The following is a 57,149-nucleotide window of genomic DNA, read 5'->3' on the forward strand; positions in this document are numbered from 1 at the left end:
TCACGCTCAGGTTGCCGAACACGCGGCCGTGCTGGAACGTGCGCGCGATGCCGAGCGCCGCGAGCCGCTCGGGCGCCGTGCCCGTGATGTCGCGGCCGTCGAACGTCACGCGGCCGGCATCGGGCCGGTCGGCGCCCGCGATCAGGTTGAACAGCGTCGACTTGCCCGCACCGTTCGGGCCGATCACGCTCAGCAGCTCGCCGTCGGCGAGCGTCAGGCTCGCGCCGTCGAGCGCGGTCACGCCGTCGAAGCGGCGCGTCAGGCCCTGCACGTCGAGCAGGGGTCGGGTCGTGGTCATCGCGACTCTCCTCACACCGTGCCGAGCAGGCCCTGCGGCCGGAACCGGACGAGCAGCAGCAGCACGAGGCCGTAGATCAGCATCCGGTAGTCGGCCGCCCAGCGGAACAGCTCGGGCAGGCCGATCAGCGCAATCGCGCCGGCAACGCCGCCGAGCACGTTGCCGAGCCCGCCGAGGATCACCATCGTCAGCGCGAGGATCGACACCTGCGAATCGAAGGTCTGGTGATTGATATAGCTGTACAGGTGCGCGGCGATCCCGCCGCTCACGCCGGCCGCGACGCCGCCGACCGCGAACGCGATCGCCTTGTAGCGGTTCGGCGCGATGCCGTGCGCACGGGCGGCGACATCATCCTCGCGCACCGCGCGCAGCGTGCGGCCGAGATGCGAACGCAGCAGCCGAACCTGCACGAGCGCGAACACGACGAGCACCGCGAACGTGAACCAGTACGCGGCACGTGCGGTCGTCGCCCACGGCAGCGGCGCGATGCCGGTGATGCCGAGCGGGCCGCGCGTGAGGCCGTCCCAGTTCAGGATCACGAGGCTCACCACTTCGCCGATGCCGAGCGTCGCGATCGACACGTAATGCCCGCGCAGCCGGAACGCCGGATAGACGAGCAGCGTGCCGAGCACGGCGGTGATGACGCCCGCGCACGGGATCGTCACGGCCGGCGACCAGCCGAGATCCGACGACAGCAGCGCCGACGCATACGCGCCGATCACGAGCAGCGCCGCGTGGCCGAGCGAGATCTGCCCGACCGTGCCCGCCACCAGCGTGAGGCTCAGCGCGAGCAACCCGTACAGCCACGCGTTGGTCAGCGTCTGCAGCACGTACGGCGATGCACCGAGCCACGGCAGCACGGCCGCCGCCACGATCAGTACGACGAGCACCGGGCGCGGCACGCGCACGGCCTTCGCGGCCGCGAGGAAGGTTCCCGTCATCGGCTCGGGCGGCAGCGCGCGGTTCGCGCTGAACAGCCCGTTCGGCCGCCATACGAGGAACACGATCAGCAGCCCGAACGCGAACAGGTCGCGATAGCTGGTGCCGAACAGCGCGACGCCGTAGCTTTCGACGAGGCCGAGCAGCAGGCTGCCCGCGATCGCGCCCGGCACGTTGCCGAGCCCGCCGATCAGCAGCGCGACCACGCCCTTCAGCGTGGCCTGGAAGCCCATCGCCGGATCGATGCTGTTGTAGTACATGCCGACCAGCAGCCCGCTCACGCCGCCGAGCGCGCATGCGATCGCGAACACGGTCTGGTTCACGCGATCGACGTCGACGCCCATCTGCAGCGCCGCATCGCGATCCTGCGCGGTCGCGCGCACGGCCCAGCCGAGCCGCGTGAAGCGCAGGAAGCCGTACAGCAGCGCGGCCGCCGCGATACCGATGCCCGCGATCAGCAGGTCGAGCGAGCCGAGCGTTGCGCCGGCAATTCGCAGATGCCAGTCGGGCAGCGGCGTCGGCACCGCGCGCGGGTCCGCGCCGAATGCGAGCTGCGCGAGCTGGTCGAGGATGAAGCTGATGCCGATCGTCGCGAGCAGCGGCGCGATGCGTGCCGCGTGCCGCAGCGGCCGCAGCCCGATCCGTTCGATCGCGACGCCGAGCGCGCCGCAGCCGATGACGACCGCGGCAAGCGCGACCGGCAGCGGCAGCCCGAAGCGCGTCAGGCACAACCAGCCGATGAACGCGCCGACCATGTAGACCGAGCCGTGCGCGAAGTTGATCAGGTGCGACACGCCGAAGATCAGCGCGAGCCCGACCGCGAGCAGCGCGTAGATGTTGCCGACGATGAGGCCGTTGAGCGTGTAGTCGAGCCAGGAAGCCATCACGATGCGTCCGTTACGTACATGCTGTTCAGGGCCGGGGTCAACGCGCGGCGAGCTGCGGCTTCGCGCCATCCCACAGCGCCCACTGCCCCTGCTTCACGACCAGATACACGGTGCGTGCGCCCGCGACGCGGCGCGTCTGCGGATCGAAGCGCACCTTGCCGAAGATCACGCTCGGCACGTCGCTGATTTTCGCGAAGCCGTCGTGCGCGGCCTGGCGTGTCGTGCCGTAGCGGCGCAGCACCTCGGCCGACAGGATCAGCGCGTCGTACGCACGCGCGACGAACGAATCGGGATCGGCATGGAATTTCGCGCGATAGCGCTGCACGAACGCCTGCACCTCGGGGCGCGGCTCCGCCGGGAAGAAGTTCGATTCCGTATAGACGCCATCGACGGCCGCGCCGCCCAGCTCGAGGAATTTCGGCGAATACACGGAGCCGACCGCCGCGATCGGCAGCGTGACGCCCGACGTGCGCGCCTGCCGCACGATCTGCGCGCCGTCCGCGTAGTACGAGATCAGCACGATCGAATCGGGCTTCGATGCACCGATCCGCACGAGCGTCGAACGGAAATCCTTCTCCGTCGGCTGGTAGCCTTCGGCCGCGACGACCTGCGCGCCGAGCCCGGCCACCGCCTTCGCGAAGATGTCCTTGCTGGTGCGGCCCCAGTCGGTGTTCAGGTACAGCACCGCGATCCGCTTGAAGCCGAGTTCCTTCACCGCGTAGCGTGCGAGCAGCGGCTGCTCTTCGGCCTGGCTCAGCGCGGTGCTCCACAGATAGTCGCCGCCCTTCGTGAAGTCCGGATGCGAGTTCGTGAAGCCGAACTGGATCAACTGCCCGCGCTGGTAGATCGGCGACGCGGCCATCGACGTCGCGCTGGAGAAATCGCCCAGCTCGATCGCGATGCGCGGATCGGCGACGAACTTCTGCGCGATCGCCACGGCCTGACGCGGGTCGCTGCGGCTGTCCTGGAAGTCGACCGCGAGCGGCCGGCCGTGAATGCCGCCGCTGCCGTTGATCTCGTCGAGCGCGAGATCGAAGCCGCGCTTCCATTGCTCGCCGTACTGCGCGTCCTGGCCCGTGAGCGGCCCGCTCACGCCGATCACCACCGGCTCGCCCGATACGCCCGCCGCGAGCGCACCGCCCGTCGACAAGCCCCATGCGGCAGCGAGCGCCGCCACCGTGCCCAGCACGCGCCGCCATGCGCCGCGTGCGTCGTTCCCCGAAACGTTCATGCGTCCCCCAGCTTCAGTCAGTCGAAAAGAGTGAGGGCATGTAACCATCCGGTTCAGGACGATCCAACGAAGTTTTGCGCATATCGATATCGTGCGCGGCGCGAAGCGGGCGATGCTCGCGAACGGCCATCCGCACACCCCGTGTCGCACGATGCATCGGCATGCATCGCATCGCGTTGATTCGATTGGCGTTTCGTTCACGTCACCCGTCGCTACCGACGCTCACGCGCGCACCACCGGCCATCGCGACGATCGGGCGCTTCGAAGTTTTCGCGCGGTCGATAGCAGGAATCATTATATTAATCACGCATGCTATGAATCCTACAATGCGCAAATCGCATTATCGGAAGGTGTCATGGAGCTGCATCAACTCGAAGCCTTTTCCGCGGTCATGTCGGCCGGCAGCGTGACCGGCGCGGGCGAACTGCTCGGCCGCTCGCAGCCGGCCGTCACGCGGCAGATCCAGGAGCTCGAAGCCGATCTCGGCTACGCGCTGTTCGACCGGCACGGCCCGCGCGTCACGCCGACGCGGCGCGCCTTCCTGCTTTACGAGGAAGTCGAACGCTCGCTGGTCGGCCTGCGCGCGATCGAGGCCCGCGCACGGGCGCTCGGCGATGAAACCGCCGAACCCGTGCGCATCGCGGCGACGCCTTCGCTCGCGGCCACGCTCGTACCGGCCGCGCTCGCCGCGCTGCCTGACCATGCGCACGCGCCGCACTACCAGTTGCGCAGCGAATCGGCCGAGCATGTCGCGCACGAGGTGCTGGCCGGTACGGCCGATGTCGGCGTCGTCACGCTGCCGATGGCGCACGCGGGGCTCGACGTGCACTGGATCGCGCAGACGCCGTGCGTCGCCGTGCTGCCCGCCGGCGACCCGCTCGCGGCGCAGCCGCGCATCGCGCTGCGCGATCTCGCGCAACGCCGCATCGTGACGGTCGCGAACCGGCACCGGCTGCGCCAGCGGATCGATGCGGCATTCGCGGCCGCGCGGGTCGACGCGCGCGTGTTCATCGAAACCAATGCATCGCTGAATGCGGTCATGGCCGCGCGCGCGGGCATCGGGATCGGCATCGTCGATCCGGCGACGGGTGTCGCGCTGCCGGTGGACGGCGTCGTCGCGCGAGCGCTCGACGTCGACATCCCGTTCGCGTTCGGCGTCGCGACGCCGGCCGGCAAGATGCGCACGGCGGCCGTCGATGCGCTGCTCGACGCGCTGCGCCGCACGACGCGCGCGCTGCTCGACGACGTGATCTTTCACGAAGCGGCCGCGCACGACGCGCTGTTGCGTGGCGACCGGCTGCGCAGCGAACGCGGCGGCCGCACGCCGCCCGCGCCTCGCCCGACCCGCCCCCGCCGTTCGCGCAAGGAGGCCGCATGACGACCTCGCTCGACGCACTCGAAGCCCGGCTCGCGCAAGACCTGCGCTGGCTCGACCTGCCGGCTCCATCGTGGGTGCCGCCGCGCGAGGCCGACGGCACACGCGTGCTCGACGTTGCGATCGTCGGCGGCGGCATGGCCGGGCTCGCGGCTTCCGCCGAACTGCGCCTGCTCGGCATCGACAACCAGTGCGTGATCGACCGCGCGCCGGCCGGCTACGAAGGCCCGTGGGTCACGTTCGCGCGAATGGACACGCTGCGCTCGCCGAAACCGCTCGCGGGTCCCGCGCTCGGGCTGCCTGCGCTGACGTTCCGCGCATGGTTCGAAGCGCAATACGGCCGCGACGCGTGGGACGCACTCTACAAGATTCCGCGCACGCAATGGATGGACTACCTGCGCTGGTATCGGCGCGTGCTCGACCTGCAGGTGCGCAACGACACCACGCTCGTCGCGCTGCGCCCGCGCGACGACGGCCTGCTCGCACTCGACGTGCGCGGCAACGGCGAAGCGCAGACGCTGCTCGCGCGGCACGTGGTACTCGCAACCGGCCGCGACGGGCTCGGCGGCCCGTACGTGCCGCCCGTCGCGCAGCGCGCGCCGCGCGCGCGCTGGGCCCATTCGTCCGAGCCGATCGATTTCGCAGCGCTCGCGGGCAAGCGCATCGGCGTGGTCGGCGCGGGCGCGTCCGCATTCGACAACGCGGGCACCGCGCTCGAAGCCGGCGCCGCACGCGTCGACCTGTTCTTCCGCCGCGCGGACATTCCGCGCATCAACAAGCTGACGGGCATCGGTAGCCCGGGCCTCGTGCACGGCTACGCCGATCTCGACGACGCGACGAAATGGCGCTTCATGCATTACGCGCTGACCTCGCAGACGCCGCCGCCGCGCGACAGCGTGCTGCGCGTGTCGCGTCACGCGCATGCGCATTTCCATGCGGGCAGCCCGATCGAGACGCTCGCCGAACACACGGACGGCCTCGACGTGACGACGCCGCGCGGCCGCTACACCGTCGACTTCCTGATCTTCGCGACCGGCTTTCATTCGGACTGGACGACCCGCGCGGAATTCGCGTCGTTCGGCGCGCAGGTGCGGCGCTGGAAGGATCGCTATCGACCAGAGGCGGGCGCGTGGCTCGACGAGCTCGCCGAGTCGCCCGATCTCGGCCCCGCGTTCGCGTTCCAGGAGCGCGAGCCCGGTGCGTGCGCGGCCATCACGCGGATCCACTGCTTCAACCATGCGGCGAGCCTGAGCCACGGCAAGCTGTCCGGCGATATCCCGGCCATCAGCGCAGGCGCCGAGCGGCTCGCGCGCGGCATTGCGAGCCGGCTATTCGACGCAGATCGCGATCGCCACTACGACGCGCTCGTCGCGTATGCAAACGCCGAACTGCAAGGCGACGAATGGCGCGACGCCGATGCGTGAGCGCGCGTCCATCGATCACATTGACGACGAAGGGAACCTGAAACGATGACTGAATCCATCACGCCGGCCGGTGCGCCGGACACGATCGATGCGATAGCCGGCCTGCGCGACGGCGATGCGGTCGCCACGCTGCGCCGCGCGCGCGAAAAGGTGCTGCTTCATACTCGGCTAAGCGAGGCTGCGCTGTTCGATCCCGCGCTGCCCGATCTTTCGCTTACCGAACGATTGCACGTGGCCCGGTATGTCGCACAAAAATCGAATGCATCGGCACTGGCCGAGACTTATCGCGCACGACTGGTCGAGGCAGGCGGCACGCTCGACGATATCGCACACGCGGACGCCGATGCGTTCGACGCACTGCCTCGACGCACCGGCGCGATCCTTGCGCATGCGCGCCTGCTGACGCTTTCCCCCGTCGATGCACGCCCGTCCGATCTCGATGCGCTGAAGTCCGCCGGACTCACGACACCCGCGATCGTCGCGCTGTCGCAGCTCGTTGCGTTCGTCGCGTATCAGCTGCGCGTCGCCGTTGCCGCGCAAGCGCTTCAGGCACGTGCCGCCAAGGAGGCCGCATGACGACGACCGCCCACGGCTTCACGTCCGACACGCTCGGCTGGCGTGCCTGGCTCGACACCGTTGCGCTCGACGCCGCAACACCCGATCAGCTTGCCGTGCTCGAAGCGAGCCACCCGCACGCGAAGACGTCCGACTATTACCTGCTGCTCGTCCATCTTCCCGAGATCCTGCGGCAACGCTCGGGCGTATTCAACGCGATCATGTACGGCCCCGGCGGGCTATCGCGCGCGGAGCGCGAACTGGCCAGCACGGCCGTGTCGCGCGTGAACGGCTGCGTGTATTGCGCATCCGTGCATGCGCAGCGCTTCACGCAGCTCGCGAAACGCACCGACGCGATCGAGCAGGTGTTCGCCGATCCGTCGACGGCCGGCACGACGGCGCGCGAACGCGCGATCGTCCGCTATGCAATCGCGCTGACCGAGCGGCCGGATTCGGTCGACGCGCACGATATCGCCGCGCTGGAAGCCGAAGGGCTGACGCATGAGGAGATTCTCGACTTGTCGCACGCGGTCGCGATCTTCGCGTGGGCGAACCGGTTGATGTTGACGCTGGGCGAGCCGGTGTTTCCGGAGCCGGCGGCCCACGCCTGAAGCCTGGGCAACCCGAACCTGTACGCAGGCTGACGCGGGGGCCACCCGCCCGCGTCACGCCTTGTGCGTCGACAGCAGAATACTCGTCTCGGTATTCGCGATCCCGTCGATCAACCGGATCGCACCGAGCACGCGATCGAAGTGCTCGAGCGAATCGGCATGCAGCTCGGCGACGAGATCCCAGCGCCCGTTGGTGCTGTGGATCGACGCGACGTTCGGATGCCCGCGCAGCACCTTCACCACTTCCGCGCCGCGATTGCCCTGCACCGCGATCGACATCAGCGCGCGGATCCGGTGCCGTTCCGCCGCCGGCTTGAGCCGCACCGTATAGCCGACGATCACGCCGTTCTTCTCCAGCCGCGTCAGCCGGTTCTGCACGGTCGCGCGCGCGACGCGCAATTCCTTCGCCAGCGCGACGACGGGCAGTCGCGCGTTGTCGCGCAGCAGTGCGATGAGCTGCCGGTCGACGTCGTCGAGCGTGATCATGAACGGGGCTTCCTGTTGAACGTGACGAACGCGAGCGGGCCGCCAGCGCCCCGGAGAGCGCGCATTCCGACCCACATGAATTGAACACATTGCCAAATCGGCGTAGCAATGTGTCAAGTCTATCGAGAAATCTGCCACTTTTGCCGTCTTTTTGTTGGCTCGACTCCCGGAAATAATGACTTCATCGACCGGCAGACCACGCCGCCACGCCGCATTTGATGGAGCCGGGGCCCGGGCCGAAGCGCCCGCCCGGTCGACCAGAACGCCGGACACGCGTACCGGCAACACAATGGAGACAGACCGATGACCCGCTTCCTCGACGTTCCCGCCACCGCCCGCCTGATCGCCCAAACCGGCGTCACGACGTTCCTGCGCGAACTCGTCGACACGCTGCGCGCCGATTACCTGCACTGGGCCGATTTCGACAAGTCGCCGCGCGTCGCGTGCCACTCGCGCGACGGCGTGATCGAACTGATGCCCGTCGCGAACGCGTCGCTGTTCGCGTTCAAGTACGTGAACGGCCACCCCGTCAACGCCGCGCGCGGGATGCACACGGTGATGGCGTTCGGCGCGCTCGCCGAAGTCGATACCGGCTACCCGCTGCTGCTCGCCGAACTCACGCTGACCACCGCGCTGCGCACGGCCGCGACGTCGGTGCTCGCCGCCCAGGTGCTCGCCCGCCCCGATTCGCGCACGATGGCGCTGATCGGCAACGGCGCGCAGAGCGAATTCCAGGCGATCGCGTTCCACACGCTGCTCGGCATCGACGAAATCCGCGTGTTCGACGTCGATCCGCGCGCGACCGACAAGCTCGTGCAGAACCTCGCCGCGTACCCGGCGCTACGCATCGTGCGTGCCGCGTCGACCGCCGACGCCGTACGCGGCGCCGACATCGTGACGACCGTCACCGCCGACAAGGCGTACGCGACGATCGTCACGGCCGACATGATCGAGCCCGGCATGCACCTGAACGCCGTGGGCGGCGATTGCCCCGGCAAGACCGAACTCGAGGCGGGCGTGCTGCATGCGGGCCGCGTGTTCGTCGAATTCGAGCCGCAGTCGCGCATCGAGGGCGAGATCCAGCAGATGCCGGCCGACTTCCCCGTCACCGAGCTGTGGCGCGTGCTGCAACGCGAGACGACCGGCCGCGAACGCGCGGACGAAGTGACGGTGTTCGACTCGGTCGGCTTCGCGCTCGAGGATTACTCGGCGCTGCGCTACCTGTATGCGCTCGCGCAGCAACACAACGCGGGCGTCGAGATCGCGCTGATTCCGCCGGCCGTCGACCCGAAGAACCTGTTCGCGCTGATCGACGACCCGGCCGCGATCGCGCAGGGTCATGCGGCGTACGCGACCGAGGCCGTCGCCGCGCTCGCACGCTGACCGTCATCCCCGGGCGGCTCGTGCGCCGCCCGGCCCCTTGCCTTTCGCTCCTGCCTTCCATGAATCTCGTATCGATCCAGGCGCCGGCCGCCGTCGTGATGATCCGGCCGCACCGCTTCCTGCCGAACCCGCAGACCGCGGCCGACAATGCCTTCCAGCGCACGTCCGGCGGCGTGACGAGCGACACGTCGTCGGTGTCGGCCGCCGCGCGCGACGAAGTCACGGCCGCCGCGCAAACGCTCGCCGACGCGGGCGTGCGCGTGCACGTGTTCGACGACCACGGCGAGCGCGACACGCCCGACTCCGTGTTCCCGAACAACTGGTTCTCGACGCATCCGGGCGGCCACGTCGCGCTGTATCCGATGCATAGCCCGAACCGCCGCCGTGAGCGGCGCGCGGACGTGATCGAGATGCTGAAGGCCGAATATCGCGTGCAGGACGTGATCGACTACTCGGGGCTCGAATACGACGACGTGTTCCTCGAAGGCACCGGCGCGATGGTGCTCGACCACGTCGCGCGGATCGCGTACACCGCGCGTTCGCGCCGCGCCGATCCGGTCGCGCTTGAACGCTTCTGCACGAACTTCAATTTCGAGCCGATCTGCTTCGATACGGCCGATGCCGACGGGCGGCCGATCTATCACACGAACGTGATGATGAGCGTCGCGACGGAGTTCGCGATGGTCGGCCTCGAACTCATTGCCGACCGCCGCCGTCGTGACGAAATCGCGCAACGGCTGGCCGAAACGGGACGCGCGGTGATCGCGCTCGATGCATCGCAGATCGCGAACTTCGCAGGCAATACGCTGGAATTGTCGGGCAAGGAGGGACGTGTGCTCGCGCTGTCGCGGCGCGCGTACGACTGTCTCACGCCGATGCAGCGCGCGACGATCGAGCGTTCCGCGCACCTGCTGCCGCTCGACGTGCCGACGATCGAACTGGCCGGCGGATCGGTGCGCTGCATGCTGGCGGGGATTCATCTTGCGCGGCGGGCAAGCGCGCCGAACATGATAGCCGTGAAGTCGACCGCATCGCCACGCGAGACGGCGCCACAGATGTGATCGGCAGGCTCGCAACGCACAAACGGCTGCCGATGCGATGCAACGGCAGCCGTTTGCGTATTCGAAGGACGTTGAATCAGCGAGCAACATCACGCATCGGCAATCCCGCGAAATGCTCCGGCATCCGAATGATGCCGGAGCACACCGCGCCACTCATGCCGTGATCAGCTTCAACCCCGCCGGCAGCGTTTCGCCGAACACGCGCACCGTGTCGGCTTCGTCGAACGCGATTGCCTCGCGCACCATGTCGATCCATGCCGCCGACGCATTCGCGGCCGACAGGCGCTTGATCACGGCCTCCCGCGTGTCGTCCGGCAGATCGCGCGAACGGTCTCCGGTCATCCGCGCGATCTGTGCCGCCGCGAACGCGGCCGGTTCCACCTGTTTCCAGTCGAGCGCAAACAGCGCATCGAGCCAGCCGTTGGCGACTTCGGCCGGCACGACACTGTGCGCGCTGCCGTAGAACGGTCGGCGCGCGCCGATGCGCCCGAGTGCCCACGCACACAGCGCACGCTCCGGCGGCTTCTGCAATTGCGCGATCAGGCGCTCGGCCAGTTCGACCTTGCGTTCGACGGGCAGCCGCTCGAGCGACGCAGACAGCCGCGTCATGTCGGCCGGCCCGACCTTGCCCGGATCGAACGGCAGCTTGCGCCGCTTGTCGTCGGTCGGTTCGAGGAATGCGATCGCGTCGCGCACCTGCGTCTGCGCGTCGTCGTCGAGGCCGCCGGCCACGCGCCGCCACAGCGTCCACCACTCGGACCACACCTGAGCGTCGGTCACGTATTGAATCCCGTCGTCGAACAGCGGCCACAGCTGCTCGATGCGCCAGGCGTCGAGCGGATGCCCGAAGCCCGGGCGCAGGCAATAGCCGGCGAGGTTCAGCCACGCACGCTCGTGATCGGCCGAGCGTCGCCGCCGCCGTGCGCGCGCGAGCAACGCATCGAACAGTTCGCGCGCGAGCGCGACGTCCCACTCTTCACGCGCACCGAGCACCTGTTCGAGTTGCGCGCGCAGCCGGCGCGTGTCTTTCGGCGTGACGTCGGCGGCCTTGCTGCCGAACGAGCGCTCGATCAGCTCGATCGCCTGGTCGAGCCGTGGATGCCGCGCGAGCGCAGCGTCGTCGCCCTGCGCGGGCGTATCGCCACGCAACTGGAATTCGAGCCGCCAGCGGCGCGCCGCATCGTCGGTCGCGATGCAGTGCATTTCAAGCGTGCCGACCTCGGTCAGCGACGCCGTGAGCTTCACCGGCGTTTCGCGCGCGTCGCCGCCCGCTTTCGCGTCGACGACCGTCGCGATCGGCGGCAGCCGCACGAAATCGCCGCCGTCGAGATCGACGAGATCGCCGGGTTGAACCCTGGTCTCGGCCACCGTCGATACGAGGTGGAAACGCACCGGCTGCCCGAGCTGCAGCGCGAACGTGCGATCGTCGAGCCGGATCTCGCGCCCCTCTTCCGCACCGCGCGGCAACAGGCAGACACCACGCGCGGCGGAATCGGCCGCGCCATCGTCGAGCACGAGGAAATAGCTGCGCGCGGAGCCGCCGCCGATACGCGGCGCATGCCCGGCGCGCGCGAGCCCGTAGGCCGCCGCGCCGCGAGCGACGGCCACGTCCGGATGCGCGTTGTGCAGCACGTCGAGCGGCGCACCGCGCCACGCGCCGAGCGTCTGCGCGAGACGGCCGGCGAGCGCGCCCGCGCGGAACACGCCGCCGTTGAGCAGCAGCGTGTCGGGCAGCGGGCCTTCGGCATGACGATTCAGGAACGCGGCGACGTGCCGCGTGACGGCCGCGTCGCTCGCATACGGCAACCCGAATTCGACGATCGCGGCGCGCGCACGGCGCGGCAACTCGCCGGCGCCGACCTGCGGAAAGAAGCCGTCGACGACGATCTGCTCGACTTCCTGCCGCGTCAGCTCGGCCGAACGCGCGCCGCCGACGAGCTTGCTGCCCGCGCCGAGCAGCGTGACGTTGACGGATTCGGGTGCATCGTCGCCGAGCAGCCGCTCCTTCGCGGCACGGCAACGCTCGACCAGTTGCGACAGGCTCGCGGCGGACAGCCGCGTGCCGGGCTCGGTCAGCCGCGTCTCGACGAGGCGCGCGAGCGCGAGATCCATGTTGTCGCCGCCGAGCATCAGGTGGTTGCCGACGCCGACCCGCGTGAAAATCGGCTCGCCGTCGTCGCCCGGCGCGACATCGACGAGCGTCAGGTCGGTCGTGCCGCCGCCGACGTCGCAGATCAGCACGCGCCGCGCGGCGGCGAACGTGTCGCGCAGCGTAGCGCGCTGGCCGTACAGCCAGTCGTAGAACGCGGCCTGCGGCTCTTCCAGCAGCCGCAGCGCGGGCAGCTTCGCGCGCCGCGCAGCCTCGACCGTCAGTGCGCGCGCGCCGTCGTCGAACGACGCGGGCACCGTCAGGATCACGTCCTGCTTCGCGAGCGGCGCGTCGGGAAAGCGGGCGTCCCACGCGTCGCGCACGTGCGCGAGATAGCTCGCGCTCGCATCGACCGGCGACACCTTGTCGACGCCGTCGGTCGCACCCCACGGCAGGATTGCCGCGAGCCGGTCGACCGACGCGTGCGACAGCCAGCTCTTCGCGCTCGTGACGAGCCGGCCCGGCACCTGCGCGCCGAGCGTGCGCGCGTAGCGGCCGATCACGGCCGGTGTCGCACCGGCCGCGTTCGCGTTCGCTTTCGCTTCAGCCGCCCAAGGCAGCCGCAGCGTGTCCGGCGGCAGCTCGCCCGCCGCCGGGTGATAGCGCACCGACGGCAGCAGCGGCTGTGCCGCCACCGCGCCGGGGCCGACCAGCTGCTCGACGTCGAACACGCGGATCGCGTCGGAACCGGCCTCGACGTATGCGACGACCGTATTGCTCGTGCCGAGGTCGATCCCGACCGTATAGCGCTTCATCGCGCTCAGGCGGCGCCGCGCACGTCGAACTCGACCTTCCAGCGCTCGTCCGTGCCGCTCGGGATCGCCTCGAGTTCGAGCGTGCCGGCCTCGGTCACGCGCGCATGCAGCTTCACGGGCACGACCTCGCCGACGGTGCGCCCTTCGGCGGGCAGCGTCGCCTGGATTTCTTCCAGCTCCTGCAGCTCTTCCGGCGACCAGTAGTCGAGTAGCGTGCCGACCTGATCCTGACGGCGCACCGACGAACCGAAGAAGCGGAACTGCACCGGTTCGCCGACGACGAGGCCGAACTCCTGCGGCGGCAGTGCCGCGTCCGAGCCCTCCTCCATCCCGAACGGCGCGACGCACAGCGCCTGCACCGGCGGTTCGAGCCCCGGCACCGCGGGCATCGCCGATTCGATCGCGACGTAGTACGCACGCGCCGTGCCGCCGCGAATGCGCACGCCACGGCCGCGCTTCACGAAGCCGTAGTACGCCGCGCCGCGCGCAACCGCGAGATCGAGATCCGCGCCTTCGAGCAAGCGCGCCGGCGGCGCACCTTCGGCGGCGAGCCAGCTGTTGAGCGTGTCGAGCACGCGCTGCGTGAGCAGCGCCGACTTGAACACGCCGCCGTTGAACAGCACGGCGGTCGGATGCAGGAACGTCGCGCCCTGCGGCAGCGTGCGCTGCACCCCTTCGAGCGAGTCGAGCGCCGCGACTTGGCGGCCGAGGAACGCCGCGAGATGACGCGTGATGCCCGCGTCCTGCGCATACGGCAGGCCGAGCTGCGTCAGGCCGACGCGCGCGCGGCTCACCGGGCGCGCGGCTGCATCGACTTGCGGGAAGAAGCCTTCGAGGATCGTCTGCGTGAGTTCCGCGCGCGTCAGCTCCGTGCGGATCGACCCGCCGATCAGCTTCGAGCCGCGGCTCGGCACGACGAGCGGCACCGCGTCGGTCGTCGGGTCGGACAGCAGCGTTTCCTTCGCGGAACGGCACGCGTACGTGAGCGCGCGCAGTTGCCACGGATCGGCCTGCGTGCCTTGCTGCGCCAGCTTGCGCGCGACCACGTGCGCGAGCGCGAGGTCCATGTTGTCGCCGCCGAGCAGGATGTGCTCGCCGACGGCCACGCGATGCAGTTCGAGATTGCCGTCACGCTCGACCACCGCGATCAGCGACAGGTCGGTCGTGCCGCCGCCGACGTCGACGCACAGGATCAGGTCGCCGACCTGCACCTGCTTGCGCCAGCCGCCCTGGCTCTTCTGGATCCAGCTGTACAGCGCGGCCTGCGGCTCCTCGAGCAGCGTCATCCGCGAGTAGCCGGCCGCGCGGGCGGCCTCGGCCGTCAGTTCGCGCGCGGCCGGGTCGAACGACGCGGGGATCGTCACCGTCACGTCCTGGTCAGCGAACGGCGCGTCGGGATGCGCGTGGTCCCACGCTTCGCGCAGGTGCGTCAGGTAGCGGATCGAGCTTTCCAGCGGCGACACGCGCGACACTTCCGGCGGCGCATCGCTCGGCAGGATCGCCGCGCGGCGGTCGACGCCCGGATGGCACAGCCAGCTCTTCGCGCTCGACACGAGGCGGATCGGCGTGCCGGCGCCGCGCGTGCGCGCCATCTCGCCGACCGCGAAACCGCGCGAGGCCGTCCACGGCAGCGTCAGGTCGCCCTGCGTGAGTTCGCTTTCATGCGGCAGGTAGAGGAACGACGGCAGCAGGTCGCGCGACTCCAGCGCGCCGGGCGCGGTGAGCTGCGCGATCGGCAGCACCTGCTGCGTGATGGTTTCGCCGTCGCTCGCGGCGCTGTCGACGTACGACAGCGCGCAGTGGGTCGTACCGAGATCGATACCGATCGAATAGCGCGGATCGCTCACAGTTCCACCTCCGCCGGTGCGACGACCGACGCGTCGTGGCTGCCCGTCAGCTTCGGCAGGCGCACGTCGGCGACACGCCAGCCGCGATGGCTGACGGTGCCCGTGAACGGCGCGGCGCCGACCACGTTGCCGGTCACGCGCACGGCCGTCGCGTCGAAGCCGGCGGGCAGCGTCACGCGGCTGCCTTCGGCTTCGTCGCGCACCGGCACGATCGTGAAGTGTTCGCGCAGCGCGGCACGGCAGCCGTCGTGCACGAGGCGTGCGGCCGCGCCGATGTCGGCGTCCGCGTAGCCGGCGATGTCTTCCTCGACGAAGTCGATGAAGCGCGCATCGCGCTGCAGTAGGCCGAGCAGTTGCAGCGCAGCCTGCGGGCTCGCTTCGCGCAGCTCGGGCGCCGGCGCCTTCACGGGCGCGGCGGCGGGCGCCGGGGCCGGGGCCGGGGCCGGGGTCGGGGTCGGGGTCGGGGCAGCGGCGGGCGCCGGGGCGCCATCGCGCACGCGCAGCACGCCAGCCGCGAACTCGCGGTTGCCGAGCACGGAGAAGAACGTGCCGACGGCCAGCGACAGCCGGCCGAAGAAGGACAGGTTGGATTCGGGCATGGGGTCTGGACTCCTGTGGGCTCGCGACACGGCGAGCGTTCTTGCCTGGGCGCCGGGCGGCGGCGTGCGGATTGCGCACCGCCGCCGCCCGGCGCGTGATTCGGTCGCGCCCTCGCGGGTGCGGAAAACCCGTATTTTGCCCTGTGGCGGGCGAACCGGGCAGAAGTTGGGGGACAGAACATCGCGGCGCAGCGTTTTCGGCCGAGCAGGATCGCCCGTCAGGCGCGCCCGGCCGCGATGCTGCAGCGCGTCAGCGCGGCTTGCGCCGCTTCGCGTGCTTCGCTTCGAAATCGCGCGACAGCATGCCGAGCGTGACTTCGCCGAAGCGGGTGAGCAGTGTCGTCTCGGCCTCCTTCAGCGTGGCCGACAGGTGCGCGTTGACGGCCTGCTCGACCAGGCATTCGGCCTCGTCGTCGGTGACGAGATCGGAGAACAGCGGCGGCTCGCCCACCGCGCGATAGACGTCGAGCAGCGTGATGTCGTCGAGCGCGACGCTCAGCGCCCAGCCGCCGCCATGCCCCTTCTCCGACTGCACGTAGCCGCAGTCGCGCAGGCCGCCGAGCAGGCGCCGCACGACGACCGGGTTCGTGCACAGCATCGTCGCGATCGCTTCGGACGTCATCGGGCCGTCGGCCTGGTCCAGGTGGATCAGCGCATGCAGCATGCGCGACAAACGGCTATCGGTTCTCACGGGCGGCGCCCTCTCTCTCGAAACTTCTGAAGTTGCATGAATGATACCATCGCCCTATCATGCAACTTCTCGTGTTTCATGAGTTGGCCGCCATCGGAGCACGTCCGTCATTCACGCAAGTTCAGGAAAGGAGTGGGTGCATGCATGACCATCATGAAGTGATCGTGATCGGCGGCAGCTTTGCGGGGCTGTCGGCCGCGATGCAGCTGGCGCGGGCGCGCCGCCGCGTGCTCGTGATCGACGCCGGCCGGCCGCGCAACCGCTTTGCCGCGCATGCACACGGCTTTTTCGGGCAGGACGGCAAGCCGCCCGCGCAGATCGTCGACGAAGCCGCCGCGCAGCTCGCCGCGTATCCGACCGTGCAGCGGATCGCAGGCGATGTACGCACGGCCGAACGCGATGCGGACGGCCGCTTCCACGTGACGCTCGCCGACGGCAGCCGTGCGAGCGCCGACCGGCTGATCCTCGCGACCGGCATCCGCGACGAACTGCCGGCGCTGCCGGGGCTCGCCGAGCGCTGGGGCGTCAGCGTGCTGCATTGCCCGTATTGCCATGGGTACGAGGTGAGTGGCCAGCGGCTCGGCGTGCTCGCCACGCATCCGCTGTCGGTGCATCAGGCGATCCTGATTCCGGACTGGGGCCCGACGACGTGGTTCACGCAGGGTGTGGTCGATGCGAATGAAGAGGAAGCCGCATTGCTCGATGCGCGCGGCGTACGCATCGAGCGGTCGCCGGTCGTCGAGATCCTGGGCGATGCGCCGCGTATCGACGCGCTGCGGCTCGCCGACGGGCAGGTCGTGGCGATCGATGCCCTGTTCGTCGGCGCCCGCACGGCAATGGCGAGCGATCTCGCGCAGCAGCTCGGCTGTACATTCGACGACGGGCCGCTCGGCCCGGTCGTGCGTGTCGATGCGGGGAAGCAGACGAGCGTCGCCGGCGTATTCGCGGCCGGCGACGCGTCGACACCGATGACCAACGCGACGTTCGCGTCGGCGTCGGGCGTGATGGCCGGGGTCGCCGCGCACCGGTCGCTGATTTTCGGGCTCGGCCGGTAACGGGGCGTGGAGTCGCGGGCCGCGTCACTCGAAGCGGCGATGCGATCCGGTTCGATGCGTTGCCAACGCGATCCGAAGCCGCATCGATGGATTCGCGTCCCGATGTGAGGTTTAATGCTCGACACACTCAGCATTAAGAGACATGAAATGCTCGACCTCGACGACCTTCGACTCGTACGCGCGATCGGCACGTCGCGCTCGCTGGCTTCTGCCGCGCGATTGCTCGATCTCACGCCGCCCGCGGTCACGATCCGCCTGCAGCGGATGGAGGCGCGATTGAACGCACGGCTCGCCGTGCGGCAACCGAAAGGAATCACGTTGACCGACGAAGGGCAACGGCTGTACCAGGAAGCCGTCGACATTCTCGAGCGCGTAGAGGCGTTGCCGGTCAGCATTGCGGGCGACCACGGCGACGTGCAGGGCACGCTGCGCGTCGTCGCCCCGCTCGGCTTCGGCAGAAAGTACGTCGCGCGGATCGTGCGCGACGTGCAACGCGCGCATCCGAAGCTGGACATCGCGCTCCACCTGTCGGAGAGCCCGTTGACCAGCGCGTCGGGCGCCGACGTGGTCGTCCATGTCGGCAGCCTCAAGTCGTCGTCGTGGATCGGGTATCCGCTCGCGCCCAACGAACGCTTCCTGTGCGCGAGCCCCGCCTACGCGCGTCGCATCAAGGAACTGAACCATCCGTCCGACCTGGCCCGCTACGACTGCCTGTGCCTGCGCGAGAACGACGAGGACATCCCGCGATGGCGCTTCTCGCCACGCGGCGGTGCCAAAGGCGAGCCGCGACGGTCTACCGTGATCCGCGTCACGGGTGCGCTGTCGTCCAACGACGGCACCGTCATCACCGATTGGGCGCTGGCGGGGCTCGGGATCGTCGAACGCTCGGAGTGGGATGTCGCGCCGCTGCTGGCAAGCGGCAAGCTCGTCCGGTTGCTGCCGGACTGGAATCTGCCGCCCGCGCCGGTAACGGCACTGCTGCCGTCGCGCACCGGCCGTTCCGCGCGGCAACGGGTGTTCCTCGAAGCCGCGACGCGGTTTCTGAGCCCGCCGCCTTGGCGCGCCAAGGCATGAGCCGCGCCACGCGTCCACACGATCCGGTCGATTAAACAGCGTTTAATGCCAGATTAGCCATGCGTTAAACACGCAGCCCGTCGACGCCTCTACAGTGTTCTCATCTGCAACCCTCCGAGGCAACGCATCGTGGACCTTCAAACCCTCAACACCCCGGCCGCCCTGATCGACGTCGGCCGCATGCGTCACAACATCGACCGCATGCAGGCGCATCTGGACGTGCTCGGCGTCAGGTTCCGGCCGCACGTCAAGACCACCAAGTGCACGCACGTCGTCGATGCCCAGATCGCGGCTGGCGCGCAGGGCATCACCGTGTCGACGCTCAAGGAAGCCGAGCAGTTCTTCGCGCACGGTATCCGCGACATCGTCTACGCGGTCGGCATGGTGCCCGCGAAGCTGGGCCAGGCGCTCGCGCTGCGCCGGCAGGGTTGCGACCTGAAGCTGCTCGCCGACAGCCTGCCGGCCGCGCACGCGATCGCCGCATTCGGGCGCGCGCATGGCGAGCGCTTCGAAGTGTGGATCGAGGTCGACGTCGACGGCCACCGCTCGGGGATTCCGCCCGACGCCGACTTGCTGATCGACGTGGGCCGCGCGCTGGTCGACGGCGGGATGGTGCTCGGCGGGGTGCTGGCGCACGCGGGCTCCAGCTACGAATACAGCACGCCCGAAGCGCTGGCGGCCATCGCCGAGCAGGAACGCAGCCGCACCGTGCGGGCGGCGGAGCGCCTGCGGGCCGCCGGGCTGCCCTGCCCGGTCGTGAGCATCGGGTCGACACCCACCGCCCTCGCGGCGCAGAACCTCGACGGCGTTACCGAGGTGCGCGCCGGCGTGTACGTGATGTTCGATCTCGTGATGCACAACATCGGCGTGTGCGATCTGTCCGACATCGCGCTGTCGGTGCTGACCACCGTCATCGGGCACCAGGAAGAAAAAGGCTGGGCGATCGTCGACGCAGGCTGGATGGCGATGAGCCGCGACCGCGGCACGCAGCGCCAGGCGCACGACTTCGGCTACGGGCAGGTCTGCACCGAACACGGCGACGTGCTCGGCGACTACGTGATGAGCGCCGCCAACCAGGAGCACGGGATCGTGTCGTGCTCGGGCTCGCCCGACGCCGGCATCGCGCAACGGTTTCCGATCGGCACCCGCCTGCGCATCCTGCCGAATCACGCGTGCGCCACCGGTGCGCAACATCCCGAATATCAGGCGATCGGCAAAGACGGCGGCGCGCAGACGTGGCCGCGCTTCTACGGGTGGTGAACCCGACCGCGCATCCGCGTCGCCCCTTCGACGAATTGACTATTTGTCCAAATATGGACAAACTTTAAACAACCCCGATTTGCCCGGCGCCGAAAGCGCTTGCCCGAACATGCCGACAGACGCCCAACTCCTGCTTCTCGACCGCGATACCGTCGCGCCCGCCCTCCAGGCCGCGCAAGTGACGGCGGCCGTTCGCGAAGCCTTCGTGCTGCATAGTCAACGGGCCGGACGCGTGTTCCCGGTGGTGCGCGAGAAACTGCACACCGGCGGCGTGTTCGGCATCAAGTCGGGCGATGTCGCGAATCAGGATCTGCTCGGTTTCAAGGCGGCCGGATTCTGGCCCGGCAACCGCGGGCTCGGCGGCGAACCGCATCAGGCCACCGTCGCGCTGTTCGACCCGGCCACGGGCCGACCGCTGTGCATCATGGACGGCAATGCGATCACCACCGCGCGAACCGGCGCCGCCGGCGGCCTCGGTCTGCAACTGCTCGCGCGTCGCGACAGCGCGCGAATCTGCGTGTTCGGCACGGGCGTGCAGGCGCGCGTCCAGCTCGATTACGCGCTCGGGCTGCTGCCGCAACGGTGCACCGTGCAGTACGTGAACGTCAGCGGCGAGCCCGACCCGGTGTTCGAATCGGCCTTCCGGGAACGATGCACGATCGGCGTCGCGCGCGACCGGAACAACGCGGTGGCCGATAGCGACGTGGTCATCACGGCAACGCCTGGCGGCGGCGCGCTGTTCGACGCGGATGCGGTCCAGCCGGGCACCCACCTGACCTGCGTCGGCGCCGACACCGCCGGCAAGCGGGAGCTGCCGGCAGGCGTGCTGGAACGCGCGCGGATTGTCGTGGACGATCACGATCAGGCGCGCAGCATCGGCGAGTGCCAGTGGGCACCGGATTTGCCACGCACGGAAATCGGTGACATCCTCGCCGGAACCGCGTCGGTCGACCGTGCGCCGCACGAGATCACCGTCTTCGACATGACCGGGCTCGCGCTTCAGGACCTGACCGTCGCACGCTTCCTGTATCGGCAGGCTCTGGAAAATGGCACCGGAATCTCCATTCCGTGGCCCTGGTAAACGAAACTCCCCGTCAATCGCCATGCGTCTCACCAAAGTTTCCGCCCTCTCATTCGACCTGGACGACACCCTGTGGCCGTTCGGGCCGTCCGTGGTACGGGCCGAAGGGGAGCTTCGCACGTGGCTGATCGAGCACGCGCCCGGTACCGAGAGTGTGCTGCCCACGCAGCAGGCACTGAGCGATTTGCGTGAGGAATACGAACGATTGTGCCCCGAGCTCGCTGGTGACTTCCGTGCAATGAGAATCGGATCGATCCGGCTTGCGCTGGAACGTGCGAACGAAAACGTCGCGCTCACCGAGCGTGCGTACGCGGCCTTCTTTGCCGCGCGCAACCGGGTCGAATTCTATGAAGATGCGTTGCCGGCGCTCGCGTGGTTGAGCGCGAGGTTTCCGTTGATCGCGGTGACCAACGGCAACGCGGATCTCCGGCTGACCGGCGGCGGCGAATTCTTTCGTACGACGCTCAGCGCGCAGGTGTTCGGCGTCGCGAAGCCTGAGCCCGGGATATTTCATGCCGCGGCGGAGACGCTCGATGTGCGGCCGGCGGAATTGCTGCATGTCGGCGACGACTACCACCTCGATATCGTCGGCGCATTGAACGCGGGGCTTCAGGCAGCGTGGGTGGTGCGCGATACGCATCCGGAAGCGGAGCGTGTGCAGCAGCAGGCCGCGACGCCGCACGTCACGCTCAGCGACCTGTCGATGCTGTGTCGCATGCTCGGCGGGCCTGACGACGTGGTGTGAGCACCTGCGTGCGCCGCGTTCGCGACGCACGCTTCACCATCCTGAAACGCGGCGAGACTGCCGCTCGCCGACTGCGCACACGCAGCGGTCGGCCATGCCGATGCAACGCATGACCGGCTGCCGCCCGTTCACGCCGCCTTGCGCGCGTCCGCGATCCGCTGCGGCGCCTTCGGCCGCGCATACAACCGTTCGAGATAAGCACGCAATTGCGGGAACGGTTCGATCAGGTTGCACTCGCCCGCCCAGTCGATCAGGTAAGCCGTCACGCAATCGGCCACCGTCAGCGTGTCGCCGACGATGAACTCGCGCCCTTCGAGATGCTTGTCGAGGATCGCGGCCATCGTCTTGAAATCCTCGCGCGCCAGCTCGATATCGGCCGGCGAACGCTTCTCCGGCGGATAGATGAACGAGTGCCGCGTGATCCGCCACAGCGGCTGCTCGAGCTCCGTCACCGCGAACATGACCCACCGATAGGCCTGCGCGCGCAGCGCCGGATCGACCGGCAGCAGCGCCTTCTCCGGGTACTTGTCCGCGAGATACAGCACGATCGCGGCCGATTCGGGAATCACGAGATCGCCGTCCACCAGCACGGGCACCTTGCCGGCCGGATTGAGGCGCAGGAATTCGGGCCGCTTGTGCTCGCCCTGGAGCAGGTTCACCGAGATGAACTCGAAATCGGCATCCAGCTCTTTCAGCCCCCACAGCGCGCGTTGCGAGCGGGTGCCGGCAAATCCGTAAAGCTTCATCGCCAGTCTCCATCCAGAATGTCGGGAAAACGTCCGCATGTCGGCTACCGCGCGTCGCCGATACACGACGCCTGGCCTCGCTCGTCGTTCACGCGCCGGGAATCGCCAGCACCGGCATCACGTCGATCGCCACGCCGGGAAACAGCGTGAAATGCGGATGGCCCTCGAACAGCGCGGCCGCGGCTTCGTGCGAGGCCGCCCGCACGACGGTAAAGCCGCTCATCGCGTTCGCCGTGTCCGTGACGCCGGCGGCATCGATGGTCTTCGTCTTGCCGAGCGGCCCGCCCATCTCGACGATTGCATCGCGATGCCGGTCGACCCATGCATGCCATGCGGCGATGCCGTCGCGCTCGCGCGCGCGGCGCGCCTCTTCCGGCAGCGCCATCCACGCCTTCATGGCGGGGCTATCCTTGGTCCCGAGAAATACCGCGAGATACAACTGCTGTTGAGCACTCATGCTGTCTCCTCCGATGACGGACGCGACGGGCTGCCGCGCCCCGACCTTGACAAGATAGGTTGATATCAACACAATTGTAACATGGCACGAAAAGAAAAGCTCCCTTTCGAAACGACGCTGATGGTGCGCGATTGCTGCCTGTGCCTGCACATGCAGCGCGCGGCGCGCAATCTTGCGCGGATCTTCGACGACGTGCTGCGCCCGCTGGATCTCACCAACGGCCAGTTTTCGCTGCTGATGTCGCTGAACCGGCCCCGGCCGGCGCCGATGAAATCGGTCGCGGCGCTGCTCGCGATGGACCGCACCACGCTCACGGCCGCGCTCAAGCCGCTCGAGCGGCGCGGCCTCGTCACGATCATGCAGGATCCGGACGACCGGCGCAGCCGCCTGCTCGAACTGACGCCGGCCGGCCAGGACCTGCTGGCCGAAGCGTTTCCACTGTGGCAGCAGACTCACACCGAGATCGAACGGCCGTTCGCGCCGGGGGAAGTCGATCAGTTGCGCGGCCAGCTGCGCGCGCTGTCGGTCGATCCGGCCGCGCGTGACTGAGCCTGCGCGCGGCAGGTCGCTCGACTCCTGCCATGCCTTGTCAGTTGTCATCGGACGAATCCCTCGCGGCGCCCGATTCGGTGGCAATATCGCTCGGCACGACAACCGATCCGATATTCACAAGGAGGGACGAGCATGGGCAACAACGAGAAGGGCGCGTATTTCCGGTCGCTTCACCGCGCGGGCCAGCCGCTGGCGCTGTTCAACGTGTGGGACGCCGGCAGCGCGCGCACGGCGGCCGACGCAGGCGCAGTCGCGCTGGCCACCGGCAGCTGGTCGGTCGCGGCAGCCAACGGTTTCGTCGACGGCGAGCAGATGCCGCGCGCGCTCATGATGGAAGTGCTCGAGCGGATCGCGCGTGCCACGGACCTGCCCGTCACCGTCGATCTCGAAAGCGGGTACGGCGAGCAGCCGGAGGATGTGGCCGAGACGATCGCGCTCAGCATCGAAGCCGGCGCGATCGGCTGCAATCTCGAAGACAGCTTCCCGGCGACGGGCGAATTGCGCGACGTCGATGAAGCGGCCGCCCGTCTCGCAGCAGCACGACAGGCGGCCGATCGCGCGGGCGCCGACTACTTCATCAACGCGCGCACCGACGTGTTCTTCAAGGCGCCGGCCGACACGCACGACGAGCGCCTGCTCGACGCGACGCTGGCCCGCGCACGCGCGTATGCTGCGGCCGGTGCCGACGGCCTGTTCGTGCCCGGGCTGCGCGCTCCCGCGCTCATCCGCACGCTGACGGCCGCGTCGCCGCTACCGGTAAACGTGATGCGCGTCGCGGAAACGCCGACGCTCGCCGACTTCGCGGAATACGGCGTGGCCCGCATCAGTCACGGGCCGTATCCGTACCTGCAGGCGATGAAGACGCTGGCGGAGATGGTCAGGCAAGGCGGCTGACGCGCGTTTGGTCGTGGTACGGGGCGGGCCGGCCACGAGGAGGACCATCACAGGTCGCCGGGCTTTTCCCAGACCTTGCATCGAACCAAGCGCTTCCCGAAACCGGTGCGCTGAGCGGCGGGCCGGGCGGCCCGCCGCTGCAAGTCATTCCGCCAGCGCGGACACCACGCCGACACGCTTCGGCACGCCGGTCACGATCGTCGCGACCGCGACGGCCAGCACGACGGCTGCCGCAACGAACACGCCGGCCGCCCCGTTTGCATCGAACACGACGCCGCCGGCCGCCGCGCCCGTCGCGATCGCGAGCTGGATCGCCGCGACGATCAGCCCGCCCGCGCTCTCGACCTCATCGGGCACGGTGCGCGTGACCCACGTCGACCACGCGACAGGCACGCCGCCGAACGCCATCCCCCACAACGCGACGAGCACCGCATCGACCATCGGCGCGCGGCCGAGCACGACGAGCGCGATGCCGAGCACGACCATCAGCGCGGGCATCCCGATCAGCATCGGCCGCAACCGGTGTTCGAGCACGCGGCCCGCGAGCGACGTGCCGACGAAGTTCGCGATGCCGTAGCCGAGCAGGATCGCCGACAACCCGTTCACGCCGACGCCCGCGACCTGTTCGAGGAACGGCCGCAGGTACGTGAAGAACGCGAAATGCCCGGTGAACACGAGGATCGTCGCGAACATCCCGAGGCCGACGGTCGGCCGGCGCAGCACGTCGATCAGCGTGCGCAGCCGCGTCGTGCCGCTCGGCGGCATCGACGGCAGCGTGACGACCTGCGACACGAACGCGATGCCGCCGAGCACGGCCGCGATCAGGAACACGTTGCGCCAGCCGATCAGGTGACCGAAGTAGCTGCCCATCGGCGCGGACGCGATCGTCGCGACCGCCACGCCGCTGAAGATGATCGACAGTGCGCGCGGCACCATCGCCGTCGGCACGAGCCGCATCGCGGTGGCCGTCGCCATCGTCCAGAAGCCGCCGAGCGCGATGCCGAGCACGACGCGGCCGATCAGCAGCATCGTCAGGTTGGGTGCGAACGCGACCGCCAGATTCGATGCGACGAGCAGCACCGAGAACACGAGCAGCACGCGCCGCCGGTCGATCGTGCGCGTCAGCGCCGAGATCAGCAGGCTCGTGACGAGCGCGACCGTCGCGGTGGCCGTGACGGCCTGCCCGGCCACGCCTTCGGTCACGCCGAGACTGTCGGCCATCGGCGTCAGCAGGCTCGCGGGCAGGAATTCCGCCGTGACGAGCCCGAAGACGCCGAGCGTCATCGCGAATACCGCACCCCAGGCCGGTTCGCGGGGGGCCGCCGTCGAGGCGGCCGAGGAAATTCCGGGATTCATGCGTGGTTCCGTGTCGGTTAGGGAAAATACTGATGACGGCGTATCGTAAGGAACCACGGCAGGACGGTCTATGACATACAATCCGTTCTTGTTGATCGATCGTCCGAATCTCGATATGTCCGAGCCCCTGCTTCCGCCCATCCCCGACGTGCACGACCTCGTCAGCGAGTTGCTGCTGGGGATGCGCCTGAGCGGCGTCCAGTACCGCCGCATCCAGGTCGCGCGGCCGTTCGGGCTGAATTTCGGCCAAGAGACGGGCCGCGCGCAGTTCCATTTCGTCGGGCGCGGGCCCGTGCTGCTCCGCGACGCATCGGGCGACACGATGCGGCTCGAGGCCGGCGACGCGATCCTGCTGCCGCACGGCGGCATGCATGCGCTGGTGTCGGACCCCGATGCGCCGTGCCGCGAGATCAACGGCTTCGAGGTCGCGAAGATCTGCGATACGGTGGCGTCGGTGGCGTCGGCCGGTGCGTCGCCCGCCAGTTGCGCGACGACCGAGCCGGGGGCCGGCGATGCGCTGATCTTCAGCGCGTGCATGGAGCTCGATCTCGGCGGCATGCAGCCGCTCGTCGGCACGATGCCGGAGTTCATGCACGTCGGCACGCTGCTCGCGCGCTACCCGGAAATCCGCCCGATGCTCGACGCGATGGAGCGCGAAGCGTGCTCGGCGCGCGCGGGCTTCGCGGGCATCCTTGCGCGGCTCGCGGATGTGGTCGCGGCGTTCATCGTGCGCGGCTGGGTCGAGTGCGGATGCGGCGACGCGACGGGCTGGGTGCAGGCGCTGCGCGAGCCGAAGCTCGGCCGCGCGATCGTCGCGCTGCATCGCGACCCGGGCCGCAACTGGAGCGTGGCGGAACTCGCGACCGAAGCAGGCGTGTCGCGCTCGGTATTCGCCGAACGCTTTCTCGCGGCCACCGGGATGACGCCGGTGCGCTACCTGACCGAGCTGCGGATGCGGCTCGCCGCGCAATGGATCACGCGCGATCACGAGACGATCGAGGCCGTCGCGTACCGGCTCGGCTACGGGTCGCTCGCCGCATTCAGCCGCGCGTTCAAGCGCGTGGTGGGCAAGCCGCCGGGCGCCATGCGCGCGGACGGCGAGGTGCGTGTCGACGCGTAATGCGTGACGTGTCGCGCGTCACGCTTTACGTGTGATACCGGCCGCAGCCGCCAAGCGTCGCTCAAATCGCCGCCTCGATTGATGGCAGCGCTCAACCGTTGCGCGCTTCCAGCTTGTCGATCAGCGCCGTCGCGCACTGCACGGCAAGCGCCGCGCACTGCTCCATATCCACGACCGCACCGCTGGCGATGGTGCCCTGCACGATCCGGCCCAGCAGTTCCTTCGAGAGATCGGCGATCTCGTGATCCCGTTCCGTCATGATGTCCCTCCTGCGCGTCGACCGACGACATCGACGCGCTCACTTCCCCTGCCCGTTCAACGCCCTTTCGCCCGCACGACGATCTGCGCCTGCGTGTCGCGTTCGATCCGTTCGAGCGACGCGCGCAGTGCCGTGAATTCGTCCGGCGTACACACCTGACGGCCGAACGCCGCCGTCATCCGCCGCGTGACCTGCACGACGCGCGCGGCCGCGTCGAATACGTAATGCGACGTGAAGTCGACGAAGCGGTCGTGCACGGCCGTATCGGCCGGCAGGTCGGTCACCGCGACGTCGGCCGGCAGTGCGATCTGGCCGGTCTCGTCGAACGTGCCGCCGATGCAGCCCCACGGCTGCGTGCGCACGGGTTCGGCCAGCCAGCTCTCGACCTGCGTCGCGATGCCGCCCGTCAGGCTCGACAGCGCGGGCAACGCAGTCGTGCCGTCGGGCCACACGAAATGATCGAGCGTACCCGAGAACGTCACGTCGAACGGCCCGCCGGTCACGCGCCGGTCGCTGGTCGACAGTTGTGCGCGGCCGCGCAAGCCGCTTTGCCGCAGACGGTTGTTCGCGAGCTGCGCGACGAGGTCGGGCGTCGCGCGGCGAAACAGGTTGCGCTCGAGTTCGGCCGTCCAGCCGTCGTCCTCGATGTACGCGTGAAAACGCGTGCCCCCCGGCCCGGCCGCATCGATCTCGACCCGCGCGATGCGGCCGCGCGGCTGCGTGGCCGGCGTGCGCGACAGCACGCCCGTGTCGACGAGCAGCGCGGGACGGTCCATCACGATCGGCGGCAGATAGCCGAACGCGATGCCGGCCGTCGTCGTATCCGCATAGCGTTCGAGATCGGGCAGCCACGTGATCGCGTGGTTGATCGCACCGCCGCCGTAACCCGGCACCGACGGCAGCGTGTAGACGGAGCCGAGATTGAGCAGCACCGGTTCGCTGCGGATGCCGACCGCCGCGAGCAGCGCGCCGAACAGCGCGACATGATCCTTGCAGTCGCCGTAGCGGTTGCGCAGGATGTCCGTGACGCGATGCGGCGCGGCGGCCGTTTCGCCGAGAAACAGCCCGACGTAGCGGATGTTCGCCTGCACCCAGTCGTACAGGATGCGCGCCTTGTCGCGCGGATCGGCAGCGCCCGCGGTGAGCGCACGCGCCAGCTGCGCGACGGCCGGATCGTCCGCGCCCGGATCGACGGCCGCGTTGCGGTAGCGCGCGGCGAACGCCGCGTAGTCGGGCAGCGTCGACACGACGAGCCGGTCGCCGTAGGTCGGGTACCCGACCGCGCCGCTCTCGATGCGGTCGTACGGGCCGTGCCGGTAGTCGAATTCGTAGCGCGTGCGGCCGTTCGCGGTAACCGGCGGCAGCGCGACGTAGCCGCGCGCCTCCGCGTACAGCGGCATGTCGGCCGGCACGTCGAAGATCAGCCGCTGGCTGTCGACCGGCTCGCGCGACGGCTCCACGGTGTAGCCGAAGTAGCCGCGGTTGACCGGCTTCGTGCGGGTCTTGCGAAACGCCACGCGCGTGCTCGACCCGGCTTCGACGCCAGGAAACACGACGGTGCGCAACAGCCCGTCCTGGAACGTCGGTGCGCCGGCCGAACGCGGTTCCTGCACGTCGCGGATGCCGTCCGCGCCGACCGGATGCGCGACACCGTCGCGGCCGATCGTCTCGGCCGCGAGCAGGTCCACCTTCTCGAGATTCTTGTCGAACCACACGTAGCGCTGCGCGACCGCGTCGATGCCGTTCGCGTTGTTCGCGCGCAGCGTCGAATCGTCGTGCTCGTCGAGCGAACCATCGTGCTGGATCACGAATTCGTGGACATCGCTGACGAGCGTGACGGGCGCGTCGCCGCCCGTGTCGAGTGCGTTGCCGGCGTCGCGCACATCGGCCTTGGCCGCGCCGACGCCGAGCGCGATGACACAGGCGAGCAGGCGACCAGTCCATCGGGAAGGAAAAAGCACCACGTCGAAGCTCTCCGCGCGCTCGTTGCCGGGCGCCAGGGCCGCGCGCCGGCGCGGACGGTTCGATCCGCATGACGCGCACATGACGGCTCGCACGCCGCGTGCCGGTCGTGCGAACCAGTGTGGGTGACGTGCCGGCGAGCGTCAAGCCGCGCGGCGGCAAGCCGGCCGCGCGATGCAGCGAGCTCGCCAGGCGTCCATCGCCCGCTTCGCCACGCCGGCATGCCGCCCCTGCGCCCCCTATCCCGCGCGAGAGGGCCTTTTTTGCATCACGTCGCGACATATAATTCATTCAGATCATCCTCGCGTGCGACGTCGACGGAATGTGCCCTGCCGGACACGACACGCCAGCATGGGGAAGGAGGCATCATGGCGGTCATCAATAGCGACTTCGAAGTGGGTTACCTCGTGATCGCGTTCACGCTGCTGGGCCTGATCCTGTTCGGCGCACTGCTGACGGCGCTGCATCTACGGTGGCATCCGAGACTGATCGGCGCCGCGATCGGTGCGTTGCTCGGCATCGCGCTGATCGAAGCGATACCGATGCTGACGTGAGTACGGCCCGGCGCCCATTCGTCCGATCACGCGCCGCGCGGGGTCGGAACGACCGGCGCCTGCCGCGGGCGCCGTCGTGGCTTCGCCGCTCTGCCTGACCTATCGCCAGGGCGGGATGCGCGCGGTCCGGCTCGTCGACCCTGTGGCCGGCGAAAGGCTCGAACGCGGTGCGCCATGCAAGCCGCTCACCGTCGTGGTCCGGCACGGTGCCGGCGGATGCCACGAAGCGTACTTGCCCGCCCCGAAGCATCACGTGTTCCGCAACGACGCGGATGCGGCCAGGATCTCGATCTCGCTGGCCAAGCGCTTCATCGACACGCTACTCGCCGGCACGCTCATGCCCGCCGGCTGACGGCCGGTCGCGGCGCCCTTCGTCCCTCGACATCCCGGAGGCGACATGGAAAACGGTATCGTCCAGATCCTCGTGCTGCTCGCACTGCTCGTGTTCGCGGTGCTGTTCTTCACGGCCGGGCGCAGTCGCGACCGCACGCGCGACAAACTGCTGCACCGGCCCGCACGACGCTCGTCACGCTCGCATACGCATCGTCATCCGTAATCGCGCAATTGCACCGCACAAGAAACCGGCCGGCGGCATGCGCGATGCGCGCCTGCACACCCCACATCACGATATCGGGTGCGGCGCAGGGCCGAAACGTGATCGGCATCGTCATGTCCCTTGGTCGTCATCTGGCGCGGAACATGACGTGCACCGCTACCCGACATTCATCGGCAGCAACACCCTCTGCTTGCCCTCGACATGCAGCCGCGCCTGCCGCTCGACGGGCGTCGGGTTGTGCAGCCAGGCCGTGAGGAAATTCACGCACCGGAAGATCAGCTTGCTCGCGAAGCACACGGCGTTCGGATACGCGTCGAGCGTCGACGACGCGAGGTTCATGAATTCGACGACGGGATTCGTGCCGAACGCGATCCGGTAGTCGGCTGCGATACCGTGGTGGCGGCAGTGCGCAACATAGCAATCGAGCGCTTCGGCGATCGTGTGCCGCAGCCGCTCGAGGTGTTCGTGACCGTCGTACGCCTTCGCATCGACTTCGCCGACCGCGAGGAAGATCACGTTGCGGAAGTGCCCGGGAAACAGCTGGTTGCGCCACAGCAACGCGTGCATGCTCGCGCCACGATGCTTGCCGACCAGCAGCACGGCTGTCGGCTGAGACGGATCGGGCTTGCCCGCGCGGTGGCCTCGTCGACTTCGGGCGGCTTGCCCGAGAACAGTTCGTCTTCCTTGGCGAGCTGCGCCCACGTCTAGGCGTAGCGGCGGTTGATCATGAAGCACAGCGCGATCACCGCGCTCGTCACGAGCACCGTGCGCCACCCGCCCGCCGTGAACTTCCCGGCCAGCGTGATGACGAGTACGGTAGCCGCCGTCGCCCGCGCGAGGAACGCTTCTTCCGGGCCGTAGCACGACGACGACAGGCCGTCGGCATCGAGCCCGGCCCAGGCCAGCAGCCGCGTCACGGCGATCGCATGCCGCGTGCGCGGATCGAGCGGGTCGAGCGGCTTTCCGACGAGCAATTGCCACCTCTTCTGAAACGTGGTCATGGTTCCCTCCCGGCACGCCCGGCGCCACACGCTGCGTGATCCTTAAAAACTGATCGACGCACGAGCGCAGCGCCAGTCCGCATCTTCCATGGGGGCCGCACGGCAGCCCGGCACCGCTTTCAGCGTGTAAGCGAGCAACGCCGGCGGCTACGCGCCGGATCGGCCGTTTGCGCGCGGTCGCGCAATGCAGCGAACCTGCGCCGGCTACCTTCCCGATCCTGCCCGCCCGGCCCGTTGCACCCGCCACCGCCGCCCGACACCGGCACGCCCCGCTCGCCGCCACCTTCCCCGTCCGCATGGACCCGATCGGCACCGGCGTCCCGGTCGTGCGTTGTTCCCCGCAATTCGACTTTTGTGTGCGCGCAACAATGGCGATGCCTCGCGCACGGCGTCCTGTGGGACACCCGTCTCGCGCTCGGAGCCGGGCACGACGGTCTTCGAAAACCACATCTCACGAGGACATACCATGCAACTCCAATCCCATCCCGCGTGCCGCCCGTTTTATGAAGCCGGCGAACTCACGCAACTGACTGCCTTTTACGAAGAAGGACGTAACGTCATGTGGATGATGCTGCGATCGGAGCCGCGGCCGTGCTTCAACCAGCAACTCGTTACAGACATCATCCATCTCGCGCGCGTCGCACGCGACTCGGGCCTGCCGTTCGACTTCTGGGTGACGGGCTCGCTCGTCCCCGAGTTGTTCAACGTCGGCGGCGACCTGAGCTTTTTCGTCGACGCGATCCGCAGCGGCAAGCGTGACCTGCTGATGGCCTATGCGCGCTCGTGCATCGACGGCGTGTACGAGATCTACACGGGCTTCGGCACCGGGTCGATCTCGATCGCGATGGTCGAAGGCAGCGCGCTCGGTGGCGGCTTCGAGGCCGCGCTCGCGCATCACTACATGCTCGCGCAGAAGGGCGTGAAGCTCGGGTTCCCCGAGATCGCGTTCAACCTGTTCCCGGGCATGGGCGGCTATTCGCTCGTCGCGCGCAAGGCCGATCGGGGTCTCGCGGAGCAACTGATCGCGACCGGTGAAGCGCACGCGGCCGAGTGGTACGAGGATCGCGGCCTGATCGACGAGACGTTCGACGCGGGCGACGCGTATCTCGCGACGCGCACCTTCATCGACGTGATGAAGCCGAAGCTGAACGGCGTGCGCGCGATGCTGCGCGCGCGCGAGCGGGTGTTCCAGCTGTCGCGCTCCGAGCTGATGGACATCACGGAAGCCTGGGTGCATGCGGCGTTCACGATCGAGCCTAAGGATCTCGCGTATATGGAACGCCTCGTGATGCTGCAGAACCGGCGCGTGTCGAAGCTGCGCACGGTGTAACGCGACGGGCGCCGCCGCTTGCCGGCGGCGCCTGTTCTTGAACGAAGCTCAGGCGATCAGCCTGAGCTTCCTCGTCTCCGCGAGCCAGGCCTCGAATGCCGGTGCCGGCATCGGGCGCGCGTAGTAGTAGCCCTGCGCGTGACCGACGTCGAGCTGCTTGAGGAATTCGGCTTCCGCATGCGTTTCGACGCCTTCGGCGATCACCGCGAAATTCAGCGCCTTCGCGAGCGACACGACCGAGCGCACCAGCGCCTGCGAGCGCGGATTGCGGTCGATGCCCGTGATGAAGCTGCGGTCGAGCTTGATCGCGTCGAGCGGCAGGCGCGACAACTGCGACAGCGACGAATAGCCGGTGCCGAAATCGTCGAGATGGATCTCCGCGCCGAGCTGGCGGAACTGCCGCATCAGCCCGTTCGCCGAATCCTCGTCCTCGATGAAGCAGCTCTCGGTCAGCTCGATGTCGAGCAGGCCGGGCTTCAGCCCCGCGGCGTCGAGGATCGACGCCATCTGGTGCACGATGTTCATGTCCTGCAACTGCCGCGCGGACACGTTCACCGCGATCCGGATGCAGAGCCCCTTCGCCTTCCACGCGGCGGCCTGCGCGGCCGCGGTGCGCATCACCCAGCGCCCGAGCGGTGCGATCAGGCCCGACTCCTCCGCGAAGCGGATGAACTCGATCGGCGCGACGAGCCCGCGGTCGGGCGACTGCCAGCGGATCAGCGCCTCGACGCCGTGCACGTCGCCGGTCGCGATATCGACGACCGGCTGGTAGTGCAGCACGAACTGCTCCTCTTCGAGCGCCTTGCGCAGGTTCGTGTCGAGCCACATGTACTTCGCGACCTTCTGGTTCATCTCCAGCGAAAACACGCGGTACGTATGCTTGCCCTCTTCCTTCGCGACGTACATCGCGGTATCCGCGCTGCGGATCAGCGTCTCGAGCGAATCGCCGTGCTGCGGATGCATCGCGATGCCGATCGAGCAGCTCGTGTAGACCTCCATCAGCCCGAGATGGATCGGCGTGCGCAGCCGTTCGAGAATGATCTGCGCGGTCGCCTCGAGCAGCGGCCGCGTGCCGTGCTCGAACAGCACGAGGAATTCGTCGCCGCCGAGCCGCGCGAGCGTCGCGCCGGACGGCAGGCAGCCGCTGATGATCGTCGACACGTCCTGCAGCAGCCGGTCGCCGGTGATGTGCCCGTAGTGATCGTTGACGCGCTTGAAGTTGTCGAGATCGAGGAACAGGATGCCGACCTGCCCGCGCGACGCGGCGGTCTCCGCGGCGATCGCCGCGTGGATGCGCTCGCTGATCGCATGGCGGTTCGGCAGCCCGGTGAGCACGTCGGTGTTCGCGAGCTCGATGAGCCGCTGCTGCGCGCTGCGCTCCTCGGTGATGTCGATGCCCGAGCAGATCAGGAACTGCTCGTCGACGCCGCTGCCGCTCTGCACGAACTTGTTGCGGAACTGGAACAGGCGCGGCCCGTTGACCGTGTTGATGTAGCGCTCGACCGCGAACGAGTGGTTGCTCGCGAAAAAGCCCGTGATGTTGGTGCGCGACTGCGCGCCCTGCTCCGGACTCATGAACAGCTCGAACGCACTGCGGCCGATCACGTCGACCTCGCGCTTGCCCGTCACTTCCTCGCACAGGTGGTTGAAGCGCTGCACCCTCCCGTTGCGGTCGAGGATCACCACGAGCGAATTCACTTCGGACACGACCTGCTCGGCAAACGCGAGCCCGTGCGCGAGATCGACCGCGACGGATTCGGCATCGGAATAGGCGGACGCCGTGCCGGCCCAGTTCGTCGTGTCGACCTTCCTGCCGACGAGATGGAGCCTGACCGGTTCGCCGAACAGCGTGATGTCGAGCACGAGGTGCGACGTCACGCCGGTCAGCGCGCGGATGCGCTCGGCCTGTTCGCCCGTCAGTGCGACGGCGACGTTGGTCAGGCCGCGGACGGCCGCCAGTTCGAGGGCATTGCTGTCGCTGCCGAGACGCCAGCAGGGGCTGCGCGTACCGACATGCGCCTCGAGCACCGCGCTATCGTTTTCGTCATCCATGGAGACGCCCCGATCCAGAAAAAACGCACAGTGTAGACGGAGGCGAGCCGGCCGGCCGCCCCTCCAGGCCGCGCGTCGCGCGCTCCCGGCAGGGCAATCGTGATTGCCGTGAATGGGCCTCGTCCCGTACTTGTTTCCAGCTAATGCGACCGGCGTTCGCGCGTCATGCGCGCAGGTTCTGCCTAACGAATGATGAGAGCCATCTTATCAAATGACGATCAGATTTGGCACTCACATTTAGAACCGAGTGTCAAGGAATCGGGACTCGATTGGCAAGCCGGATTTTTCATGATTGGCAGCCTGCGCAATCGCGGATGCGGCCGTGCGCAACAGGCCGGGCGGGACAGGCTGAATGCCCCGCCGGGCGGGCGTTTGCGGGTGATTCCAGAATACGGGGACAGCGCTGTGGCCGGCCCGTGGCGACAGGGTCGGATCGCATGCCGGCGGCCCGACTTTCCGTCATTTTTTGATTCCGTTCGTGCGTTAATGCGCGGCTTTATTCCACAGTCCGTTGCAATTCCGCCGCACGCCCGTGCAGGCGCCCTCCATGGCCGCCCGCGCCGGTCGCGCAACTCAGCTTGCCGTGCCGTATCCGCCGCCGCCCGGCGTCTCGACGACGAACACGTCGCCCGGCGCCATCTGCGCGCGGCCGATATGGTCGAGCGCCTCGACCGTGCCGTCCGCGCGCTCGATCGTGTTGCGGCCAAGCGCGCCCGCGTCGCCGCCCGCCGCGCCGAACGGTGCGTGGATCCGGTTGTTCGACAGGATCGACGCGGTCATCGGCTCGAGGAAGCGGATCCGCCGCACCGCGCCGTCGCCGCCGCGCCAGCGCCCGCCGCCGCCCGACCCGGCGCGGATCCGGTGCGAGTCGAGCCGCACCGGGTAACGCCATTCGAGCACCTCCGGATCGGTGAGCCGCGAGTTCGTCATGTGCGTCTGCACCGCGCCGACGCCCGCGAAGCCGTCGCCGGCACCGCTGCCGCCCGCAATCGTCTCGTAGTACTGGTAGCGATCGTTGCCGAATGTGAAGTTATTCATCGTTCCCTGGCTCGACGCGACGCAGCCGAGCGCGCCGTACAGCGCGTTGGTGATGGCCGACGACGTCTCGACGTTGCCCGACACGACCGCCGCCGGATATTCGGGGTTCAGCATCGAGCGAGGCGGCACGATCACCGTGAGCGGCTTCAGGCAGCCGGCGTTCAGCGGGATGTCGTCGCCGACCAGCGTGCGGAACACGTACAGCACGGCGGCCATGCACACGGCCTTCGGCGCGTTGAAGTTGTTGTCGAGCTGCGCGGACGTGCCCGTGAAATCGATCTCCGCGCGCCGCGCCGCCCGGTCGACGCGAATCGCGACGCGGATCTCCGCGCCGTTGTCGAGCGGGTAGCGGTACGCGCCGTCCTGCAGCGCGCCGATCACGCGCCGCACGGCTTCTTCCGCGTTGTCCTGCACGTGCCCCATGAACGCGAGCACGACATCGCGGCCGAACTGCGCGACCATCCGGCGCAGCTCGTCGACGCCCTTCTGGTTCGCGGCGACCTGCGCGCGCAGGTCGGCCATGTTCTGCTCGACGTTGCGCGCCGGGTAGCGGCCCGACGCAAGCAGCGCGCGGGTTTGAGCATCGCGCAGCGTGCCGGCCGACACGAGCTGCCAGTTGTCGATCAGCACGCCCTCCTCGTCGATATGCGTCGAATCGGGCGGCATCGAGCCCGGCGTCGTGCCGCCGATGTCCGCGTGGTGGCCGCGCGAGCCGACGTAGAACAGCGGCGTGGCCGAGCCGTCCGCGAACACCGGCGTGATGACGGTCACGTCCGGCAGGTGCGTGCCGCCGTGATACGGGTCGTTCAGCATGAACACGTCGCCGTCGCGCATGCGGCCGCGGTTGCGCTCGATCACCGTGCGGATGCTCTCGCCCATCGAGCCGAGGTGCACCGGCATGTGCGGCGCGTTCGCGATCAGGTTGCCGTCGCCGTCGAAGATCGCGCACGAGAAGTCGAGGCGCTCCTTGATGTTCACCGAGTACGCGGTGTTCTGCAGCCGCAGCCCCATCTGCTCCGCGATCGACATGAACAGGTTGTTGAAGATCTCGAGCCGCACCGGGTCGGCGTCGGTGCCGAGCGAGCGGCGCGTCGGCAGCGGCGTCGTGCGCGTCAGCACGAGGTTGCCCTGCGCGGTCATCTGCGCGCGCCAGCCGGGCTCGACGACGGTCGTGCCGTTCTTCTCGGCGACGATCGCCGGGCCGTCGATCGCGTCGCCCGCCAGCAGCGTGTCGCGCACGTAGAGCGCCGCGTCGCGCCATTGGCCGCTGGAATAAAAGCGCACCGCGGAATGCGCGCGCAGTGCGGCATCGTCGCCGGCGCCGCGCGGCGCGAGCGGCGCGATCTCCACCGGCGCGTCGGAGCGGCCGATCGCCTCGACCGACGCGAGCTCGGCGACGAGCGGCGTGCCGGGCATCAGGAATGCGTAGCGTTGCCGGTACGCGGCCTCGAACGCCTGCTGCATCGCGGCCACGCTGCCGGCCGGCACGTCGAGCGCCGAATCGGTGCCCTGGTAGCGCAGATGCACGCGCCGCTCGGTCGCGATCCGCTCCGGCGGCACACCCTGTTCGAGCAGCGCGCCGGCGGCCTCGTCGGCCAGCCGGTCGAGCGCGGCATTCAGCGCCGGCAACGACGCGTCGGACAGCACGGCCTCGACCGCGCGCTCGCGCATCGCCGTCTGGTCGGCGAGGCCCATCCCGTACGCGGACAGCACGCCCGCGAGCGGATGCGCGAACACCTGCGTCATCCCGAGCGCGTCGGCCACGCCGCATGCGTGCTGGCCGCCTGCACCGCCGAACGTCGTCAGCACGTAGCGCGACACGTCGTGGCCGCGCTGCACGGAAATCTTCTTGATCGCGTTCGCCATGCTGCCGATCGCGATTTCCAGGAAGCCTTCGGCCAGCGCCTCGGGCGTCTCGCGCCGCCCGGTCGCCGCGTGGATCTCGTCGGCGAGCGCCGCGAACTTCGCAGCCACGCCGTCGCGGTCGAGCGGCTCGTTCGCATGCGGGCCGAACACGCGCGGGAAATGATCGGGCTGGATCTTGCCGAGCATCACGTTGCAGTCGGTCACCGTCAGCGGGCCGCCGCGCCGGTAGGCGGCCGGCCCCGGGTTCGCGCCGGCCGATTCGGGCCCGACGCGCAGCCGCGCGCCGTCGAAGCCGAGCACCGAGCCGCCGCCGGCCGCAACCGTATGGATGCTCATCATCGGCGCACGCATCCGCACGCCGGCCACCTGCGTCTCGAACACGCGCTCGAACTCGCCGTGGTAGTGCGACACGTCGGTCGACGTGCCGCCCATGTCGAAGCCGATCACGCGCTCGAAGCCGGCCGCCTGCGCGGCGCGCACCATCCCGACGATGCCGCCGGCCGGGCCCGACAGGATCGCGTCCTTGCCCTGGAACGCGTCGGCGCGGGTCAACCCGCCGCTGCTCTGCATGAACTGCAGGTTCACGCCCGGCATCTCGTGCGCGACCTGCTCGACATAGCGGCGCAGGATCGGCGACAGGTACGCGTCGACCACGGTCGTATCGCCGCGCGACACCATCTTCATCAGCGGCGACACCTCGTGCGACACCGAGACCTGCGTGAAGCCGATGCGGCGCGCCAGGTCCGCCAGCGCACGTTCGTGCGCGGTGTAGCGATAGCCGTGGATCAGCACGATCGCAAGCGCCCGAACGCCCGAGTCGAACACGCGGCGCAGCGATGCCTCGGCACCCTGCGCATCGAACGGCACGACGATGTCGCCGTGCGCGCCGATGCGTTCGTCGATCTCGACGACGGTCTCGTACAGCGCATCGGGCAGCACGATGTCGAGATCGAACAGGCGCGGCCGGTTCTGGTACGCGATGCGCAGCACGTCGCGAAAGCCGCGCGTCGTCGCGAGCGCGGTGCGTTCGCCCTTGCGTTCGAGCAGCGCGTTGGTCGCGACCGTCGTGCCCATCTTCACCATGTCGACGCGTTCGGGCGTGATCGGCTCGCCGGCCGCGAGGCCGAGCAGGTGGCGGATCCCGGCCACGGCCGCATCGCGATACTGCTCGGGGTTCTCCGACAGCAGCTTGTGCGTGACGAGCGTGCCGTCGGGCCGGCGCGCAACGATGTCGGTGAAGGTGCCGCCGCGGTCGATCCAGAATTGCCAGCGCGCAGCGTCGGAGGGAACGGGGGAAAGGTGTCGGTCAGTCATGATGTCGGGTCGATGCGTCGTTGAATCGAGGGACGAGCGCCGCCGCACGGCGCGCGTCGCGCGCCGTGTCACGGGGTCGATGAAAGGGGAAGAAAACGAAGGGCGGAGCGCCCCGCCGCTTACGCGGCGTCGAGTTCGCGGCCGCGTGTCTCGGGCAGCGTCAGCGCGGCGACGATCACCACGCCGTACGCGGCGACCGCGAAGATGCCGATGCTCGTGCCGAGCCCGTATTGCTTGGACAGCGCGCCGATCAGGAACGGGAACAGCGCACCGATCGCGCGGCCCACGTTGTAGCAGAAGCCCTGGCCGGAGCCGCGCACGCGGGTCGGGAACAGCTCGGTGAGGAACGCGCCCATCCCCGAGAAGATGCCCGATGCGAAGAAGCCGAGCGGGAAGCCGAGCCACAGCATCGACGCGTTGGTCAGGTTCAGCGACGTGTATGCGAACGCGATCACCATCGAGCCGACCGCGAACAGGATGAAGTTCGGCTTGCGGCCGAGGCGGTCGGTCAGGTACGCGCTCGTCAGGTAGCCGACCCACGAGCCGAAGATGATCATCGCGAGATAGCCGCCGGTGCCCATCACCGTGAGGTGACGCTCGGTCTTCAGGAAGGTCGGCAGCCACGTCGTGATCGCGTAGTAGCCGCCCTGCGCGCCGGTCGTCAGCAGTGCCGCGCGCAGCGTCGTCGTGATCAGCTTCGGCGCGAAGATCTCGGTGAGGCGCGGCGCATCGGCCACTTGCGCCTGCGCGGCCTTCTCCTTCTCGTAGACGTCCGGCTCCTTCACGTAGCGGCGGATCGCGACGACCAGCAGTGCGGGCGCGAGGCCGACGAGGAACAGCGCGCGCCACGCCTGCTCGGCCGGCAGCACCGAGAACAGCAGCGCATACAGCAGCGCGCACAGCCCCCAGCCGATCGCCCAGCCCGACTGCACGAGGCCGACCGCCCTGCCGCGGTCGCGCGCGCGGATCACTTCGCCGATCAGCACCGCGCCGGCCGTCCATTCGCCGCCGAAGCCGAAGCCCATCAGCGCGCGCGCCGCGAGCAGCTGGTGGTAGTTCTGCGCGAGCCCGCACAGCGCGGTGAACACGGCGAACCACAGCACGGTGAGCTGCAGCGTGCGCACGCGGCCGATCCGGTCGGACAGGATGCCGGCGATCCAGCCGCCGGCCGCCGACGCGAGCAGCGTGATCGTGCCGATGAAGCCCGCATCCGCGAACGAGATGCCCCAGGTCGCGACGAGCGTCGGGATCACGAACGACAGCATCTGCGTGTCCATCCCGTCGAGCATGTAGCCGACCTTGCAGCTCCAGAACGCGCGGCGCTCGCGCGGCTGCGCGTCCGCGTACCACGAGAACAGGCCGTTGCGCTCGGGGCTCGCGGGCTCCGCGGCGTTCGCCGCGAGGGTCTTGCTTTCCATGGTGGTGCTCCTGTCGTTATGCGCCGTCAAATGGTTGTCGGGTGGTCGCGCGTGCGGCGTGTCGTGCGGGTCGGTTGTCGTCGTCCGGGCTCAGAACACGGCCAGCGACGCGTTCGTGATGTCGGTCATCAGCATGTGGCCGGGCGTATGCGCGATCGCGATCGGCAGCTTCGCGTCCATCAGCGCGGTTTGCGGGGTCACCCCGCACGCCCAGAACACCGGCAGCTCGCCGTCGCGGATCGTCACCGCGTCGCCGAATTCGGGTGCGTTCAGGTCGGCAATGCCCAGCTCGCGCGGATCGCCGAGATGGATCGGCGCGCCGTGCACGCCCGGGAACCGGCTCGTGATCTGCACCGCGCGGATCGCGTCGGCGCCGCGCATCGGCCGCATCGACACGACGAGCTGGCCGCCGAAGATCCCCGCGCGGCGGTTCGGAATCGACGTGCGGTACATCGGTACGTTGCGCCCCTCCTCGACGTGGCGCAAGCCGATCCCTTCGCGGGCCAGCATGTCCTCGAACGAGAACGAGCAGCCGATCGCGAACACGACGAAATCGTCGCGCCACAGCGCTTCCAGCGATTCGACGCGCTCGGTCAGCCGGCCGTCGCGGTAGACGTTGTAGCTCGGCACGTCGGTGCGGATGTCGAGATCCTCGCCGAGCACGTCGACCCGGAACGCGCCCGGTTCGCCGACGCCCAGCAGCGGGCAGGCTTTCGGGTTCGCCTGACAGAAGCGCAGGAAATCGTGCGCGACCGCTTCGGGCAGGATCGCGAGGTTCGCTTGTGCATACGGGCCGCAGTGGCCGGCGGTCGGGCCGCGGAACGCGCCGTGGCGCACGGACTGGCGGAATTCGGAAGGCGTCATGAGATTCTGTCGCAGATCGGGATGTCGTCGGGATGACGGTGCCGTGTCATCGGATACGGCGAAGAATAGAAAAGAAAAAATTTTGTCGCCAACGAGTTTTTCTGCACTTCGTGTATAGAATTTCTTAACGGATCTTGGGGTTTTCCCCGGCTCCGTTCACTTTTCCTCACCGGCAAAGTGCGCGTCCACCCTCCGTCCGACCGCCATGAACACGCGTTTTCTCGAAACCTTCGTCACGCTTGCGAAGCTGCGCAACTTCCGCACGACGGCCGCCGCGCTGCACGCGACGCCGGCCGCGATCTCGCAGCGCCTGAAGGCGCTGGAGGACGAACTGCAGACGGTACTCGTCGACCGCGACAGCCGCGAATTCCGGCTCACGCCGAACGGCGAATACCTGCTCGGCTATGCGAAAGCCGTGGTCGAGGCGACGCAGGAGCTGCAGGCCGCCGCATCCGGCGAGAGCGCGCTGCGCGGCAAGCTGCGGCTCGGCGTGATCGAGACCGTCGTGCACAGCTGGCTGCCGCACTACATGCGCCGGCTGGCGGCCGACTATCCGCAGCTCGAAATCGACCTGACCGTCGACGTCAGCGTCGTGCTGCAGCGCCGGCTGATGGCCGGCGAGCTCGACCTGATCATCCGCGTGGAAGGCAGCGACGAGGCGTCGGTCGTGTGCGATGCGCTCGCGAACTATCCGGTGCGCTGGATCGCGCGCGCGGGGCTGCTGCCGAACACGCGCACGGGGCTCGCGCGGCAGGTGCTGCGGCAGCCGATTCTCACCTACGGGCGCGGGACGGCGCCCCACCGTGCGCTCGAGGATATCGTCCGCACGCTCGCGCACGCGCACGGCGTGCCGCTCGCGGAGACGCGCATCACGGGTTCGCCGTCGATCTCGGTGATCGTGCAGCTCGTGCGCGACGGGTTCGGCGTCGCGGCGATTCCTGTGCTGTTCGTCGATGCGTTGATCGAAAGCGGTGAAGTGGTCGAGCTGCCGCTGCAGCCTTCGCCGCCGTCGATCGTCGTGTCGATGTCGCGGCGGGCCGATGCGCCGCGGTTCGTGCATGGCGCGGCGATTGCGGCGCGGGCGGCATGTCACGAGTATTGCGAGAAGAGCAAGCGGTTGCTGGTTGAGGCGCTTTGAGGCGGTGCGGGCCGGGAGGTGGCCAGGCCGGGCATCCGGCGCGCATTCGACATCGCCGCGCGAATCGCCCACTATCGCCCACAATCGCCAGCGACGCGTGCGCGCCATGCGTCGTGAATGTCGGCACGGCCGTCCGGCATTGACCGCGTCACACGCCCCTGCGCGACAAGAAGGCAACATGCAGACTCGCACCGCTTCCGCTCGCCTGAACCTCGCACGCGCCGTCATCGTCGCGCTGTACGTCGTGTCGCTGCTGCTGCCGGTCGCCGCAGAACCACCGAATGCCGCCGGCGCGTGAACGGGTGGCGCGGTTATATGGCGCTCGCGGTCGACCCGCTCGCGATCCTCGATCTGCAATTCGCCTGGCTCGGCAATCTGCTGCTGGTCGTTGCGCTGATCAAGCCGAACCGAATCGTGTCCACGCTGCTGGCCGTGGCCTTCGCGCCCGGATGGCACACGATACCGACCGGCCCGGACTTCAAGCCGATCCACGCTTTCGGCATCGGGTACGACCTGTGGATTGCGGCGATGGCCGGCGGCGCCGCGTTGCCGTGGATCGGCGGATGCGGCGTATTGCTATTGATCCGCAATGCGAAAGAAATGAATCAGACGGCCATTCACGCGGCTTGCCCCGCATGCGGCTGCGTGAGCTTGCCGTCGCCGTACTCGCGCAGCACCTTCGAAATCACGACGCGATAGCCGTCCAGCCAGCGCGCCTGCTTCGTCTTCGCTTCCAGATGCGCCGGATGCTGCATCAGCTGCTGCAGCGCCGCCTCCGACTCCCAGTAGTAGACGTTCTGGATCAGCCCCGCTTCGGCGTTCTCCCACGTCTCCTCGCCGAGATAGCCGGGGGTCGCGCGCGCCATGTCGGCGATCTGCCGGTCGAGCCGGTGGAATTCGTCGTCGTATTGCCCGGCACGGAAAATGAAGGTCGATGCGTACATGCCCGCTCCATCGAAAGCGATTGAAAGAGCGCCGATTGTAAGACACGCACGGCGCGCCGCAATCGTTACGCGGCGAGCGGCGCGACGCCGGGCCGGCCGGTGAGCCACGCGTCGATGCGCTGCGCGTCGTCGCGCGTTTCCGCGGCAGGCGACGGCATGGCCGCAAGCGCCTGTCGTGCCCGTTCCAGCGCCTGCGCGAAACCGCGCAACTCGCGCGTCGCGGGCCGGTCGTCGGCATGCCGGCGCGCGAGTGCTGCTTCGATGTTCATACCGATCAACGCAAGTTGCGCGTCGATGAACGCAATGCACAGCGCGCGGCAATGCACGGACACCGTTGCAACGGCCAGCAGGACCGGCACGATCGACACGGTCAGGTAGCCGCCGGGCGCCAGCCGCGACAGCGCATGGTGCACGTCCTGCCCGCCGTCGGCCAACGATGCGAACACCGCATCACGCCACACCGCACGCTCGAATGCGAGCGCATCGCGATACGCGTCGAGCGCGGCACGGTCCGCGACCTGTCCGGCCGTCACCAGCGGAATCGGGAATGGCGATTCGACGGAAGATTGCGCGCTCGACGTGTCGACGATGCAGTTCGCGCCGAGCCATCCGGCGTCGTCGCGCCGAGCTGCCAGCACGCGGGACTGCAACCGGTCCGGCAGCAGCGGATCGAGCGGCACCGCGCTGCAGATCGACGGCTTGTCCGCATGTACGCTGCAGCGGCCGTCGTCGGCCAGCGCCGCGCAACGGCCGAGCGAAGGATAGTCGTAGCCCTGCAGCGTCAGTGCGATCCATGCGTTCCCCGCGCCGCCGGTGCGATGAAACAACCGCTCCGCCAGCGCATCGGATGCCGCGACGTCGTCCGCATCGAGCGTATGCTCGCGGCCGCCCGCACGCCAGCGCTCGCCGATTCGCCGCTTCGGCACGCGACGGATCGTCAGCGCACCGACGAAGCGATGCCGATGCCGGAACAGTTCGCGCAACGACAGCGTCGGTGCGCTGTTGCAGCAGCGTCCGCATGCGTTGCACGCGAGCAGCCAGGTGTCTACCACGGCCGCCGCACCGAATCCCGGTAGCGCGTGAGGATGAAGCGCGCGACGTCGTCCGAGTGATACGCGGCGACGAGCTGCGTCACCCACGGCTTCGCGCGATCGGCATCGCGCACCGTCAGCACGTTCGCATACGGCGAGCGCGCATCCTCGATGCTGATGCTGTCGCGCGCGGGTTGCAGCCCGGCACGCGCGGCATCGTCGCTGTCGATCGCGACGAACGCGGCCGTGTCGAGCGCCGCGTAAAGGCGATCGCGGCGCAGCGCGACGAGCTTCAACCCGAGCCGGTTGGCGGTCACGTCGCGCAGCGTCGCATGCAGGCCGGCCCGCTCGCGCAGCGTCACCAGCGTGTCGTTCTGCAGCAGCACGAGCGCGCGTGCCATCCCGCGCGGATCGGCGGGAAGCGCGACCGTCGCGCCGGGCTGCAGTTCGTTCAGGTTCTTCAGCTTGCGCGAATAGAGCGCCATCGGCAGCGTGACGGTCGGCGCGACTTCGGTCAGTGCGTAGCGTTTCTGCGCACGCGTCGCGGCAAGCTGTTGTGCATCCTCGAAGCTGGCTGCATCGATCCGGCCATCGGCAAGCGCTGCGTCGATGCGCGATGCATCGTCGAATTCGACGACGTCGATGCCGAATCCTCGCGACGCGGCCACCCGCTTCACTTCGTCCAGGATCTGCGCATGCACGCCGCGCGTCACGCCGACGCGCACGGCCGGTGCGGCTGATTCGACTGATTCCGCGGCAACGGTCAAACCCGAATGAACGCCCCCGCACGCAACCATCAGCCACGCGCCCGCGAACACCATGACGCGCTTCATGTTGCATCCCTCAGAATCGTGCGAAACCCGATATGCGACGCGCCGAGATCGGCTTCCTGCTGTTCGCGCGACGACGCGCGATAGCGCACGCAGTAGTCGCGCGAGCACAGGAACGAGCCGCCCTTGATGACCATCGGCGTATCGTGCCGGCGCGTCGGCGGCGCGACGGCCGCCGTGTCGCCGTTCGTATGCGACTGGTGCGGGCCCGTGTACGCGTCCTTCGTCCACTCCCATGCGTTGCCGATCATGTCGTAGAGCCGGAACCCGTTCGCCGCGTAGCAGCCGACGGGCGCGAGCCCCGCATGACCGTCCTCGGACGTGTCGAGCACCGGGAACACGCCCTGCCAGTAGTTTGCGGCCGGCTTGCCCTGCGCGTCGCGCGGCGCCGCGTCGAGCGACGCATCGTCGCGGCCGGCCTTGCCCGCGTATTCCCATTCGGCCTCGGTCGGCAAGTCGCGGCCGAGCCAGCGCGCATACGCGAGTGCATCGCGCTGCGTGACGAGCGTGACGGGCAGGTTGCCGAGCCCGTCGACGCCGCTGCCCGGCCCGCGCGGATGACGCCACGACGCACCCTTCACCCACGACCACCACGCGAGGTCGCGCGCGTTCATCTCGTCGCGCGTCGGCACATGGAACACCGCCGCCCCACCCTGCTGCTCGGCCTCGGTCACGTAGCCGGTCGCCTGCACGAACGCGGCGAACTGCGCGATCGTCACGTCGGTCTGGTCGATCCAGAACCCGCCGACACGCGTGCTGCCGTCGCCGACCGGGCGCTCGTCCGCGTAACCACGCGTGCTGCCGAACACGAACGCACCGCCACGCAGGTGCACCATCCCGGCCTTCGGGTCGTCGCGCCACCCGGCCGGCAGCCCCGAGTAACGCTCGCACTGCTGCTCCGAGCCAAGCGGCGCGAGCGCGCGGCCGCGGTTCGCGTCGTCGAATGCGCCGCCCGCCGGGGCGACGGGATTCGCATAGCCGGCCGCGAACGCGGCGGCGAACAGCGTGGCGGCCAGCGCCGCGCCGATCGTCCAGAACCGGAACCGCATCGTGTCGCCCCCGGGTTCAGTAGTAGCCGCGCGGACGCAGCGGCTCGACACCGCCGACGTTGCCCATGTAGGTCTTCCACTGGTCGACCAGCGTGCCGATCACCGACGGGTTCTGCGCGGACACGTCGGTCGTCTCGCCGCGATCCGACGCGAGGTCGTAAAGCTGCCAGTGACCGTCGAGCGGCCCGAGCGGCGGCTCGGTCCACAAGGCCTTCCAGCGGCCGTCGGCGCTGCGCAGGTACGCGCGGCCGTACGCTTCGTCGCCGAAGGGCGTCGTATGCACCTCGCCCGTCGCCGTGCCCGTGAGCACCGGCAGCAGCGACTGGCCCGTGACCGGATACACGTAGCGGTTGTTGTAGATCACCTTGCCCTTGTTCTGGTCGACGCCCGTCAGCGTGTTGACGAGCGGCGGCGCCGGCTGCGACGGCGGCGTGACGCCCGCGACCGCGAGGAACGTCGCCGTGTTGTCGGTCACGTGCGTGAACGCGCGCAGCGTCGGCAACGGCTGCGTCTGGCCCGGCAGGCGCACGATCGTCGGCGTCGAGACGCCGCCTTCGCCCGAGTAGCCCTTCGTGAGCCGGAACGGCGACGCGCTCACTTCGGCCCAGCGCAGCCCGTACTGCAGGCGCTGCGCGTTCTGCTTGCCGTTGTCGGTGCCGAGCGTCGAGTAGATCGGCGCCTGCCCGTTCGCGGTGTCGGTCGCCGTCGGGTCCGCGCCCGAGTCGATCGGCCAGCCTTCCGCGCCGTTGTCCGACTGGAACATGATGAACGTGTTGTCGTATTCGCCGATGTCCTTCAGGTGCTGGATCAGGAGGCCGATGTTGTAGTCGAGGTTCTCGACCATCCCCGCATAGATCTCCATGTAGCGCGCCTGCGCCTTGCGCTCGGCCGGCGACAGGCTCGACCACAGCTTGTCGACCTTGCCCGTGCCGTAGTCGCTGTAGCCGTCCGCGGCCGAATGCACCGCGCTGATGTATTTCGCGCTGGCCGTGCCGTTGTTCGCGGTCGCCGGCGACGCGGCCGTCGTTTCAGGCAGGCCGTCGAACGGCTTGAAGTCGGCGGGGATCAGGCCGAGCGCCTTCTGCCGCGCGATCCGCGCGTTGCGGATCGCGTCGTAGCCGGCGTCATACACGCCCGCGTACTTGTGCAGCCATGGATCGGGCACCTGCAGCGGCCAGTGCGGCGACGTGTAGGCCGCGTACGCGAAGAACGGCTTGCCGTCGCGCTTGTTCGAATCGATGTACGAGATCAGCTTCTGCGTATAGAAATCGGTCGAATAGAACACGGCCGGGCTGCCGCCCGCACCGCCCGGCTGCCCGGGCTGGCCAGGCTGTACGTAGCGGCCGTCTTCCGTGTAGTTCGACGAGCCGGCCGGTTCGTGCGCGAAGTGGTTCGTCGCCGCGCCGCCGAGCAGCACGTAACTGTGCTCGAAACCCCACTGGTCGGGCGTCTGCCCGCTGCCCGTCGTGCTGCCGACGATCCCCGAGCCGATGTGCCACTTGCCCGCGATGTACGTGTGGTAGCCCGCGTCCTTCAATAGTTGTGCGAATGACAGTGCACGGTCGTTCAGGTAGCCCTCGTAGCCGGGCAGCCCGCGCCGTTCGTCGGTCGGCACGCCCATCGTGCCTTCGCCGACGAGATGGTGGTCGGTGCCGGACACCAGCATCGCGCGCGTGATCGCGCAGACGGTGCCCGTGTGATGGTTCGACAGGATGCGGCCCGACGCGACGAGCGCGTCGAGGTTCGGCGTGTTGATCTCGCCGCCGAATGCATGGATGTCGGAATAGCCGAGATCGTCGGCCATGATGTACAGGATGTTCGGACGTTTCGCGGCCACCGGCGGCGTGGTGGTGTTCGTCTGTGACGACGGCGCATCGCTGTCGACGCCGCCGCACGATGCGAGCGACAGCGTGCCGGCAATCGCGGCGCAGACGACACGGAAACGAAAAGCATGCAACGGCGACGCGGACTTTTTCATTGTTGTGAACGCTCGATCTACGGGATCGGCGATCTTAGCGTCGCGCGCGCCGCACCCAAAGTCCGATTCGTCACATGCTAACGGGGCGGCGGAATATGCGCGCAAGCCGAATGTCGGTCATCGGCACGCGCGTAGGCGTGCGCCCGTGATACGTGCCGAAACCGGCCGCTGCCGGGCCCTCGCGTCTACCGCGTCCAATGCTTCAACTGCGCCCGCCGAGACTGCCGCCGCCGTCCACGGCCAGCACCTGCCCGGTAACGAAACCGGCCTCGTCCGACAGGAAGAATGCAATCGCCGCGGCCACATCGTCGGGCGTGCCGAGCCGGCGCGCGGGAATCGTCGCGAGCACCTTGCGTTCGGCTTCGCTGCCGACGGGCCGCGTCTGCCGGAACAGCTCCGTCTCGATCGGCCCCGGCGCAACCGCGTTGACGGTCACGCCATGTTCGGCCAGTTCGAGCGCCCACGTGCGCGTGCAGCCGACGAGCGCGCTCTTCGCGGCGGAATACGCGGTGCGATCGAGACTGCCGAAAATCGCGCGGCTGCAGAGGTTGACGATGCGCCCGTGGCCGCGCGCCTTCATCGCATCCGCAAAGTGCTGCGTGACCTGGATCGCGGCGCGCACGTTGAGATCGAACACGGCCTGCAGCGACCGGAAGTCGATCTGCCCGAGCGGTTGCGGCAACGCGATGCCGGCGTTGTTCACGATGCCGTCGACGTCGTGCTGCTCGCCGATGCGCGCCAGGGTTGCCGCGGTCTGTTCGATGTCGGCGAGATCGCACGCGTGCAATTCGCCGGGAAAGTCGACGCCCTGCGCATGCCGCGCGAGGCCGATGACGTGATGGCCGCGCCGTGCGAGCCATGCGCTGACCGCCAGGCCGATGCCGCGCGAGGCACCGGTGACGAGATATGTGCGAGATGACATGCGTGCTCCTGAAGTCCGATCACATGAATAACGAAGAGAGATGTTTCCGGGGCGGAAGCCCGGAACCTGCGCTTTCATCGGACGATTCTACGTACGTAACGCGACGCTGGTGCTACGCGTCAACGGTGAGCACGCGGAATATTAGGTGGACTGCAATCCGCATCGGGCGTCGGGCTGAAACGGCGCGGCGCGTCGCGCCGGCGTCAATCGTCCGACGCCAGCATGCGCGGAATCTCGTCGACGAGCGCATCGATGACGACCCGCACCTTCGACGGCACCTGGCGCGAGGCCGGCCGCACCGCGAACACTTCGGCACCCGACACGCTGTTGCTGTCCATCACGAGCGCGAGGCGGCCGTCGCGCAGGTAAGGCGCCATCAGCCAGCACGGCAGCCACGCGAGGCCCGCGCCGGCGGCAGCCGCATCGGCGATCGCCTGTAGATCGTCGAGCCGCAGGCGGCCGGCCGGACGGTGGTCGTGCACCGCGCCGTCCGCGCCGAGAACCCGCCATGGCGTCGGTTGCCCGCCGCGCGAATACGCGATGCCGACGTGCGACGCGAGTGCGTCGAGCCCCGCCGGCCGGCCATGACGTTCGAGATACGCGGGCGACGCGCAGATGCCCATGCGCTGCACGCCGAGCTTCCGGCCGACGAGCGCGCTCGTGTCGGCCAGCTCGCCGATGCGCACCGCGATGTCGAAGCCGTCGTTGACCAGGTCGGCCACGCGATCGCTGAACGACACGTCGATTTCGAGCCGCGGATGGCGCTCCACGAGGCGCCGCATGACGGGCGCCACGCATTGCCGCCCGAACAGCACGGGCACGCTGACGCGCAGCCGCCCCGCCGGCTCGCGCTGCCCCGCGTCGAGCGCGGCCTCCGTCTCGCCGAGTTCGGCCAGCAGCCGCCGGCACTGCTCGTAGTAGACGAGCCCTTCGTCGGTCAGGCCGAGCTGGCGTGTCGTGCGCTGCAGCAGCCGGGTGCCGAGACGGCGTTCGAGCCGCGCGACGACCTTCGCGACGGCCGAGCGCGTGACGCCGAGCCGCAGCGCCGCCGCCGCGAAGCTGCCCGACTCCACCACGTCGACAAATTCGGCCACGCCTCTCAGCCGCTCGTCCATGCCATGCCGCTCCGGTTGGGTCACAGGTTTGTTTCCATACAGGCGACAGTTATCGGCCGAATTCTCGCCAATGCGTCCCTGCACGCAACACTATGATAGTCCTCTCTATCTCGAAAAGGAGTCGACATGCACGCATGGCAAGTGAAACCGGGCGCCGGCGTGGCCGGGCTTCGGCGCATCGACGCGGCACGCCGCGCGGTCGGGCCAACCGACGTCGTCGTGAAGATCCACTCGGCCGGACTGAACTATCGCGACCTGATGTTCGCGCGCGGCGACTATCTCGGCATCGGCACGGACGCGCTGATTCCGGTTGCCGACGGCGCCGGCGAAGTCATCGAAACCGGCCGCGACGTCACGCGCTTCAAGCCGGGCGATCGCGTGATCAACACGTACTTCCCGCACTGGATCGACGGGCCGCCGACGCCGCAGAAAGCGTCGGAGTCGCCCGGTGCGCAATTCGACGGCGTGCTGGCCGAACACTTCGTGTCCGACGAAGCCGCGCTGGTCGCGATCCCCGCGCACCTGAACTACGAAGAGGCAGCCACGCTGTCGTGCGCGGGCATCACCGCATGGAACGCGCTGTTCGCCGACGGCGGCTTGGCGCCCGGCGCGGCCGTCGTGCTGCTCGGCACGGGCGGCGTGTCGATCGTCGCGCTGCAGCTCGCGCATGCGGCGGGGCTGCGGACGATCATTACGTCGTCGAGCGACGAGAAGCTCGAACGCGCCCGCGCACTCGGTGCGGACGCAACGATCAACTATCGCACGACGCCCGAATGGCACAACGAAGTGCTGCGGCTCACCGGCGGCGCAGGTGCGGATCTGGTCGTCGAAGTCGGCGGCAAGGATACGCTGCCGCGCTCGGTCGCCGCGGCGAAGATGGGCGGCATCGTGTCGGTGATCGGCGGCCTCAGCAGCTTCGCCGGCCCCGAACTCGGTCTGCTGTCGCTGATCGGCGGGATCCGTCGGCTGCACGGGATCATGGTCGGCAGCCGCACGATGCTCGACGACGTCGTGCGGCTCGTCGACGCGAAGCAGATCAGGCCGGTGGTCGATCGCGTGTTCGGCTTCGACGAAGCGCCGCAGGCGTATGCCTACCTGCAGTCGGGGCAGCACTTCGGGAAGGTCGTGATTCGCGTCGCGCAGTAGCGTGACGAGGCGACGGGCAGTTCGGCCCGCCGCCGCTTCCCTCATGCGCCCCATCAGAACTTGTGACGGATCCCCGCGTGAACCATCAGCTGCTTCGACGTCGACGACAGGTCCGCCGCGCCGGGAACATAGGCCTGGTCGAGCGACGAGCCCGTCGCGTCGCCCGCGATCCGCTGGTACGCGCCCATCAGGTACACATCCGTGCACTTCGACAGGTTGTAGTCGGCCATCAGCCCGAGCGAATGGATCTTCGGTTTCGCGGTGCCCGTTGTCGCGTCGTAGCGCACCGTCGTGTACACGTACTGCGCACCGACGAACAGCGCGGGCGTGAACTGGTATTTGCCGTTCACTTCGACGTTCTGGTACTTGATCGACGACACCGTACCGCCCGCGAGCGGGCCTGTCACCGGCTCGATCGTTTCGTTGCCGAACAGGTAGCCGACGTTCGCGGTCGGCCGCGTGACGTTGCTGTTCGTGTACGCGAACCCGACCGTCGCGGGCCCCGCCGTGTAGTTGATACCCGCACCGAAGATCCGCAGCCGCGCCGACGCGAAGTTCGCATCGGCGCCGACCGATCCCGAACCCGCGATCGCGCCGCCCGGCGTCGCGCCCGGGTTGTCCGCATTCAGGAAGGCCGCGCCGACGAGCAACCCGCCGTGCTCGTACTGCGCGCCGACGCTCCACTGCCTGTTGTTCGCGAAGCCGGTGTCGTTGCTGAAGCTGTACGTGCCGCCGAACGAGAAGCCGGCGAAATCCGGGCTCGCGTACTTGACCGTGTTGTTCACGCGGAACGTGTTGCCGGTGTTGTCGTTGTCGAGCGGATGCGAGAACGGATAGACGCCCCAACTGCCGTTCGCAGTCGTCGGCGCGAGATAGTCGACCACCGCATCGTATTGCCGCCCGAGCGTCAGCGTGCCGAAACGTACGCTGCCGAGCCCGACGTAGGCCTGCCGCCCGAACATGCGGCCGCCCTGCGCGAGCGTGCCGCTGTTCACGTTGAAGCCGTTCTCGAGCTGGAACAGCGCGCTGTAGCCGCCGCCCAGATCCTCGGTGCCTTTCAGCCCCCAGCGGCTGCCCTGCGCGAAGCCGCTCGCCATCTGCCACGCGCTATGGCCGCCGACGTTGTTCGTGTAGTCGATACCCGCGTCGACGAGGCCGTACAGCGTGACGCTGCCTTGCGCGAACGCGGGCGCTGCACACAGCGCCGGCATCGCGACGAAAAACAATCTCCAGTTCATCCGTCATCCTTATTGATATTGTCGTTGCCGCCCCCTGACGGGCGTTGCCACTTACTTCGCGCCGTAGATGTCGAAGTCGAAGTACTTCCGGTTGATGCGCTGGTACGTGCCGTTCGCGAGGATCGTCGCAAGTGCGCGGTTGAAGGCGTCGCGCAGGTCGTTGTCCTGCTTGCGCAGCCCGAGCCCGTCGCCCTGCCCGAAATACTTCACGTCGTCGATCGCCGTGCCGACGAACGCGAAATCCTTGCCCTGCGGCTTCTTCAGGAAGCCGTCGCTGGCCGCGATCGATGCCTGGAACGCCGCGTCGAGCCGGCCCGTCACGAGATCGGCATAGACCTGGTCCTGGTTCTGGTACGACACGACCTGCACGCCGGCCCGCTGCCAGTTCGCGATCGCGTAGTCGGCCTGCGCGGAACCCTGCTCGACGCCCACGCGCTTGCCCTTCAGCGCGTCGGCCGTCGGCAGCAGCGGCGAACCCTTGCGCGCGACGAGGCGCGCCGGCGCGTTCGAGATCCGGTTCGTGAATGCGATCTGCTGCTGCCGCTTCGGCGTGATCGTCATCGACGACGCAATCACGTCGAACTTGCGCGCGAGCAGCCCCGGAATCATCCCGTCGAAGCTCGACTCGACCCATACGCAGCGCGCATGCAGCTCCGCACACAATGCGTTCGCGATGTCGATCCCGAAGCCCGTCAGCGTGCCGTCGGGCAGCTTGTATTCGAGCGGCGGGTAAGTCGGATCGACCGCGAGGCGGATCTCCTTGCCCGCCCAGTCGCCCGCGTGCGCCGCCCCTGCTGCCAGCGCCACCGCGAGCGCCGCCATCCGTTTCCACTGCTTCATTGCCAGTCTCCTTCCTCGTGTGAATCGTCAGTCAAATTCGTGCGGGGCCGTCACGCGAGGTAGCGTTCCGCCAGCGCAATCCAGTAGCTCGCGCCCGTGGCGAGGCACGCGTCGTTGAAGTCGTAGCCGGGGTGGTGCAGCCCGCATCCGGCCGCGCCGTCGCCGTTGCCGATCGACAGGTAGCTGCCCGGGCATGCATTCAGCATGAACGCGAAGTCCTCGCTTGCCGCGATCGGCCGCAGATGCGGGATCAGCGCGCCATCGCCGCCCCATTCGCGGGCGACCTCGCGTGCAAACGCGGTTTCCGCCGCGTGATTGACGAGCACCGGGTACGCGTGCCGGTAGTCGATCTCGGCCGTCGCACCATAGCTCGCGGCCTGCCCGTGCACGATCTCGTGAATTCGCCGTTCGAGCAGCGCGCGCACGTCCGGCGATAGCGCGCGCACGCTGAGTTCCAGATCCGCGTGCGGCGGGATCACGTTCGATGCGGTGCCCGCATGGATCGAGCCGGCCGTCACGATCGCCTGGTCCTGCGGGTTCACGTTGCGCGACACGACGGTCTGCAGCGCCATCACGATCGACGCGCACACGACCACCGGATCGATCGTCGTATGCGGCGCCGCGCCATGCCCGCCGCGCCCGGTCACGCGCACCCGCACCTCGTCGGCCGACGCCATCGCCGGGCCGTCGCAGAAACCGAGCACACCGGCCGGCAGGCCCGGCACGTTGTGCATCGCGAACACCGCATCGCACGGAAACCGCGCGAACAGCCCGTCGTCGATCATCCGCTTCGCGCCGCCGAGCCCTTCCTCGGCCGGCTGGAAAATCAGGTTCAGCGTGCCCGTGAAATTTGCGCGCTCGGCCAGGCAGCGCGCCGCCGCGAGCAGCATCGCCGTATGACCGTCGTGGCCGCACGCGTGCATCACGCCGTCGCACCGGCTCGCATGCGGCAGCCCGGTCGTCTCGCGGATCGGCAGTGCGTCCATGTCCGCGCGCAGCCCAAGCCGTTTCCCGGAGCCGCGCGTCAATGTGCCGACCACGCCCGTGCCGCCGAGCCCGCGCGTCACCCGATAACCCCACGTTGTCAGGACGTCGGCCACGAGGCCGCTCGTTGCATGTTCCTCGAAGCCGAGCTCCGGATGCGCGTGCAGCCGGTGGCGCAACGCAATCATCTCCGTCTCGATGGCCGCCATTTCCGGCTGGATAGGTTTATGGTCCAACCCCGATTCTCCTCGATGCACTCCGGTTGCCGATCGCCCGAATGACCGATCGTGGCCGCATCGTAGGCAGCGAAAATCCCGGCGAACAGCCTCGGTTTCGTTATGATGACAACCTTTCGTTGTCAGGTATCGCACCATGAGCACGATCAAGCTGCATCAGTTGCAGGCGCTCGTCGCGAGCGCGGAAGCCGGGAGCATCCGCGGCGCGGCGCGCACGCTCGGGCTGTCGCAGGCGGCCGTCACGCGCGCACTGCGCGAACTGGAGGCCAGCGAGCGCCTGCCGCTGCTGGTCCGCGCGCCGGAGGGGATCGGCTTCACCGAATACGGAAAGACGCTGCTCACGCACGCGAAGCTCGTGCTGAAGCAGCTCGAACACGCGCAGAGCGACCTCGAACGCATGCGCGGCCGCGTCGAGGGCCGACTGAGCATCGGCGTCACGCCGTGGCTCACGATGACCTTCCTCGCGGAAACGGTGCTGCGCTTTCGCGAGCGGATGCCCGACGTGCGCCTCGAACTCTACGAAGCGCTGATGGCCGTCGCGCAGCCGCTGCTGCGCGACGGCAGCATGGACTTCGCGCTCGGGCACGTGCAACCGGGCGGCACGCAGGAATTCGCGTTCGAGCCGATACTGCGCTACGAAACCTCGGTGATGGTGCGCGCCGGCCATCCGCGCGAGCACGCGCGGTCGATCCACGACCTGGTCGACCACGACTGGGTGCTGAATTTCGCGGCCGACGGGCAGGCCGCGCTCGTCGACTACCTGTTCACGCGCCACGGCGCTGAAATCGACGAACGGCGGATCGTGCGCGCGCAGTCGGTGGCGATGCTGCAGACGATGCTCGAACAGGCCGACATGTGCACGTGGTGCCCGACGATTCTCGCGGCCGTGCCGTCGTTCGGCGAACGGATGCGCGCGTTGCCGCTGAAGGAGACCTTCGAGCCGCGCGAGCTCGGGATCGTCACGCGGCGCAGCAGCACGCTGAGCGATGCGGCGCGCTGCTTCATCGACTGCCTGCTGCACGTGATCCGTCGCCATGCGCGTTCGGCACGCAAGGCGGATCTCGCGCTGTTCAGGACGCTGTCGCTGCTGATCTGACGCGCGGCACGATGCGCCCTTCGTCCAAAGCTCCTCCGTGAAAATGCATTTCCGAATCCGTTATTGGATTGCGCCGCCGCGCATTTTTATACTCGTCAGCACTCTCTGCTAAAGAGTGCCAGCCAATCTCGACAGAACAGCACAGGACGAACAAATGAGCCTACGCCCCTTGCACGACCGCGTGATCGTGAAACGACTCGACCAGGAAACCACCACCGCGTCGGGCATCGTGATCCCCGACAGCGCCGCGGAAAAGCCCGACCAGGGTGAAGTGATCGCCGTCGGCCCCGGCCGCAAGGATGCGGACGGCCAGCGCATCGTGCCCGACCTGCAGGTCGGCGAGCGCGTGCTGTTCGGCAAGTACGCGGGTCAGGCCGTCAAGGTAGACGGCAACGAGTTTCTCGTACTGCGCGAGGAAGACATCGTCGCGGTCGTCAATCAATAACGGAGCGCAATCATGGCAGCGAAGGAAATCATTTTCAGCGACGTCGCACGGGCCAAGCTGACGGAAGGTGTGAACATTCTCGCGAACGCGGTGAAGGTCACGCTCGGGCCGAAGGGCCGCAACGTCGTGCTCGAACGCAGCTTCGGCGCCCCGGTCGTCACGAAGGACGGCGTGTCGGTCGCGAAGGAAATCGAACTCGCGGACAAGCTGCAGAACATCGGCGCGCAGCTCGTGAAGGAAGTCGCGTCGCGCACCAGCGACGCCGCCGGCGACGGCACCACGACGGCCACCGTGCTCGCGCAGGCGATCGTTCGCGAAGGCCAGAAATACGTAGCAGCCGGGCTCAATCCGCTCGACCTGAAGCGCGGCATCGACAAGGCCGTCGCAACGGCCGTCGACGAGCTGAAGAAGATCAGCCGGCCGACCACCACGAGCAAGGAAATCGCGCAGGTCGCGACGATCTCCGCGAACGGCGAGGAGTCGATCGGCCAGCGCATCGCGGAAGCGATCGACCGCGTCGGCAAGGAAGGCGTGATCACCGTCGAGGACGGCAAGTCGCTCGCGGACGAGCTCGATGTCGTCGAGGGGCTGCAGTTCGATCGCGGCTACCTGTCGCCGTACTTCATCAACAATCCCGACAAGCAGATCGCCGAGATCGAAAGCCCGTACATCCTGCTGCACGACAAGAAGATCTCGAACATCCGCGACCTGCTGCCGGTGCTCGAACAGGTCGCGAAATCGGGCCGTCCGCTGCTGATCATCGCGGAAGATGTCGAAGGCGAAGCGCTCGCGACGCTCGTCGTGAACAACATCCGCGGGATCCTGAAGACGGTGGCCGTGAAGGCGCCGGGCTTCGGCGACCGCCGCAAGGCGCTGCTCGAGGACATCGCGATCCTCACCGGCGGGCAGGTGATCGCCGAGGAAACGGGCCTGACGCTCGAGAAGGCGACGCTCGCCGAACTCGGCCAGGCGAAGCGCATCGAGGTCGGCAAGGAAAACACGACCGTGATCGACGGCGCGGGCGATGCGAAGAACATCGAAGCGCGCGTGAAGCAGATCCGCGTGCAGATCGAGGAAGCGACGTCGGACTACGACCGTGAAAAGCTGCAGGAACGCGTCGCGAAGCTCGCGGGCGGCGTCGCGGTGATCAAGGTCGGCGGCGCCACCGAGATCGAAGTGAAGGAGAAGAAGGACCGCGTCGACGATGCGCTGCATGCGACGCGTGCGGCCGTCGAGGAAGGCATCGTGCCGGGCGGCGGCGTCGCGCTGATCCGCGTGCGGCAGGCGATCCGCGCACTGCAGGGCGCGAATG

Annotated in this window: 51 protein-coding genes and 1 pseudogene (1 of these 52 running past the window's edge); 24 read left to right on the top strand and 28 right to left on the bottom strand. The window is 68.6% G+C overall.

Translation table 11 applies throughout. From position 1 onward, the window contains the following. The 3 genes from G3N64_RS12630 to G3N64_RS12640 form a co-directional block, all read right to left on the bottom strand. Positions 1-298, bottom strand: a 298-nt coding sequence (locus G3N64_RS12630) for an ATP-binding cassette domain-containing protein (protein ID WP_205784260.1), incomplete at its 3' end; no start/stop codon positions are given. Between the two features lie 11 nt (positions 299-309). Further along, on the bottom strand, positions 310-2,121 hold the full coding sequence (locus G3N64_RS12635) for an ABC transporter permease (RefSeq protein WP_205784305.1): 1,812 nt from the start codon (positions 2,119-2,121) through the stop codon (positions 310-312). 40 nt (positions 2,122-2,161) lie between these two features. After that, positions 2,162-3,355, bottom strand: a complete 1,194-nt coding sequence (locus G3N64_RS12640) for an ABC transporter substrate-binding protein (RefSeq protein WP_011356128.1) — start codon at positions 3,353-3,355, stop codon at positions 2,162-2,164. A 355-nt stretch (positions 3,356-3,710) separates the two neighbouring features. On the opposite strand from G3N64_RS12640, the gene G3N64_RS12645 reads away from it, so the two are divergent. Genes G3N64_RS12645 through G3N64_RS12660 form a run of 4 tightly spaced genes read left to right on the top strand, consistent with a single transcriptional unit; the run spans position 3,711 to position 7,320 of the window. Next, positions 3,711-4,733 (top strand): LysR family transcriptional regulator, encoded by a 1,023-nt coding sequence (locus G3N64_RS12645; RefSeq protein ID WP_205784261.1) that lies wholly within the window; start codon positions 3,711-3,713, stop codon positions 4,731-4,733. After that, positions 4,730-6,154, top strand: a complete 1,425-nt coding sequence (locus G3N64_RS12650) for an NAD(P)/FAD-dependent oxidoreductase (protein WP_205784262.1) — start codon at positions 4,730-4,732, stop codon at positions 6,152-6,154. Before G3N64_RS12645 ends, G3N64_RS12650 begins: the two co-directional genes overlap by 4 nt. Before the next feature lie 45 nt (positions 6,155-6,199). Beyond that, positions 6,200-6,730: a hypothetical protein gene (locus tag G3N64_RS12655; RefSeq protein WP_205784263.1), complete on the top strand. Its 531-nt coding sequence runs from the start codon at positions 6,200-6,202 to the stop codon at positions 6,728-6,730. Next, complete coding sequence (locus tag G3N64_RS12660) at positions 6,727-7,320, top strand: peroxidase-related enzyme (protein ID WP_205784264.1); 594 nt, start codon at positions 6,727-6,729, stop codon at positions 7,318-7,320. Before G3N64_RS12655 ends, G3N64_RS12660 begins: the two co-directional genes overlap by 4 nt. A 54-nt stretch (positions 7,321-7,374) precedes the next feature. Here the strand turns inward: G3N64_RS12660 and G3N64_RS12665 are convergent, their stop codons facing one another. After that, a complete protein-coding gene (locus G3N64_RS12665) occupies positions 7,375-7,806 on the bottom strand; it encodes an Lrp/AsnC family transcriptional regulator (RefSeq protein WP_006479718.1) in 432 nt (143 codons plus the stop codon). Between the two features lie 303 nt (positions 7,807-8,109). Here G3N64_RS12665 and G3N64_RS12670 point away from each other — a divergent pair, with 303 nt between their 5' ends. Both G3N64_RS12670 and G3N64_RS12675 read left to right on the top strand, forming a co-directional pair. Next, positions 8,110-9,189, top strand: coding sequence for an ornithine cyclodeaminase (locus G3N64_RS12670; RefSeq protein WP_205784265.1), 1,080 nt, complete (start codon positions 8,110-8,112; stop codon positions 9,187-9,189). A gap of 59 nt (positions 9,190-9,248) precedes the next feature. Next, complete coding sequence (locus G3N64_RS12675) at positions 9,249-10,250, top strand: arginine deiminase-related protein (RefSeq protein ID WP_205784266.1); 1,002 nt, start codon at positions 9,249-9,251, stop codon at positions 10,248-10,250. Positions 10,251-10,403: 153 nt separating this feature from the next. On the opposite strand, the gene G3N64_RS12680 is transcribed toward G3N64_RS12675, so the two are convergent. The 4 genes from G3N64_RS12680 to G3N64_RS12695 all read right to left on the bottom strand — a co-directional run bounded on the left by G3N64_RS12680 (position 10,404) and on the right by G3N64_RS12695 (position 16,291). After that, a complete protein-coding gene (locus G3N64_RS12680) occupies positions 10,404-13,154 on the bottom strand; it encodes an Hsp70 family protein (protein ID WP_205784267.1) in 2,751 nt (916 codons plus the stop codon). 5 nt (positions 13,155-13,159) lie between these two features. Continuing rightward, the gene (locus tag G3N64_RS12685; protein ID WP_205784268.1) at positions 13,160-15,001 is read right to left on the bottom strand and encodes an Hsp70 family protein; all 1,842 of its coding nucleotides are present in this window, start codon (positions 14,999-15,001) and stop codon (positions 13,160-13,162) included. After that, a complete protein-coding gene (locus tag G3N64_RS12690; protein ID WP_205784269.1) occupies positions 14,998-15,600 on the bottom strand; it encodes a DUF2760 domain-containing protein in 603 nt (200 codons plus the stop codon). Before G3N64_RS12690 ends, G3N64_RS12685 begins: the two co-directional genes overlap by 4 nt. 250 nt (positions 15,601-15,850) lie before the next feature. Further along, positions 15,851-16,291 (bottom strand): Rrf2 family transcriptional regulator, encoded by a 441-nt coding sequence (locus tag G3N64_RS12695; RefSeq protein ID WP_205784270.1) that lies wholly within the window; start codon positions 16,289-16,291, stop codon positions 15,851-15,853. Between the two features lie 140 nt (positions 16,292-16,431). Between G3N64_RS12695 and G3N64_RS12700 the strand changes: the two genes are divergently transcribed. The 5 genes from G3N64_RS12700 (at position 16,432) to G3N64_RS12720 (ending at position 21,506) form a co-directional block, all read left to right on the top strand. Further along, the gene (locus G3N64_RS12700; RefSeq protein WP_205784271.1) at positions 16,432-17,346 is read left to right on the top strand and encodes an NAD(P)/FAD-dependent oxidoreductase; all 915 of its coding nucleotides are present in this window, start codon (positions 16,432-16,434) and stop codon (positions 17,344-17,346) included. A 114-nt stretch (positions 17,347-17,460) separates the two neighbouring features. Further along, entirely contained in the window at positions 17,461-18,420 is a 960-nt protein-coding gene (locus tag G3N64_RS12705) for a LysR family transcriptional regulator (protein ID WP_205784272.1), read from the top strand. A 129-nt stretch (positions 18,421-18,549) separates the two neighbouring features. After that, positions 18,550-19,680 (top strand): DSD1 family PLP-dependent enzyme, encoded by a 1,131-nt coding sequence (locus G3N64_RS12710; RefSeq protein ID WP_205784273.1) that lies wholly within the window; start codon positions 18,550-18,552, stop codon positions 19,678-19,680. A gap of 109 nt (positions 19,681-19,789) precedes the next feature. Continuing rightward, positions 19,790-20,761 (top strand): ornithine cyclodeaminase family protein, encoded by a 972-nt coding sequence (locus tag G3N64_RS12715; protein WP_205784306.1) that lies wholly within the window; start codon positions 19,790-19,792, stop codon positions 20,759-20,761. Between the two features lie 22 nt (positions 20,762-20,783). Beyond that, positions 20,784-21,506 carry an HAD-IA family hydrolase gene (locus G3N64_RS12720; RefSeq protein ID WP_205784307.1) on the top strand — a complete coding sequence of 241 codons (723 nt, stop codon included), beginning with the start codon at positions 20,784-20,786 and terminating at the stop codon, positions 21,504-21,506. A 128-nt stretch (positions 21,507-21,634) separates the two neighbouring features. Here the strand turns inward: G3N64_RS12720 and G3N64_RS12725 are convergent, their stop codons facing one another. Continuing rightward, positions 21,635-22,252, bottom strand: coding sequence for a glutathione S-transferase family protein (locus G3N64_RS12725; protein WP_205784274.1), 618 nt, complete (start codon positions 22,250-22,252; stop codon positions 21,635-21,637). A gap of 88 nt (positions 22,253-22,340) precedes the next feature. Beyond that, positions 22,341-22,709: a hypothetical protein gene (locus G3N64_RS12730; RefSeq protein ID WP_205784275.1), complete on the bottom strand. Its 369-nt coding sequence runs from the start codon at positions 22,707-22,709 to the stop codon at positions 22,341-22,343. Between the two features lie 81 nt (positions 22,710-22,790). On the opposite strand from G3N64_RS12730, the gene G3N64_RS12735 reads away from it, so the two are divergent. Continuing rightward, positions 22,791-23,258 (top strand): MarR family transcriptional regulator, encoded by a 468-nt coding sequence (locus tag G3N64_RS12735; RefSeq protein ID WP_205784276.1) that lies wholly within the window; start codon positions 22,791-22,793, stop codon positions 23,256-23,258. A 135-nt stretch (positions 23,259-23,393) separates the two neighbouring features. After that, positions 23,394-24,155 carry an isocitrate lyase/phosphoenolpyruvate mutase family protein gene (locus G3N64_RS12740; protein WP_205784277.1) on the top strand — a complete coding sequence of 254 codons (762 nt, stop codon included), beginning with the start codon at positions 23,394-23,396 and terminating at the stop codon, positions 24,153-24,155. Positions 24,156-24,299: 144 nt separating this feature from the next. Here G3N64_RS12740 and G3N64_RS12745 read toward each other — a convergent pair whose 3' ends face one another. After that, positions 24,300-25,511 carry an MFS transporter gene (locus G3N64_RS12745; RefSeq protein ID WP_205784278.1) on the bottom strand — a complete coding sequence of 404 codons (1,212 nt, stop codon included), beginning with the start codon at positions 25,509-25,511 and terminating at the stop codon, positions 24,300-24,302. 70 nt (positions 25,512-25,581) lie between these two features. Here G3N64_RS12745 and G3N64_RS12750 point away from each other — a divergent pair, with 70 nt between their 5' ends. Next, positions 25,582-26,631 (top strand): AraC family transcriptional regulator, encoded by a 1,050-nt coding sequence (locus tag G3N64_RS12750; RefSeq protein WP_205784279.1) that lies wholly within the window; start codon positions 25,582-25,584, stop codon positions 26,629-26,631. Positions 26,632-26,722: 91 nt separating this feature from the next. On the opposite strand, the gene G3N64_RS12755 is transcribed toward G3N64_RS12750, so the two are convergent. Together G3N64_RS12755 and G3N64_RS12760 are read right to left on the bottom strand one after the other, a co-directional pair. Beyond that, positions 26,723-26,890, bottom strand: a complete 168-nt coding sequence (locus G3N64_RS12755) for a hypothetical protein (protein WP_205784280.1) — start codon at positions 26,888-26,890, stop codon at positions 26,723-26,725. Between the two features lie 56 nt (positions 26,891-26,946). Beyond that, positions 26,947-28,854: a DUF3857 domain-containing protein gene (locus G3N64_RS12760; protein WP_205784281.1), complete on the bottom strand. Its 1,908-nt coding sequence runs from the start codon at positions 28,852-28,854 to the stop codon at positions 26,947-26,949. 366 nt (positions 28,855-29,220) lie between these two features. Between G3N64_RS12760 and G3N64_RS12765 the strand changes: the two genes are divergently transcribed. The 3 genes from G3N64_RS12765 (at position 29,221) to G3N64_RS12775 (ending at position 29,962) form a co-directional block, all read left to right on the top strand. Further along, positions 29,221-29,406: a hypothetical protein gene (locus tag G3N64_RS12765; RefSeq protein WP_205784282.1), complete on the top strand. Its 186-nt coding sequence runs from the start codon at positions 29,221-29,223 to the stop codon at positions 29,404-29,406. Between the two features lie 76 nt (positions 29,407-29,482). Beyond that, on the top strand, positions 29,483-29,758 hold the full coding sequence (locus G3N64_RS12770) for a hypothetical protein (RefSeq protein WP_205784283.1): 276 nt from the start codon (positions 29,483-29,485) through the stop codon (positions 29,756-29,758). Between the two features lie 45 nt (positions 29,759-29,803). Next, complete coding sequence (locus tag G3N64_RS12775; protein WP_205784284.1) at positions 29,804-29,962, top strand: hypothetical protein; 159 nt, start codon at positions 29,804-29,806, stop codon at positions 29,960-29,962. Between the two features lie 156 nt (positions 29,963-30,118). On the opposite strand, the pseudogene G3N64_RS12780 reads toward G3N64_RS12775, so the two are convergent. Further along, positions 30,119-30,783 (bottom strand): annotated as a pseudogene (locus tag G3N64_RS12780) (amino acid transporter); the annotation flags it as partial. A gap of 646 nt (positions 30,784-31,429) precedes the next feature. Between G3N64_RS12780 and G3N64_RS12785 the strand changes: the two are divergent. Then, a complete protein-coding gene (locus G3N64_RS12785; protein WP_205784285.1) occupies positions 31,430-32,293 on the top strand; it encodes a crotonase/enoyl-CoA hydratase family protein in 864 nt (287 codons plus the stop codon). Positions 32,294-32,341: 48 nt separating this feature from the next. Here the strand turns inward: G3N64_RS12785 and pdeR are convergent, their stop codons facing one another. The 4 genes from pdeR to G3N64_RS12805 all read right to left on the bottom strand — a co-directional run bounded on the left by pdeR (position 32,342) and on the right by G3N64_RS12805 (position 40,845). Further along, entirely contained in the window at positions 32,342-34,345 is a 2,004-nt protein-coding gene (gene pdeR, locus G3N64_RS12790) for a cyclic di-GMP phosphodiesterase (protein ID WP_205784286.1), read from the bottom strand. Positions 34,346-34,918: 573 nt separating this feature from the next. Beyond that, entirely contained in the window at positions 34,919-38,563 is a 3,645-nt protein-coding gene (locus G3N64_RS12795) for a hydantoinase B/oxoprolinase family protein (RefSeq protein ID WP_205784287.1), read from the bottom strand. Between the two features lie 119 nt (positions 38,564-38,682). After that, a complete protein-coding gene (locus G3N64_RS12800; protein WP_205784288.1) occupies positions 38,683-39,981 on the bottom strand; it encodes an MFS transporter in 1,299 nt (432 codons plus the stop codon). Between the two features lie 90 nt (positions 39,982-40,071). After that, complete coding sequence (locus G3N64_RS12805) at positions 40,072-40,845, bottom strand: putative hydro-lyase (protein ID WP_174952266.1); 774 nt, start codon at positions 40,843-40,845, stop codon at positions 40,072-40,074. Positions 40,846-41,050: 205 nt separating this feature from the next. Between G3N64_RS12805 and G3N64_RS12810 the strand changes: the two genes are divergently transcribed. Next, the gene (locus G3N64_RS12810; RefSeq protein WP_205784289.1) at positions 41,051-41,983 is read left to right on the top strand and encodes a LysR family transcriptional regulator; all 933 of its coding nucleotides are present in this window, start codon (positions 41,051-41,053) and stop codon (positions 41,981-41,983) included. 315 nt (positions 41,984-42,298) lie between these two features. After that, positions 42,299-42,682 (top strand): hypothetical protein, encoded by a 384-nt coding sequence (locus G3N64_RS39710; RefSeq protein WP_241020922.1) that lies wholly within the window; start codon positions 42,299-42,301, stop codon positions 42,680-42,682. Here the strand turns inward: G3N64_RS39710 and G3N64_RS12820 are convergent. From G3N64_RS12820 to G3N64_RS12850, 7 genes are all read right to left on the bottom strand, one after another. Continuing rightward, positions 42,601-42,927, bottom strand: a complete 327-nt coding sequence (locus G3N64_RS12820; RefSeq protein ID WP_205784290.1) for an antibiotic biosynthesis monooxygenase — start codon at positions 42,925-42,927, stop codon at positions 42,601-42,603. The two genes, G3N64_RS39710 and G3N64_RS12820, sit on opposite strands and share 82 nt — an antisense overlap. Positions 42,928-42,992: 65 nt before the next feature. Continuing rightward, the gene (locus tag G3N64_RS12825; RefSeq protein ID WP_205784291.1) at positions 42,993-43,979 is read right to left on the bottom strand and encodes a YkgJ family cysteine cluster protein; all 987 of its coding nucleotides are present in this window, start codon (positions 43,977-43,979) and stop codon (positions 42,993-42,995) included. Then, entirely contained in the window at positions 43,973-44,791 is an 819-nt protein-coding gene (locus tag G3N64_RS12830) for a MetQ/NlpA family lipoprotein (RefSeq protein WP_205784292.1), read from the bottom strand. The genes G3N64_RS12825 and G3N64_RS12830 overlap by 7 nt, the downstream gene beginning before the upstream one ends. After that, positions 44,788-45,837: a formylglycine-generating enzyme family protein gene (locus G3N64_RS12835; RefSeq protein ID WP_205784293.1), complete on the bottom strand. Its 1,050-nt coding sequence runs from the start codon at positions 45,835-45,837 to the stop codon at positions 44,788-44,790. Before G3N64_RS12835 ends, G3N64_RS12830 begins: the two co-directional genes overlap by 4 nt. 16 nt (positions 45,838-45,853) lie before the next feature. Next, the gene (locus G3N64_RS12840) at positions 45,854-47,815 is read right to left on the bottom strand and encodes an arylsulfatase (RefSeq protein WP_205784294.1); all 1,962 of its coding nucleotides are present in this window, start codon (positions 47,813-47,815) and stop codon (positions 45,854-45,856) included. A gap of 202 nt (positions 47,816-48,017) precedes the next feature. Then, the gene (locus G3N64_RS12845) at positions 48,018-48,737 is read right to left on the bottom strand and encodes an SDR family oxidoreductase (protein ID WP_205784295.1); all 720 of its coding nucleotides are present in this window, start codon (positions 48,735-48,737) and stop codon (positions 48,018-48,020) included. Positions 48,738-48,940: 203 nt separating this feature from the next. After that, positions 48,941-49,852, bottom strand: coding sequence for a LysR family transcriptional regulator (locus G3N64_RS12850; protein WP_205784308.1), 912 nt, complete (start codon positions 49,850-49,852; stop codon positions 48,941-48,943). Positions 49,853-49,978: 126 nt separating this feature from the next. Here G3N64_RS12850 and G3N64_RS12855 point away from each other — a divergent pair, with 126 nt between their 5' ends. Then, entirely contained in the window at positions 49,979-50,998 is a 1,020-nt protein-coding gene (locus G3N64_RS12855) for an NAD(P)-dependent alcohol dehydrogenase (RefSeq protein WP_205784296.1), read from the top strand. A 53-nt stretch (positions 50,999-51,051) separates the two neighbouring features. Here the strand turns inward: G3N64_RS12855 and G3N64_RS12860 are convergent, their stop codons facing one another. From G3N64_RS12860 to G3N64_RS12870, 3 genes are read right to left on the bottom strand one after another with little or no spacing between them, the layout of a single operon-like run. Beyond that, positions 51,052-52,236 carry a porin gene (locus G3N64_RS12860; RefSeq protein WP_205784297.1) on the bottom strand — a complete coding sequence of 395 codons (1,185 nt, stop codon included), beginning with the start codon at positions 52,234-52,236 and terminating at the stop codon, positions 51,052-51,054. A 51-nt stretch (positions 52,237-52,287) separates the two neighbouring features. Continuing rightward, positions 52,288-53,076 carry an ABC transporter substrate-binding protein gene (locus G3N64_RS12865; protein ID WP_205784298.1) on the bottom strand — a complete coding sequence of 263 codons (789 nt, stop codon included), beginning with the start codon at positions 53,074-53,076 and terminating at the stop codon, positions 52,288-52,290. A gap of 50 nt (positions 53,077-53,126) precedes the next feature. Next, positions 53,127-54,248, bottom strand: a complete 1,122-nt coding sequence (locus G3N64_RS12870; protein WP_205784309.1) for a M20 aminoacylase family protein — start codon at positions 54,246-54,248, stop codon at positions 53,127-53,129. Between the two features lie 184 nt (positions 54,249-54,432). Here G3N64_RS12870 and G3N64_RS12875 point away from each other — a divergent pair, with 184 nt between their 5' ends. The 3 genes from G3N64_RS12875 to groL form a co-directional block, all read left to right on the top strand. Continuing rightward, positions 54,433-55,392 (top strand): LysR substrate-binding domain-containing protein, encoded by a 960-nt coding sequence (locus tag G3N64_RS12875; protein ID WP_205784299.1) that lies wholly within the window; start codon positions 54,433-54,435, stop codon positions 55,390-55,392. A 154-nt stretch (positions 55,393-55,546) separates the two neighbouring features. Then, a complete protein-coding gene (locus G3N64_RS12880; RefSeq protein WP_011356207.1) occupies positions 55,547-55,837 on the top strand; it encodes a co-chaperone GroES in 291 nt (96 codons plus the stop codon). A gap of 12 nt (positions 55,838-55,849) precedes the next feature. Then, on the top strand, positions 55,850-57,149 hold the 5' portion of the coding sequence (groL, locus tag G3N64_RS12885; protein WP_205784300.1) for a chaperonin GroEL. Its footprint extends 341 nt past the window's final position; 1,300 of the gene's 1,641 nt are visible here — the first part of the coding sequence; its start codon is at positions 55,850-55,852; the stop codon falls past the right edge of the window.

Source organism: Burkholderia sp. Ac-20344, from assembly GCF_017104975.1.
Lineage (GTDB): Bacteria > Pseudomonadota > Gammaproteobacteria > Burkholderiales > Burkholderiaceae > Burkholderia.

Coding starts and splice junctions, on each gene's coding strand:
- G3N64_RS12755 (WP_205784280.1), bottom strand. CDS start 26,890: ATGACGGAACGGGATCACGAGATCGCCGATCTCTCGAAGGAACTGCTG.
- G3N64_RS12645 (WP_205784261.1), top strand. CDS start 3,711: ATGGAGCTGCATCAACTCGAAGCCTTTTCCGCGGTCATGTCGGCCGGC.
- G3N64_RS12675 (WP_205784266.1), top strand. CDS start 9,249: ATGAATCTCGTATCGATCCAGGCGCCGGCCGCCGTCGTGATGATCCGG.
- G3N64_RS12680 (WP_205784267.1), bottom strand. CDS start 13,154: ATGAAGCGCTATACGGTCGGGATCGACCTCGGCACGAGCAATACGGTC.
- G3N64_RS12730 (WP_205784275.1), bottom strand. CDS start 22,709: ATGAGTGCTCAACAGCAGTTGTATCTCGCGGTATTTCTCGGGACCAAG.
- G3N64_RS12745 (WP_205784278.1), bottom strand. CDS start 25,511: ATGAATCCCGGAATTTCCTCGGCCGCCTCGACGGCGGCCCCCCGCGAA.
- G3N64_RS12860 (WP_205784297.1), bottom strand. CDS start 52,236: ATGAACTGGAGATTGTTTTTCGTCGCGATGCCGGCGCTGTGTGCAGCG.
- G3N64_RS12670 (WP_205784265.1), top strand. CDS start 8,110: ATGACCCGCTTCCTCGACGTTCCCGCCACCGCCCGCCTGATCGCCCAA.
- G3N64_RS12850 (WP_205784308.1), bottom strand. CDS start 49,852: ATGGACGAGCGGCTGAGAGGCGTGGCCGAATTTGTCGACGTGGTGGAG.
- G3N64_RS12735 (WP_205784276.1), top strand. CDS start 22,791: ATGGCACGAAAAGAAAAGCTCCCTTTCGAAACGACGCTGATGGTGCGC.
- G3N64_RS12845 (WP_205784295.1), bottom strand. CDS start 48,737: ATGTCATCTCGCACATATCTCGTCACCGGTGCCTCGCGCGGCATCGGC.
- G3N64_RS12785 (WP_205784285.1), top strand. CDS start 31,430: ATGCAACTCCAATCCCATCCCGCGTGCCGCCCGTTTTATGAAGCCGGC.
- G3N64_RS12855 (WP_205784296.1), top strand. CDS start 49,979: ATGCACGCATGGCAAGTGAAACCGGGCGCCGGCGTGGCCGGGCTTCGG.
- G3N64_RS12880 (WP_011356207.1), top strand. CDS start 55,547: ATGAGCCTACGCCCCTTGCACGACCGCGTGATCGTGAAACGACTCGAC.
- G3N64_RS12740 (WP_205784277.1), top strand. CDS start 23,394: ATGGGCAACAACGAGAAGGGCGCGTATTTCCGGTCGCTTCACCGCGCG.
- G3N64_RS12800 (WP_205784288.1), bottom strand. CDS start 39,981: ATGGAAAGCAAGACCCTCGCGGCGAACGCCGCGGAGCCCGCGAGCCCC.
- G3N64_RS12725 (WP_205784274.1), bottom strand. CDS start 22,252: ATGAAGCTTTACGGATTTGCCGGCACCCGCTCGCAACGCGCGCTGTGG.
- G3N64_RS39710 (WP_241020922.1), top strand. CDS start 42,299: ATGGCGCTCGCGGTCGACCCGCTCGCGATCCTCGATCTGCAATTCGCC.
- G3N64_RS12720 (WP_205784307.1), top strand. CDS start 20,784: ATGCGTCTCACCAAAGTTTCCGCCCTCTCATTCGACCTGGACGACACC.
- G3N64_RS12820 (WP_205784290.1), bottom strand. CDS start 42,927: ATGTACGCATCGACCTTCATTTTCCGTGCCGGGCAATACGACGACGAA.
- G3N64_RS12640 (WP_011356128.1), bottom strand. CDS start 3,355: ATGAACGTTTCGGGGAACGACGCACGCGGCGCATGGCGGCGCGTGCTG.
- G3N64_RS12665 (WP_006479718.1), bottom strand. CDS start 7,806: ATGATCACGCTCGACGACGTCGACCGGCAGCTCATCGCACTGCTGCGC.
- G3N64_RS12660 (WP_205784264.1), top strand. CDS start 6,727: ATGACGACGACCGCCCACGGCTTCACGTCCGACACGCTCGGCTGGCGT.
- G3N64_RS12750 (WP_205784279.1), top strand. CDS start 25,582: ATGACATACAATCCGTTCTTGTTGATCGATCGTCCGAATCTCGATATG.
- G3N64_RS12810 (WP_205784289.1), top strand. CDS start 41,051: ATGAACACGCGTTTTCTCGAAACCTTCGTCACGCTTGCGAAGCTGCGC.
- G3N64_RS12690 (WP_205784269.1), bottom strand. CDS start 15,600: ATGCCCGAATCCAACCTGTCCTTCTTCGGCCGGCTGTCGCTGGCCGTC.
- G3N64_RS12795 (WP_205784287.1), bottom strand. CDS start 38,563: ATGACTGACCGACACCTTTCCCCCGTTCCCTCCGACGCTGCGCGCTGG.
- G3N64_RS12835 (WP_205784293.1), bottom strand. CDS start 45,837: ATGCGGTTCCGGTTCTGGACGATCGGCGCGGCGCTGGCCGCCACGCTG.
- G3N64_RS12650 (WP_205784262.1), top strand. CDS start 4,730: ATGACGACCTCGCTCGACGCACTCGAAGCCCGGCTCGCGCAAGACCTG.
- G3N64_RS12765 (WP_205784282.1), top strand. CDS start 29,221: ATGGCGGTCATCAATAGCGACTTCGAAGTGGGTTACCTCGTGATCGCG.
- G3N64_RS12870 (WP_205784309.1), bottom strand. CDS start 54,248: ATGATTGCGTTGCGCCACCGGCTGCACGCGCATCCGGAGCTCGGCTTC.
- G3N64_RS12700 (WP_205784271.1), top strand. CDS start 16,432: ATGCATGACCATCATGAAGTGATCGTGATCGGCGGCAGCTTTGCGGGG.
- G3N64_RS12830 (WP_205784292.1), bottom strand. CDS start 44,791: ATGAAGCGCGTCATGGTGTTCGCGGGCGCGTGGCTGATGGTTGCGTGC.
- G3N64_RS12705 (WP_205784272.1), top strand. CDS start 17,461: ATGCTCGACACACTCAGCATTAAGAGACATGAAATGCTCGACCTCGAC.
- G3N64_RS12865 (WP_205784298.1), bottom strand. CDS start 53,076: ATGAAGCAGTGGAAACGGATGGCGGCGCTCGCGGTGGCGCTGGCAGCA.
- G3N64_RS12805 (WP_174952266.1), bottom strand. CDS start 40,845: ATGACGCCTTCCGAATTCCGCCAGTCCGTGCGCCACGGCGCGTTCCGC.
- G3N64_RS12715 (WP_205784306.1), top strand. CDS start 19,790: ATGCCGACAGACGCCCAACTCCTGCTTCTCGACCGCGATACCGTCGCG.
- G3N64_RS12775 (WP_205784284.1), top strand. CDS start 29,804: ATGGAAAACGGTATCGTCCAGATCCTCGTGCTGCTCGCACTGCTCGTG.
- G3N64_RS12840 (WP_205784294.1), bottom strand. CDS start 47,815: ATGAAAAAGTCCGCGTCGCCGTTGCATGCTTTTCGTTTCCGTGTCGTC.
- G3N64_RS12655 (WP_205784263.1), top strand. CDS start 6,200: ATGACTGAATCCATCACGCCGGCCGGTGCGCCGGACACGATCGATGCG.
- G3N64_RS12875 (WP_205784299.1), top strand. CDS start 54,433: ATGAGCACGATCAAGCTGCATCAGTTGCAGGCGCTCGTCGCGAGCGCG.
- G3N64_RS12635 (WP_205784305.1), bottom strand. CDS start 2,121: ATGGCTTCCTGGCTCGACTACACGCTCAACGGCCTCATCGTCGGCAAC.
- pdeR (WP_205784286.1), bottom strand. CDS start 34,345: ATGGATGACGAAAACGATAGCGCGGTGCTCGAGGCGCATGTCGGTACG.